The 55093-nt window shown below is 64.1% G+C and carries 58 protein-coding genes and 2 pseudogenes (2 of these 60 cut by a window edge); 21 read left to right on the top strand and 39 right to left on the bottom strand.

Annotated elements, in window-relative coordinates; all coding sequences use genetic code 11:
• Positions 1-146, bottom strand: the start of a protein-coding gene (locus ACJH6H_RS02690; protein WP_406774187.1) for an APC family permease. The gene continues 1276 nt to the left of window position 1, outside the view; the window shows 146 of its 1422 coding nt (coding positions 1-146); it begins with the start codon at positions 144-146; the stop codon falls past the left edge of the window.
• Positions 143-1249 carry a P1 family peptidase gene (locus ACJH6H_RS02695; RefSeq protein WP_406774188.1) on the bottom strand — a complete coding sequence of 369 codons (1107 nt, stop codon included), beginning with the start codon at positions 1247-1249 and terminating at the stop codon, positions 143-145. Before ACJH6H_RS02695 ends, ACJH6H_RS02690 begins: the two co-directional genes overlap by 4 nt.
• An 86-nt stretch (positions 1250-1335) precedes the next feature.
• On the opposite strand from ACJH6H_RS02695, the gene ACJH6H_RS02700 reads away from it, so the two are divergent.
• On the top strand, positions 1336-1947 hold the full coding sequence (locus ACJH6H_RS02700; RefSeq protein ID WP_346416843.1) for a TetR family transcriptional regulator: 612 nt from the start codon (positions 1336-1338) through the stop codon (positions 1945-1947).
• 252 nt (positions 1948-2199) lie between these two features.
• Here the strand turns inward: ACJH6H_RS02700 and ACJH6H_RS02705 are convergent, their stop codons facing one another.
• The 3 genes from ACJH6H_RS02705 to ACJH6H_RS02715 form a co-directional block, all read right to left on the bottom strand.
• A complete protein-coding gene (locus ACJH6H_RS02705) occupies positions 2200-2460 on the bottom strand; it encodes a hypothetical protein (protein WP_406774189.1) in 261 nt (86 codons plus the stop codon).
• 140 nt (positions 2461-2600) lie between these two features.
• The gene (locus ACJH6H_RS02710; RefSeq protein ID WP_212806458.1) at positions 2601-2936 is read right to left on the bottom strand and encodes an Imm51 family immunity protein; all 336 of its coding nucleotides are present in this window, start codon (positions 2934-2936) and stop codon (positions 2601-2603) included.
• Positions 2937-2967: 31 nt separating this feature from the next.
• The gene (locus ACJH6H_RS02715) at positions 2968-3909 is read right to left on the bottom strand and encodes a hypothetical protein (RefSeq protein ID WP_212806457.1); all 942 of its coding nucleotides are present in this window, start codon (positions 3907-3909) and stop codon (positions 2968-2970) included.
• Between the two features lie 462 nt (positions 3910-4371).
• On the opposite strand from ACJH6H_RS02715, the gene ACJH6H_RS02720 reads away from it, so the two are divergent.
• The 4 genes from ACJH6H_RS02720 (at position 4372) to ACJH6H_RS02735 (ending at position 6766) form a co-directional block, all read left to right on the top strand.
• Complete coding sequence (locus ACJH6H_RS02720) at positions 4372-4950, top strand: hypothetical protein (protein ID WP_212806456.1); 579 nt, start codon at positions 4372-4374, stop codon at positions 4948-4950.
• Complete coding sequence (locus ACJH6H_RS02725) at positions 4943-5458, top strand: hypothetical protein (protein ID WP_212806455.1); 516 nt, start codon at positions 4943-4945, stop codon at positions 5456-5458. Before ACJH6H_RS02720 ends, ACJH6H_RS02725 begins: the two co-directional genes overlap by 8 nt.
• A 255-nt stretch (positions 5459-5713) precedes the next feature.
• Positions 5714-6238, top strand: coding sequence for a hypothetical protein (locus tag ACJH6H_RS02730; protein WP_212806454.1), 525 nt, complete (start codon positions 5714-5716; stop codon positions 6236-6238).
• A gap of 39 nt (positions 6239-6277) precedes the next feature.
• The gene (locus ACJH6H_RS02735) at positions 6278-6766 is read left to right on the top strand and encodes a hypothetical protein (protein ID WP_212806453.1); all 489 of its coding nucleotides are present in this window, start codon (positions 6278-6280) and stop codon (positions 6764-6766) included.
• A 14-nt stretch (positions 6767-6780) separates the two neighbouring features.
• Here ACJH6H_RS02735 and ACJH6H_RS02740 read toward each other — a convergent pair whose 3' ends face one another.
• Positions 6781-7383: a PaaI family thioesterase gene (locus tag ACJH6H_RS02740; protein WP_020102778.1), complete on the bottom strand. Its 603-nt coding sequence runs from the start codon at positions 7381-7383 to the stop codon at positions 6781-6783.
• Positions 7384-7587: 204 nt separating this feature from the next.
• On the opposite strand from ACJH6H_RS02740, the gene ACJH6H_RS02745 reads away from it, so the two are divergent.
• Positions 7588-8256: a helix-turn-helix transcriptional regulator gene (locus ACJH6H_RS02745; RefSeq protein WP_212806452.1), complete on the top strand. Its 669-nt coding sequence runs from the start codon at positions 7588-7590 to the stop codon at positions 8254-8256.
• Positions 8257-8268: 12 nt separating this feature from the next.
• On the opposite strand, the gene ACJH6H_RS02750 is transcribed toward ACJH6H_RS02745, so the two are convergent.
• The gene (locus ACJH6H_RS02750; protein WP_212806451.1) at positions 8269-9996 is read right to left on the bottom strand and encodes a 3-ketosteroid-delta-1-dehydrogenase; all 1728 of its coding nucleotides are present in this window, start codon (positions 9994-9996) and stop codon (positions 8269-8271) included.
• Between the two features lie 142 nt (positions 9997-10138).
• Here ACJH6H_RS02750 and ACJH6H_RS02755 point away from each other — a divergent pair, with 142 nt between their 5' ends.
• Positions 10139-11287, top strand: a complete 1149-nt coding sequence (locus ACJH6H_RS02755) for a Rieske 2Fe-2S domain-containing protein (RefSeq protein ID WP_053855895.1) — start codon at positions 10139-10141, stop codon at positions 11285-11287.
• Positions 11287-11571 (top strand): hypothetical protein, encoded by a 285-nt coding sequence (locus tag ACJH6H_RS02760; protein ID WP_053855896.1) that lies wholly within the window; start codon positions 11287-11289, stop codon positions 11569-11571. The genes ACJH6H_RS02755 and ACJH6H_RS02760 overlap by 1 nt, the downstream gene beginning before the upstream one ends.
• Positions 11572-11614: 43 nt before the next feature.
• On the opposite strand, the gene ACJH6H_RS02765 is transcribed toward ACJH6H_RS02760, so the two are convergent.
• Positions 11615-12547: a hypothetical protein gene (locus ACJH6H_RS02765; RefSeq protein ID WP_212806449.1), complete on the bottom strand. Its 933-nt coding sequence runs from the start codon at positions 12545-12547 to the stop codon at positions 11615-11617.
• A gap of 251 nt (positions 12548-12798) precedes the next feature.
• Between ACJH6H_RS02765 and ACJH6H_RS02770 the strand changes: the two genes are divergently transcribed.
• Entirely contained in the window at positions 12799-13413 is a 615-nt protein-coding gene (locus ACJH6H_RS02770) for a TetR/AcrR family transcriptional regulator (RefSeq protein ID WP_212806448.1), read from the top strand.
• 113 nt (positions 13414-13526) lie between these two features.
• Here the strand turns inward: ACJH6H_RS02770 and ACJH6H_RS02775 are convergent, their stop codons facing one another.
• The 11 genes from ACJH6H_RS02775 to ACJH6H_RS02825 form a co-directional block, all read right to left on the bottom strand.
• Positions 13527-14309: an SDR family NAD(P)-dependent oxidoreductase gene (locus ACJH6H_RS02775; protein WP_212806447.1), complete on the bottom strand. Its 783-nt coding sequence runs from the start codon at positions 14307-14309 to the stop codon at positions 13527-13529.
• A 20-nt stretch (positions 14310-14329) separates the two neighbouring features.
• Entirely contained in the window at positions 14330-15406 is a 1077-nt protein-coding gene (locus ACJH6H_RS02780) for a hypothetical protein (RefSeq protein ID WP_212806446.1), read from the bottom strand.
• Positions 15393-16430: an alpha/beta hydrolase gene (locus ACJH6H_RS02785; protein WP_212806445.1), complete on the bottom strand. Its 1038-nt coding sequence runs from the start codon at positions 16428-16430 to the stop codon at positions 15393-15395. The genes ACJH6H_RS02780 and ACJH6H_RS02785 overlap by 14 nt, the downstream gene beginning before the upstream one ends.
• A 1-nt stretch (position 16431) precedes the next feature.
• Positions 16432-17295: an SDR family NAD(P)-dependent oxidoreductase gene (locus ACJH6H_RS02790; RefSeq protein WP_212806444.1), complete on the bottom strand. Its 864-nt coding sequence runs from the start codon at positions 17293-17295 to the stop codon at positions 16432-16434.
• Positions 17292-17783, bottom strand: a complete 492-nt coding sequence (locus ACJH6H_RS02795; protein WP_212806443.1) for a polyketide cyclase — start codon at positions 17781-17783, stop codon at positions 17292-17294. The genes ACJH6H_RS02790 and ACJH6H_RS02795 overlap by 4 nt, the downstream gene beginning before the upstream one ends.
• A 70-nt stretch (positions 17784-17853) precedes the next feature.
• Positions 17854-18897, bottom strand: a complete 1044-nt coding sequence (locus ACJH6H_RS02800; RefSeq protein ID WP_212806442.1) for an acyl-CoA dehydrogenase family protein — start codon at positions 18895-18897, stop codon at positions 17854-17856.
• Between the two features lie 14 nt (positions 18898-18911).
• Complete coding sequence (locus ACJH6H_RS02805) at positions 18912-20069, bottom strand: acyl-CoA dehydrogenase family protein (RefSeq protein WP_212806441.1); 1158 nt, start codon at positions 20067-20069, stop codon at positions 18912-18914.
• Positions 20066-20842 (bottom strand): crotonase/enoyl-CoA hydratase family protein, encoded by a 777-nt coding sequence (locus ACJH6H_RS02810; protein ID WP_212806440.1) that lies wholly within the window; start codon positions 20840-20842, stop codon positions 20066-20068. The genes ACJH6H_RS02805 and ACJH6H_RS02810 overlap by 4 nt, the downstream gene beginning before the upstream one ends.
• The gene (locus tag ACJH6H_RS02815; protein WP_212806439.1) at positions 20839-22263 is read right to left on the bottom strand and encodes an aldehyde dehydrogenase family protein; all 1425 of its coding nucleotides are present in this window, start codon (positions 22261-22263) and stop codon (positions 20839-20841) included. The genes ACJH6H_RS02810 and ACJH6H_RS02815 overlap by 4 nt, the downstream gene beginning before the upstream one ends.
• 16 nt (positions 22264-22279) lie before the next feature.
• Positions 22280-23386, bottom strand: a complete 1107-nt coding sequence (locus ACJH6H_RS02820; RefSeq protein WP_212806438.1) for a zinc-binding dehydrogenase — start codon at positions 23384-23386, stop codon at positions 22280-22282.
• Between the two features lie 13 nt (positions 23387-23399).
• Complete coding sequence (locus ACJH6H_RS02825) at positions 23400-24986, bottom strand: acyl-CoA synthetase (RefSeq protein ID WP_212806437.1); 1587 nt, start codon at positions 24984-24986, stop codon at positions 23400-23402.
• 103 nt (positions 24987-25089) lie between these two features.
• Here ACJH6H_RS02825 and ACJH6H_RS02830 point away from each other — a divergent pair, with 103 nt between their 5' ends.
• Together ACJH6H_RS02830 and ACJH6H_RS02835 are read left to right on the top strand one after the other, a co-directional pair.
• A complete protein-coding gene (locus ACJH6H_RS02830; protein ID WP_212806436.1) occupies positions 25090-27012 on the top strand; it encodes an NAD(P)/FAD-dependent oxidoreductase in 1923 nt (640 codons plus the stop codon).
• Entirely contained in the window at positions 27009-27896 is an 888-nt protein-coding gene (locus ACJH6H_RS02835; protein ID WP_212806435.1) for an SDR family NAD(P)-dependent oxidoreductase, read from the top strand. Before ACJH6H_RS02830 ends, ACJH6H_RS02835 begins: the two co-directional genes overlap by 4 nt.
• Positions 27897-27904: 8 nt before the next feature.
• Here ACJH6H_RS02835 and ACJH6H_RS02840 read toward each other — a convergent pair whose 3' ends face one another.
• Positions 27905-28510: a Dabb family protein gene (locus ACJH6H_RS02840; RefSeq protein ID WP_346416875.1), complete on the bottom strand. Its 606-nt coding sequence runs from the start codon at positions 28508-28510 to the stop codon at positions 27905-27907.
• Between the two features lie 483 nt (positions 28511-28993).
• Between ACJH6H_RS02840 and ACJH6H_RS02845 the strand changes: the two genes are divergently transcribed.
• The gene (locus ACJH6H_RS02845; RefSeq protein WP_212806434.1) at positions 28994-30205 is read left to right on the top strand and encodes an NADH:flavin oxidoreductase; all 1212 of its coding nucleotides are present in this window, start codon (positions 28994-28996) and stop codon (positions 30203-30205) included.
• On the opposite strand, the gene ACJH6H_RS02850 is transcribed toward ACJH6H_RS02845, so the two are convergent.
• Positions 30166-30984, bottom strand: coding sequence for an IclR family transcriptional regulator (locus ACJH6H_RS02850; RefSeq protein ID WP_212814723.1), 819 nt, complete (start codon positions 30982-30984; stop codon positions 30166-30168). The genes ACJH6H_RS02845 and ACJH6H_RS02850 overlap by 40 nt on opposite strands.
• A gap of 251 nt (positions 30985-31235) precedes the next feature.
• On the opposite strand from ACJH6H_RS02850, the gene ACJH6H_RS02855 reads away from it, so the two are divergent.
• On the top strand, positions 31236-31649 hold the full coding sequence (locus tag ACJH6H_RS02855; protein WP_371824471.1) for a hypothetical protein: 414 nt from the start codon (positions 31236-31238) through the stop codon (positions 31647-31649).
• 144 nt (positions 31650-31793) lie between these two features.
• Here ACJH6H_RS02855 and ACJH6H_RS02860 read toward each other — a convergent pair whose 3' ends face one another.
• Positions 31794-32975, bottom strand: coding sequence for an acyl-CoA dehydrogenase family protein (locus ACJH6H_RS02860; RefSeq protein WP_212806432.1), 1182 nt, complete (start codon positions 32973-32975; stop codon positions 31794-31796).
• A gap of 108 nt (positions 32976-33083) precedes the next feature.
• Positions 33084-34163 (bottom strand): ferredoxin--NADP reductase, encoded by a 1080-nt coding sequence (locus ACJH6H_RS02865; RefSeq protein ID WP_212806431.1) that lies wholly within the window; start codon positions 34161-34163, stop codon positions 33084-33086.
• Positions 34164-34367: 204 nt separating this feature from the next.
• Between ACJH6H_RS02865 and ACJH6H_RS02870 the strand changes: the two genes are divergently transcribed.
• From ACJH6H_RS02870 to ACJH6H_RS02885, 4 genes and pseudogenes are all read left to right on the top strand, one after another.
• Entirely contained in the window at positions 34368-35204 is an 837-nt protein-coding gene (locus tag ACJH6H_RS02870; RefSeq protein ID WP_212806430.1) for a mycofactocin-coupled SDR family oxidoreductase, read from the top strand.
• 20 nt (positions 35205-35224) lie between these two features.
• Positions 35225-36017 (top strand): annotated as a pseudogene (locus ACJH6H_RS02875) (SDR family NAD(P)-dependent oxidoreductase).
• A gap of 1 nt (position 36018) precedes the next feature.
• Complete coding sequence (locus tag ACJH6H_RS02880; protein ID WP_212806429.1) at positions 36019-36867, top strand: LLM class F420-dependent oxidoreductase; 849 nt, start codon at positions 36019-36021, stop codon at positions 36865-36867.
• On the top strand, positions 36864-37379 hold the full coding sequence (locus ACJH6H_RS02885; protein ID WP_212806428.1) for a nuclear transport factor 2 family protein: 516 nt from the start codon (positions 36864-36866) through the stop codon (positions 37377-37379). The genes ACJH6H_RS02880 and ACJH6H_RS02885 overlap by 4 nt, the downstream gene beginning before the upstream one ends.
• 40 nt (positions 37380-37419) lie before the next feature.
• On the opposite strand, the gene ACJH6H_RS02890 is transcribed toward ACJH6H_RS02885, so the two are convergent.
• Complete coding sequence (locus tag ACJH6H_RS02890) at positions 37420-37800, bottom strand: hypothetical protein (RefSeq protein ID WP_212806427.1); 381 nt, start codon at positions 37798-37800, stop codon at positions 37420-37422.
• Positions 37801-38010: 210 nt separating this feature from the next.
• On the opposite strand from ACJH6H_RS02890, the gene ACJH6H_RS02895 reads away from it, so the two are divergent.
• Together ACJH6H_RS02895 and ACJH6H_RS02900 are read left to right on the top strand one after the other, a co-directional pair.
• A complete protein-coding gene (locus ACJH6H_RS02895; protein ID WP_212806426.1) occupies positions 38011-38850 on the top strand; it encodes an IclR family transcriptional regulator in 840 nt (279 codons plus the stop codon).
• The gene (locus ACJH6H_RS02900; protein WP_346416841.1) at positions 38847-39770 is read left to right on the top strand and encodes an alpha/beta hydrolase; all 924 of its coding nucleotides are present in this window, start codon (positions 38847-38849) and stop codon (positions 39768-39770) included. Before ACJH6H_RS02895 ends, ACJH6H_RS02900 begins: the two co-directional genes overlap by 4 nt.
• A gap of 90 nt (positions 39771-39860) precedes the next feature.
• Here the strand turns inward: ACJH6H_RS02900 and ACJH6H_RS02905 are convergent, their stop codons facing one another.
• The 3 genes from ACJH6H_RS02905 to ACJH6H_RS02915 form a co-directional block, all read right to left on the bottom strand.
• The gene (locus tag ACJH6H_RS02905) at positions 39861-40313 is read right to left on the bottom strand and encodes a twin-arginine translocation pathway signal (RefSeq protein WP_244872830.1); all 453 of its coding nucleotides are present in this window, start codon (positions 40311-40313) and stop codon (positions 39861-39863) included.
• Positions 40314-40504: 191 nt separating this feature from the next.
• Positions 40505-41248, bottom strand: a complete 744-nt coding sequence (locus ACJH6H_RS02910; RefSeq protein ID WP_346416840.1) for a hypothetical protein — start codon at positions 41246-41248, stop codon at positions 40505-40507.
• Positions 41249-41400: 152 nt separating this feature from the next.
• Positions 41401-41835, bottom strand: coding sequence for a hypothetical protein (locus ACJH6H_RS02915; RefSeq protein ID WP_244872832.1), 435 nt, complete (start codon positions 41833-41835; stop codon positions 41401-41403).
• A gap of 269 nt (positions 41836-42104) precedes the next feature.
• Here ACJH6H_RS02915 and ACJH6H_RS02920 point away from each other — a divergent pair, with 269 nt between their 5' ends.
• Positions 42105-42581: a hypothetical protein gene (locus ACJH6H_RS02920; RefSeq protein WP_212814726.1), complete on the top strand. Its 477-nt coding sequence runs from the start codon at positions 42105-42107 to the stop codon at positions 42579-42581.
• A gap of 60 nt (positions 42582-42641) precedes the next feature.
• Here ACJH6H_RS02920 and ACJH6H_RS02925 read toward each other — a convergent pair whose 3' ends face one another.
• The 11 genes and pseudogenes from ACJH6H_RS02925 to ACJH6H_RS02975 all read right to left on the bottom strand — a co-directional run.
• A complete protein-coding gene (locus tag ACJH6H_RS02925) occupies positions 42642-44201 on the bottom strand; it encodes an MCE family protein (RefSeq protein ID WP_212806424.1) in 1560 nt (519 codons plus the stop codon).
• Positions 44201-45385 (bottom strand): MCE family protein, encoded by a 1185-nt coding sequence (locus tag ACJH6H_RS02930; RefSeq protein ID WP_318984237.1) that lies wholly within the window; start codon positions 45383-45385, stop codon positions 44201-44203. Before ACJH6H_RS02930 ends, ACJH6H_RS02925 begins: the two co-directional genes overlap by 1 nt.
• Entirely contained in the window at positions 45382-46836 is a 1455-nt protein-coding gene (locus ACJH6H_RS02935; protein ID WP_212806422.1) for an MCE family protein, read from the bottom strand. Before ACJH6H_RS02935 ends, ACJH6H_RS02930 begins: the two co-directional genes overlap by 4 nt.
• Positions 46836-47915: an MCE family protein gene (locus ACJH6H_RS02940; RefSeq protein WP_212806421.1), complete on the bottom strand. Its 1080-nt coding sequence runs from the start codon at positions 47913-47915 to the stop codon at positions 46836-46838. Before ACJH6H_RS02940 ends, ACJH6H_RS02935 begins: the two co-directional genes overlap by 1 nt.
• Positions 47915-48946 carry an MCE family protein gene (locus tag ACJH6H_RS02945; protein ID WP_212806420.1) on the bottom strand — a complete coding sequence of 344 codons (1032 nt, stop codon included), beginning with the start codon at positions 48944-48946 and terminating at the stop codon, positions 47915-47917. The genes ACJH6H_RS02940 and ACJH6H_RS02945 overlap by 1 nt, the downstream gene beginning before the upstream one ends.
• Positions 48943-50130, bottom strand: coding sequence for an MCE family protein (locus ACJH6H_RS02950; protein WP_212806419.1), 1188 nt, complete (start codon positions 50128-50130; stop codon positions 48943-48945). Before ACJH6H_RS02950 ends, ACJH6H_RS02945 begins: the two co-directional genes overlap by 4 nt.
• A gap of 11 nt (positions 50131-50141) precedes the next feature.
• Positions 50142-51002, bottom strand: coding sequence for an ABC transporter permease (locus tag ACJH6H_RS02955; protein WP_212806418.1), 861 nt, complete (start codon positions 51000-51002; stop codon positions 50142-50144).
• On the bottom strand, positions 50999-51769 hold the full coding sequence (locus ACJH6H_RS02960; RefSeq protein ID WP_212806417.1) for an ABC transporter permease: 771 nt from the start codon (positions 51767-51769) through the stop codon (positions 50999-51001). The genes ACJH6H_RS02955 and ACJH6H_RS02960 overlap by 4 nt, the downstream gene beginning before the upstream one ends.
• A 303-nt stretch (positions 51770-52072) precedes the next feature.
• Entirely contained in the window at positions 52073-52453 is a 381-nt protein-coding gene (locus ACJH6H_RS02965; RefSeq protein ID WP_212806416.1) for a hypothetical protein, read from the bottom strand.
• Between the two features lie 66 nt (positions 52454-52519).
• Positions 52520-53572 (bottom strand): PLP-dependent aminotransferase family protein, encoded by a 1053-nt coding sequence (locus ACJH6H_RS02970; protein ID WP_244872833.1) that lies wholly within the window; start codon positions 53570-53572, stop codon positions 52520-52522.
• Positions 53573-53713: 141 nt separating this feature from the next.
• Positions 53714-53944: pseudogene (locus ACJH6H_RS02975) on the bottom strand (GntR family transcriptional regulator); the annotation flags it as partial.
• Between the two features lie 99 nt (positions 53945-54043).
• Between ACJH6H_RS02975 and ACJH6H_RS02980 the strand changes: the two are divergent.
• Positions 54044-54580 carry a carboxymuconolactone decarboxylase family protein gene (locus ACJH6H_RS02980; RefSeq protein WP_244872834.1) on the top strand — a complete coding sequence of 179 codons (537 nt, stop codon included), beginning with the start codon at positions 54044-54046 and terminating at the stop codon, positions 54578-54580.
• Positions 54581-54614: 34 nt separating this feature from the next.
• On the opposite strand, the gene ACJH6H_RS02985 is transcribed toward ACJH6H_RS02980, so the two are convergent.
• On the bottom strand, positions 54615-55093 hold the 3' portion of the coding sequence (locus ACJH6H_RS02985) for a nitroreductase family protein (protein ID WP_318984243.1). It continues 43 nt past the right edge of the window; the window shows 479 of its 522 coding nt (coding positions 44-522); its start codon lies beyond the right edge, outside the window; its stop codon occupies positions 54615-54617.

The following is a 55093-nucleotide window of genomic DNA, read 5'->3' on the forward strand; positions in this document are numbered from 1 at the left end:
CCATTGCCCAGGCCCATCGCTAACGGCATATTGCCGCCGATCACGGTCAGCGGGGCGGCAGCCGCGACCACCATGAAGACGATGCCGACGGGGCCCAGGCGCCCGGAAAGCCGCCGCCCCTGCGTCTCGGCCGATGCAGTGGTCATGAAATCTCCTCGGGTGCACGGGTATTGGGGTCCAACGCGTGGCGCAGCAGATCGTGGTCGATGGCGTGGGCGGTGAAACCGTTGTGTCCGGTCAGGGTGGTGGCGGCGACCATCGCATTGACGATCGCCTCCTCGGTGGCCTCGATGGTGAGGTCGAACAGCCGGGTCATCAGTTGCGGTGCGACCATCCGCAGGGCCACTTCCGGGTGTGCGGTGGAGGCGTCCTCATCCCATGCATATGGTGGGATGCCGCGGTTACCTGTCGAGAATGCGAGCATCAGGTCACCGCTGTACTGCTCGCCGGTGCCGCCGAGGCGGCCCACCGCCAGCGCCGAGCGCTGCGCCAGTCGGGTGCACTGATGGGGGAGTAGCGGGGCATCGGTGGCGATGATGACGATGATCGAGCCCGATCCCGGGGCGTACTGCTTGGGCAGGTCCGGCAGCGGCACCTGGCTGGGTCCGATGAGTTCGCCGACCGGCACGCCGTTGATCCGGAGTCGTTCCCGCCGGCCGTGATTGGCCTGGACGAGTACGCCGACGGTGTACTGCCCGACGGCTGTCTCGGTGCGGCGCGATGCGGTACCGATGCCACCTTTGAAGCCGTGACAGATCATCCCGGTGCCGCCGCCCACGTTGCCCTCGGCGGGCGGTGCCGTGGACGCCGCCTCGAGCGCTTGGCGGGCGTGCTCGGGACGGACGTGAAAGCCGTTGATGTCGTTGAGGAGTCCATCGTATGTTTCGCCCACGACTGGCAGTGACCAGTAGAGGCCGGCGCCGCGGGCGCGGACCTGAGCGGCCACCAGTTCATCGCGCACGACGCCGACGCTGTGGGTGTTGGTCAGCCCGATCGCGCTCGTGAGCTCGCCGGATTCGCGGATCCACTCCAGCCCGGTGAGTTCGCCGCTGCCGTTGAGGCGGTGTGAACCGGCGAACACCGGCTCGGTCCAGATGCCGTCATGCGGAACGACGACCGTGACGCCGGTGTTGACGCCGCCGTGCTGCAGGGTGGTGTGTCCGACCCGCACGCCCTCCACGTCGGTGATGGCGTTGGCCGGGCCAGTGGGGTGCTCCCCGATGACCACGCCGAGATCTCTGGCACGCATTGCTTCTCCCGAGTTTTTTTCCAGATTGGAAAAGAACTATGCGCCCGCGTGCCACGTCTCGCAAGAGAACGGGCAAGATTGGTGCCATGGCCCGGCCCAACAAGCAGGAGGAGCGACGTCGCGAGATCATGGACGCCGCGATCGCACTGATCGAGCGGCACGACCTGGCCACCCTCAAACTGGCCGATGTCGCTGAGGAACTGGGGCTGACCACCAACGCGGTGCGGTACTACTTCAAGGACATGACGCAGTTGCTCTCCGAGCTGGCGCTGCGTTCCGACGTGCGGTTCTACGATGCGCGGCTTGAGTTGCAGCGGTCATCGGCCGACGCCCGCGAGCAGCTGGTGATGACGATGGCTGCCGGCCTGCCCACCGGGCCCGAGGACGCCGAGTGGCGTGCGATCTGGCGGGCCGTGCTGTCGGCCGGCTTCGAGCTTGACCAGCGCAGCGACGTGCAGGGCATTTATCACCGGCAGGTCGGCCTGTACGCCGATCTGCTGTCGGGCGGCCAGGAGAGCGGCGTGTTCCGGTTGCTGCACCCGGCGCGTGATATCGCCATGACCTTGATGTCGATGGAGGACTACTTCGGCTACCGGATCGCCGCACGCGATCCGGACCTGAGCCGGGCGACGGCGCTGCGGCTGATGCGCCAGTATGCGGAGCTCGTGGTCGGGGTGTCGCTCCCTGAGATCGACTGAGCTGCAGGCGGATTACTGATTGGCGAACTGCTCATCCGGCCGGCTCCTTCGTTACCACGACGGGTTCAAGGCAACCGATTCGCCGGGATTCCATCCGCTTAGTTTCAACCGCTTAGGGAGGCCAGGGGTGGTCAGGATCATCGTCTTCGGCAGGCAGTGCGAATGCCGTTCGCCGGTAATGGTTTTCCAGGCTGCGCCATTCGCTCGTGCTGTGCGTTTTGCCGATCTATCAACAGTCACTCCTGTCCACGGCTAGGAGTCAAGGAGCCCGCAGGTGTAGACGATCGCGACGGAGGAAGGGTCGAGCAGGTCCTGCCCAAGCAGCCCGGTGAATCCGTCGTCAATAACACGCTGGGCCAGCGCGGCGCGGGTGGCGTACCAGCATGTGGGGCACAGCCGGCCCAGCACAGCCTCAGTGGGGCCGTCGCCGTTGACGAGGGTGTCACGGTCTGCGGCCACAGTCACCGAGTTGGCAACCAGAACAGCCAATTTCGCGCAGAGCAGTTCGCGCATTGCCGCCGCTGTCCGGGAGAGATCAGCAACGGCGGGTGGGCCGAGATCGTTTCATTCGCCGCGCGCGATGCGCGCCAGACAGTTCTGGCCGCCGCTGAGGGTGGCGCTGCGGCCTAGGGGTAGGGCGATCCATCCGGTTGCTAGTCATCGAATTCGTACCCTGCTGCCGTGGCGGTGGTGATGAGCGCGGCGATGGCATCGGAGTCGGTCACCGCGGGACGCATCAGGTCGGCCAGTGCCAGCAGCTGGTCACGGTCACCGTAGGCGGCGAATGTTCCTGCCTCTGGGTCGAATTCGAACGCATCTGACAGATCTGGGCGGTGGCTGCTGATCAGGTATTCGGCCACTCCAGTCCAGAAGTCGCCGTTGGGTGTATGGCCGTGCTCTTCCACGGCCGCGTCGACGGTCAGATCGCCCGTGCTCAGCAGCAGCGCGACGGATGCAGGGTCTTCGTCGTCGAGGAAGAATGGGTTCACCTGTGAAACCTCTGATTCTCGTTGTGTGGGTTTACGGTTCGCCGCTGATGCGGGCGGCGAGTTCGCGCTTGAACGCTCTCTGGTAGTACGGGTTCACGTCGTCGCGGTCCAGCTGGAGCATCTGGTTGACCTGGTAGCCGAGCTTGTCGGTGCGCAGATCCGCATCGATCACCTCCAAAGTGGGGTGCCCCGCCAACACGGTGAAATCGTCGGGTTGCAGGGCGTCGCTTTGTACCCGCAGGTACCGCAGGGCAGGGGCGTGTGCGATCGGGGTGAGGTCATCGAGGCCTTTGAGTTTGGCGACTTCCACGACCATCAGATCATTGAGTGCGCCCAGATCGGGCAGTGCCCCAACGGGCAGGCTTTCCAGCCACAGGGTCACCAGGGACGTGCAGCCCCCGATCGGGGTCAAGTCGGTGACCTTCGTGCGATACATGTCCAGCGAGATGAGATGCGGCAGCCGGGTCAGGGCAGACAGGTCGTTGAGCCGCCCCATGGTGAAGTACACCAATCTTAACTGTGTTGACCCGGTGAGGAATTCAAGGTCGTCGCGCTTGGCGCTGGTCAAGCTCGCTGAGCGCAGACCAGGAATCTGGCCGAGGACATCAAGCTCCCGTGAGTGATCAGTGATCGACACACTCCGAAGCGCAGGTAGTTCGGTCAGCACCTCCAGCGATACCCGCCGCTTCGTCGGTCCCAGGTCCAGCGATTCCAACTGTCGTAGATGTCGCAAGCCCTCCACCGACTGGAGCGACATGCACTCCACCGTCAGATCGGTGAGCCATCCGAACTCGGCGAGAAAATCCAGGTCACGCAAGCCTTCGCCGAAGATATTGACGAATAACCCCAGATGCGGGTGCCGGGACATGTACTGCGCCAACAGCTGCCAGTCAGCGGCCGACGAGGCGTCGCCGGTATCTCGGATGATGATCCTGCGGAAATCCGGACGTTCGGGCAACTGATCCGTGGTCACCGGGCTCCACACAGTATGGGCAACCGGCGGCCGCGCCTTCGGGACTGCCGGACGTTGATCGGTACTCATCTCATTTCCCCGTCGTCGTGAGTTTCCCCGGTCGGCGATGCTACCGCCGACCGGGGAACGATCGCCGCTCTCGTTTGCCCTACGGATGGTTATGGTGCGACTTGCTCTTACGCCGTTTCGGCTTCTGTCTGCCCTTCGAGCTGCCTTCCTTATGGCCGGATGCCGACGAGCCGCTCGGGGAGCCCCGGTGGGATTCGTTGGCTTCGCGCGTTGTGAGCTAGATCACCGTTCGGTTCTGCCTCTGATTCCCGACTACACCTTGCACAGGCTCGTCATCGGCGACGGGTCCAACGGGTCGGTCTGCTGGACAGGGGATGTGGTCATGGGTGGTCTCTCACCGATGAAGGTGGTACCCGCACTGCGGGTGTTGTCCCCATCCGGGAACTGATGTCGATGACCGAACTATCACCCGGCCGACCCGGCGGGCCGGATACTCACCAGGACTGGGCGCCCTACTCCGACTTGGCGCAAGCGGCGGAGGCATATCTGCGCGATCCCGCGATCGCGTTGGAGGCGCTGTACCGGGTAATGGACCCGGCCGCGATCAAGGCATTCGTCATGGAACGCACACTCGAAGAAAAGGATTCGCGCGAATCGTTGTACCAAGAGGTCGCGGTGACCGACGGTCGGACGTTACTGCTGTGGATGGGTGACGACGAACTCACCGACGACGACGATCCTGAGCCCGGCGAACCCTTGCTGACGTCCACGCTGCGCTCGATTCCGTTGTCTGCGTTGACCGACCGCAATCTCAAGGTCGGGTATCGCGTCGATCACCGCGGTGGACGGTCACTGCACAGTGTCGAACTGCGGCTCGTGACCACGACGGCCGATTACACGCTGGCCAAGACCCCAGCGAGAACCGAGGCGTTCAGCGAGGAACTGGTGTTCAGCAAGTCTGTCACCGACGGCGGGCGAGCACAGATGGAACGGTTGATTCAATTCGGAAGGGTGCTGGCCGCGCATGGCTGACTGGGCATCACACAGGCATCTTCAGCAGGCGGTCATGCTCGGCATTCGCAATCCCGAAGCAGCGCTGAACAATCTGCGCCCTTTCCTCGACTTCGACGGCGCCTACTCATTCGTGCTCACGGAGCGCCCGACGTGGCAGGAGGTTGCGATCACTGACGGCCGGCGGCTGATCCTGTGGCACGGCTCGGACACTGAATGCGCCGGTCACGATGATCGATTGCCGCACCCGATGTTCCAGTCCTCGGTGCGGACCGTTCTGCTGTCGCGGCTCAGTGATCAGGCTTTGCACACCGATTACGACGTGCTACCTGACGGTTCTCACGAGCTGGTGTCGGTGCGCCTCCGCCTGTATACGCCGATAGTCAACAGCACAACCCGAACCACTCCTGAGGACAGCCAGCACTACGTCGAGTGCTACCTCTTCGACAAGAACGCAGACGATGGTCAGGAAGAAATGGGACGACTTCTCGAATTTGCGGCCGCACTGTCGATTTCGACCAGTGTGTAACGGACCGCCGGGCGCGACGGGGACCGACGCTGCCGATATCACCCGAGGAGCACAGGGGGTCAATGTGTTTCGTGACGTACCGAGGATTATCCGATGTTTCGCATCAGTGCCGGCACTGTTCTGGACCGCGATCACGGCTGCCGCCCGCAAGCCGGGAGAGCCGGCTGACCGGAGAAATCCAAATGATCCGGGACAGTACTTCGCGGACGATCCGTGGGTGGATTGAAACAGTTTTTGGCCACGGAAAGAGGAGACATGGCGGCACGAACGGCAACGAACAAGCTGCTGTGCGACATGATGATCGCACCCGACCGCGGCATCGTGGTAATTGAAGATGCTGGGGCGCAAGGGATTACTGGCATCTACATCCAGTCCGGCATCGACCCTGAACCTGCGCCGGTGCAACAGGCACTGCGGGTACAGACCATGAGCGCCGACGAGTGCGACGCCGTCGGACGGCAGCTTCGGGTTCGCGTGCTCTCCGGCTCGGACACTGGCGGATTGGGCGTCCGGGCCTTTGATGGCCACCTCAACATCGCCAGCGGACTGCTGGCCATCGGTGATCGCAGTAACCCCGACCGTCAATTGCTCGTCGGCCCATCGGGTGTGATCGGCGTCAGCGTGTTCGTGGGTAACGACATCGACGCCTCTTGTTGCAACGCTTCCGGTATCGGTTACCCACCATCAGGTCCCAGCGAGGTCACCTTGTTGCTGCACGGAGATTCCTGGCACACCTACACAGTGCGCAACACGGTTGACCGTTGGCAATTGCGATGTTAGATCGCCCCCGAAGCTCCGGGCAGTGTGCTATTCAAAGTCATGCTGCCGAAAATCTGTGCATTGCCCGCATCGGTACTGCTGGTGACGGCTCCGCTGGCGCACGCTGATCGTGCGGAACCGGTCCCGCTGTACGGGAGCTACGACACGTTTCTCGATCATTCGCGGCAGACGTTCAACGGCCGTCCCGACACCTCGGACCCGTCGACCCAGGCGGCCCTGTTCCGGACCGTGTGCGACGCCGGTGGTTGTATTGCGCACTGGCTGAGAATGACTGAGCTCAAAGAGAATCCGAACGCACCGGTGCTGTTCGACTACCGCTGGACGGGCGACCGCTGGGAGTCATCGGGAGACTATCCGTTCCACTGCGGCCCGAATGGTGCTGCGGTGACGGCATTCCGGTCCGATTTCCTGAAACCCGACGGCGACGGCAGTTTCTCCGGGGAGCGGACGTTCACCGTGGCCGCACCGGGCTGTCCGGGTGACGGGGCCGGGACCTACTGGCTGCCGTTCACGTTGACGCCGACGTAGCTGACCGTGCCGTCTCACGTGGTGGACCTACGGGGATGGATGAAAACCCCTTCTGCACGCACCGTCACGCCGTCAGACGTAGCGATATGGCCCACGGCAAAGGTTTTCACACCCTCGATGCGGTCGATATGGGCTGCGATCCGGACAGGTCCCAGCGCGGTGCCCTTCTCGTAGCGGATCGTCAGCGTTCCCGTGACTGCGGGTTGGCCGGGTTTGTGTGCTGTCGCACCCAAGACATGGTCGAGCAGCAAAGCGCAGATACCCCCATGAACCTGGCCACTGGGTCCTTCGTACGCCGCACCCAATGTGGTTTCGGCCCAAGCCGTTCCGTCATCGTCGTGATGAACGTCGAGCGGGGGAGCGAGCGCGTTACGCAATCCGATGACCGCGTTGCCCCAAGCGATGGACGACCCGCTGACCTCCTGTTGGACACCGAATGAGCCCGGCATCAGCGCACGGCCGAGTTCGTCTGTGGCAGCGTCGATTTTGGCGCGGACTGATTCGATGGTCGCGGCGTCACATTCGCTGCGAATCGTGAAGTCGACGAGTCGACGGACCGAGTCTGTGAGGGACGCGTAGAGCGCTTCGGGGACCTGAGGTGCGTTCGTCTCCCTCATGCGGGGTCCGCTCGCCGGTTCCCTCCGCGCACCGTGTGCCGCGAAGGCTGCGTGCACCCCTTGGTTCCTGAGTCCCATGTCGCTCCTTGTCTACTGATGACCTGGCAATCACTGTCGGTCGGCGTGGCGTCGTCGAGCAAGGCAAAATCCCGGTTGGCGGTCGAGGTGCGACGTCTTCAGAGGCCCGATTGTTAACCTGAGAGTGTGGGAGAACCCGAGACGTCAGACATACCTTCGCTGCCCGCGATCAACTGGGCCTTGCTGGGGATGCTGTCGTACGAGCGCGAGCTGTCGGGCTATGACATCCGCAAGTGGATCCACTGGAGCATGCGCTTCTTTTTCGGAAGTCCCGCCTACAGCCAGATTTACGCAGAGCTGAAGAAGCTGGAAAAGCTCGGGCTGCTGAGTTCGCGCGTGGAGGGAAAGGGCGCTCGTTACCGGCGACTCTACAAAATTACCGACAAGGGATTGGATGCGGTTTCTCGGTGGGCCAAGGAAGCACCGATAGAGCTGCCTACGCTGAAGCATCCAGCGATTCTGCGGGTGATGTTGGGCCATTTGAGCGCTCCGGCCGCGCTCAAGAAACTCTTGCACGAACACGTTGCTCAAATCGACCAGTTGCAGCGTGAAGCCGCCAGGGAAGCCAAGTGGTCCGGCGCTGATCCCACGTGGGGTTACGCCAAACTGGCCTTGACCTGGGCCGACCGGTATTATACGTCTGAACGGGAGCTTGCCCTGAACCTCATCAAGGATTTGGACGAGGCGGAGGCAACCCTGCCGAACACGAGCAAGGGCGGCGCCATCGCCTGGCCCGATCTCTCCTTCTGGTACGAGGTCGAACGTAGGGCGGCTGCCGAAGACGCCGCCGACTGACGTCGGGGCGTCTCACCGAGCCTGTGCGGCCAGTCTGTTCTGCGCAGCGTGCTGAGCGGCAATGTGGCCGAAAACCAGACCTTGTGCGATGGTGGCGCCGGCACCCGGATACGTGCGGCCGAAGGCGTTGGCGGCGGTGTTCCCGATCGCGTACAGACCGTCGATGACCGTGCCGTCCTCCCGCAGTACGCGCGCATGACCGTCGGCGAGCAGACCACCACAGGTACCGAGATCGCTGAGCACCATTTTCACGGCATAGAACGGACCACTCAGCAGCGGACGCAGATTGGGGTTCGGCGTGATCGTCGGATCGCCGTAGTAGCGGTCGTAGGCGCTCCGGCCGCGCCCGAAATCCGGGTCCTCACCCGCGAACGCGTTCTCGTTGAACCGGTCCACTGTCGCACGGAAGGTACCCGCCGGAACGTTGATCTGTGTGGCGAGATCGGTGAGATTGTCTGCCCGAAAAGCGATTCCGGCGTCATACCAGCGCCGGGGTATCGGCATCCGGGGAAACAGCTCCGCCGCGAATACGTAGCTGTTGCGGTACTGCTGATCGAAAACGATCCACATCGACTCAACCGGGGTGGCGGCAGCTTCAAGTTCCAGTATCCGCTGACCGAAGCTCATGTAGTCCGCCGATTCATTGGCGAAACGGCGGCCCGTCTGATCGACGATGAATGATCCGGGCAGCGAGCGTTCGGCCAGCATGACCGCAGGGGCCGCGCCGGGCAGCGGTGCCACTGCGGGGAACCACCACGATTGATCCATTGAGGCGATACCGGCGCCGACCTCCTGGCCTATCCGGATGGCGTCGCCTGTGTTGGATCGTGCTCCCAAGCTGAGATTGCGTCCGAGGGATTCGGACTGGAACTTCCACCGCATGTCCATGTCGTGGTCGAATCCGCCCGCGGCGAGCACCACGCCGTGCCGGGCGGTGATCGTGAATACGGAATCCGCATGGATGACGGTCGCGGCGGTCACCCGACCATCGTCATCGGTGACGAGGCCGGTCAGCGAGGTGTCCAGCCAGATGGGAATGCCGGCGCGAATCGCGCCGGCGAACAGGCCGGCGGCCAAGGCCTGCCCGCCGGCGGCGTAGCGGCGACCCAGTGCGAGTCCGCCGAGTCCCTGCGCGAGGCGCTTGACGACCGTGGGTAACCCCTTGCGCGGCATCCGGCTCATCAGGTTCAACCAGCGGTAGTCGGCGCCCGTCGTCGGCATTGGAATGCTGACCTCCATTACTCCGGGACGCAGGTCAGCCAGGTACTCACCGAGAATCGAGGTGTTCAACGGGCGGCATTCGCAGGTGCGGCCGGCGGCTGAACCGCCGGGTGCCTCGGGGTGGTAGTCGGAGTAGTCCTTCGCCCAGAACAGCTTCATCGGAGTGGTCCGGCGCAGCATGTCGACCGTCGCCGGCAGGTTGCGCAGATAAGCGGTCGAACGGTCCTGCGGAGCTGAATCACCAACGACCGCATCGAGATAGGTGCTCGCCCGCTGTGCGGTATCGACGCCGCCGCACTCTTCGATGACGGGGCTCGCGGGCAGCCACAGGGCGCCGCCGGAACGGGCCGTTGAACCACCTACGTAGGAGGACTTTTCGATCACGAGTACCGACAAGCCCTGTTCACGTGCGGCCAGTGCGGCGCCCAGGCCGGTGCCGGACCCGACGACGAGAAGGTCGACTTCGGTATCAGCGATGGTCAGACCAGCGGGGATCGTGGTGTGCGTCGAGGCGGTCACGGTCAATGACATTAAAACCGCAGAGACACATTTCTCGCCGGGAAATTCCTGTCAGCGGGAACGCCGATCTCCCGGCAAGCGGCGCGCACAGTTCAATGATGTTGTCAGGATGGCGATTTCAGATTGAAGGACGGACCGAACAATGACAGCCGAATCCGAAACCGACGACATCCGGTTGATCGAAGCTGGCTCGGTGCCGACCAGGTTTGCCAGAGGCTGGCACTGCCTGGGTCTCATCCGTGATTTCGCTGACGGAAAACCGCACCAGATCAACGCTTTCGGGCAGAAGCTGGTGGTGTTCAGCGGCGAGGACGGCGCCATCAGTGTCCTGGACGGATACTGCCGGCACATGGGTGGCGACCTGTCCCAGGGCACGGTCAAGGGAAACGAGATCGCGTGCCCCTTCCACGATTGGCGCTGGGGTGGGGACGGCCGATGCAAGCTGGTTCCGTATGCCAAGCGCACACCGCGGCTGGCCCGCACCGCGGCTTGGCCCACATTGCAGCAAGACGGCATGCTGTTCGTGTGGAATGACCCCGAGCACAATGAGCCACCACAGGATGTGACCATCCCTCGCATCGAAGGCGCCACCAGCGATGGTTGGACCGACTGGCACTGGTACACCACGGTGGTGCACACCAACTGCCGCGAGATCATCGACAACGTGGTCGACATGGCGCACTTCTTCTACATCCATGGCTCGCTGCCCACCCACTTCAAGAACATCTTCGAAGGTCACGTCGCGACCCAATACATGAAAAGCGCGGGACGGCCTGATCTTGGCGATCCCGAGGAGGGCGTGACGATTCTGGGGACGACATCCCTGGCCGCCTACCACGGACCGTCATTCATGATCGATGAGCTGACCTACCACTACGAGGGTTTCGATCAGCACACTGTGTTGATCAACTGCCACTATCCGATCGACGAGAACTCCTTCGCGCTGCAATACGGCATCGTCGTGGAGAAGAACCCGTCCATGCCCGACGAGCTCGCCGTCGAAACAGCCATCGCACTGGGTGATTTCGTCAAGATGGGTTTCGAGCAGGACGTGGAGATCTGGCGTAACAAGACTCGCATCGACAATCCGCTTCTCGTCGAAGAAGACGGGCCGGTGTACCAGTTGCGCCGTTGGTACGAGCAGTTCTATGTCGACGTCGCCGATGTCACGCGGGACATGGTTGACCGGTTCGAATTCGAGCTGGACACGACGCGGCCCCGGGAAGCGTGGATGAAAGAGGTCGAGGCGAATCTTGCTGCCCGGGCCGCGGCGTCCAGTCCTATCGGGTGATGGCGGCACCGCACGACAACCGGCTCGACGACATGTCGATGGTGCCGGTGGATTGCCTGCGGTGCGGAGCTGCCGTACTGGTCCGCAAGAGCAGCTGGAGTCAGACCAGCGTGCAGTGGACCGGTACCGCTCTCGGTCGTTGTGAAGAGCGCTGCACCGTACAACAATTGGCGGCGTATGGAGATCGCAGCCTGTTCCTGGCGTGCTCGGCGCTCAGCGGAGCGATCGATGATGCCGTACGCGCGGGGACGCTTCCGGTCGTCGACGGCAGCTTCTCAGACTGATGAAATGGGCTGCGCCGTCAGTCACGGCGCAGCCCCACGGTTTCTAGCTGGACACCGTCACGTCCATGAGAGGGAGCCGCTCCATCGCGGTGGCCCGTGGATCCGGCGCAGCCGCCGCGGCCGCGTGGTTCTCTTCACCACGGGTGTAGGTCCACACGCAGAACGGCTCACCTTGGGCGAATTTGAAGTCCTTGGGTGGCAGGTTGATGGCCAGTTTGCAGCCAGGAAAGAACGGTGCCGAAATGCGTTGCTCGAAAGTGCAATTCATCCAGGCGCGCGCTGGCGGGTACAGGCCCTCGTCGGTGTACTTCTGCAGCACCTCGCAACGGCGCATGTTCAACACGACGTGGTCCGGGTTGTAGACGATGTATTCGCCCCCGTAGCCCAGGGTGCCGTCGATGCTCAACACCGCCAGTTTCAGGAAGTCCACCACATGCACCGGCTCGATCTTGAGGACCTTCGCCAGTTTCGGGTACTGGTAGTCGATGATGAGCTGGTACATGTCGGGCAGCCCCAGCCATACCTCCTCTTCGGGAATGATCTTCGTCCATTGGTCGATGAGGTAGTTGTGCCCCTTGAGGTACTGGTCCCAGTAGGTCTTGATCAGGCGGATCAGAGCCGGCTTCGTGAGATCCTCGGTCTGTACGTCGAACGGAATCGCTTGGTATTGCGCGTCTTTCCAGTCCCAACCGGGCGGAGCGATGAAGCGTCCCATGGGCATGACCTGACGCATGCCGGCCCGGGAGACCTGGGCGGTCACATCCATCGCGGCATTGATGCCGACCTTCTCCGAATAGATCTTCACGTGCGCATACGGCATGAAGTTCAGAACATCCTCGAACACGCGTGCCAGGCCGACCAGGAAGTCGCGGGAGAAGTCCTGGATGTTGCCGACCTTGCCCATGAAGTCGTGGGTGTAGTCGTCGTAATTCAATTCCATGGTCTCCGTGGTGATTTCTACAGATTCGGGGGTCATGTTTCCTCCTCGGTGGGCTGTGCTGCGTGAGCATCAATAGGCGCGGGACGGTTAGCGACCACTGTTACGCGGCGGGCATCCCGCTGTCAGATTCAGCATGCATGTCAGAATCTGACAGGTTCAACGGTAGTGTTCGGGAGACGTACGTCACTACCGGATTCCCTGTCATCGGGATACGGATTGCCGTGCCGGCGCCGCATTGCAAGGGAGACGAAATACTATGAGCCGCAACGCCGAAACCAGGAGGATGCATGCGGGCTGAGGGTAGGACGGCGACGCTGACGGAGCGCCGTGCCGAGGAGCTCCGACTGGATATCGCCATTGCCGCGCGTGACATCTTCCTCGCGGAGGGATCGACGTCGGCGACGGTCGAGCGCATCTGCCAGGCCGTCGGTATCGCGCCGCGGACTTTTCATCGGCATTTTCCGGTCAAAGAAGACGTCGTCATGCCGCTGTTCCGTCAGTTCGGCAGGCTCAGCGTCGAGGTATTGTCGGCCGCTCCGCCAGACGGTGATGTCGTGGACATCCTCGTGGACGCATTCAGTACCGAGGTGCCCAAACGTGGACAGGTGGAGTTCGACCGCACGTTCATGGCACTGGTGGTCGGTGCACCCCAGTATCGGCTGCGTTGGTTGGACTGGGGTCAAGAACTTGTCGGGCCGATCACCGAGTTTCTCGACACCCGGATCGGCCTGGACGATGATCCGATGACGCGGGAGTTACCGGCGCAGTTGATCATTCAGGCGTGCCGGCATGCCTATGTGCAGTGGGTCGAGCACGGTGACTTCGACCGCCTGCGATCGGTGCTGCGGACCGGGATGGGGATGGTTGTCGGGGCCTTGCCGGGCGCCGAACCGGGAAACTGATGGGTGCCTCGTCCGGTAGGGCCCCGCGGCACGCCGGTCCTGCGCAGCTTCCCGTGCGGAACCGGCGTGCTTTCTTGACATCGAGGCATCGTGCCCGAGGGAAAGTCGGGGGACTACGCGTGCGCGCCGCCGTCGACCCGGATTTCGGTGCCGGTGATGAATGCGCCGTCGTCGGAGGCCACCATGGCGATCACCGCGGCGACAGCACTCGGATCGCCGAGGATCGGGTTGTCCCGGCCGTGCAGTAGCGGCGTCTGCTTGGCCCACAATCCCAAGTCGTAGCCTTCGGGCATCTTCTCGAGTGTGGTGTTGGCCAACGCGGTAGAGACACCGCCTGGCTGGACGTTCACCGCACGCAGGCCCTGTTTCGAGTACTCCAGTGCCAGTGAGTGGGTGAAGCTCAGGACCGCGCCCTTGCTGGCGGCGTAGGCCGCCATGTAGGGGTGGGCGAAAGTCGCCGCGGTGGAGGTGAAGTTCACCACCACGCCACGGCCCGACTCCAGCAGGGCCGGGAGTGCCTGACGTGTCATGAGGAAGGTACCGGTGAGATTGACTGCGAGCGTCCGGTTCCAGTCCGCCAACGTGGTCTCGTGGGTATGCGAACAGGTCTGTATCGCCGCGACGTTGACGAGTACGTCGAGGCCACCCAACTCAGCCACCGCACCGTCGACGGCGGCGATGACTGCATTCTCGTCCGAGATGTCGAGTGTCGCGGTGGTCAGGCGCTTGGCGGTGCCGGCGTTTTCCGCAGCGTCGGCAGTGGTCGCCAGTCCGTCGGCGGCGATGTCGTAGGCCACCACGGTGGCGCCCTCATCGAGCAGCCGTGCGGTGGTGGCCGCGCCGATGCCGGACCCGGCCCCCGTCACGATGACGCGACGGTCGGTGAAACGATCCATTTTCCAGTGCCTTTCGCGGTCTATGCGAGTTGGAACGCGCTGACAGGCGCGTCTTCCGGGTACGTCGTCGGGGCACCCAAGTCGTAGGCCGCGTTGAGTGCGCCGATGAACGCGGCGTCGTGGAGGGGCTCGCTGGGGACGTCGAGTTTGATGCCCTTGCCTTTGAGGTCATCGACCATCATGCCGATGGCGCGTTCGATCGTGATGTCGTCGGAGCCATCCATGTTCTTCTTCAGTTCGTCGTAGTCCGAGAACACTTCGGCGGACCAGTGCACCAGGAACCTCAGCTCGTCGGTGTGGTGACTCCCGATGACATCGTCACCGTTCTTCAGCAACCATTGATCCCGGTCGGCCGGGTCGCCGGTGAACACGGTGTCGAAGGACAGGCCGGCGGGAACCTGCTGTGCCAGAGGCCCGTTGGCCTCGCCGCGATGCATCATCATCTCGTTCTGCACGACCACACCCCGGTTGTTGATCGGCGGCAGTACCCGTCCGGGCGCCTTGAGCGGTCCGTCGGGCCAGTACGTGAATCCTGATTGTTCATCGAGGGAGAACCAGGTGATGACCTGGGCCATCTTGATCAGGTAATCGGTGAACAGCCCTGATTTGCCCATCACGCTGCACAGCCAGGTGGGTGCGTTCTCGTAGCGCACACCACGGAAGCTCGGGGAGTCCAGATGACCGGGATCGCGGTTGGCGCATGGGCCATTGATGTTGAACAGCATTATCTGTGGCTTCGCGTACTGCGCGTTCCAGTAGCTCTTGGCGTGCTCGAGGAAGGCGCTGTGGTAGAAGCAGTCGTGCAGCTCGGGGTACAGGACGGCACCGTAATTGGCGAGATAGCCGCGGAACGTCGGAGTGAGAAACAGATCCAGGGACGGGGTGAACCCCTCTGGGAACGAACCGCTCATGGTCGCCATCAGCTCGTCCGCGGAGGCGAAGTGCTGCGCGATGATCAGCTTCCACGGGCCCTGGTCGTGCACAATGTCGAGCAGTCGCCGCCGCTGGTCGGGGGTGTAGACATCGGTGATCTCGCGCGGTGGCGCGGCGGGACGGAGGACGTCGGACAGCTCGCGTCGCCGCTCATCGGTCAGCATGGTGTTCTCCTTCGGTGGTGAGTGTGTCGACTGTCGACGTTGGGGCAGAAGCGCTTTGCATGAGGGATCCGTTGGTGGATCGGCCGGTGGCACCGGGATGGGCGAACTTTGCGCGCACCAGCGCACCGACTTCGGCCATGGCCAGCCGGCCGCGGGCGGTCGCGTCTGATCGCATCAAGAACCCGTGGTACATCCCGGGATAACGCGTGAGAGTGGTCTGTACTCCCGCCTCCCGTAACCGATTGGCGTAGCGCTCACCCCAGTCCCGGATGGGGTCGCACTCGCCGGTGACCACGATCGCCTGGGGCAGGCCGCTCAGATCGGTTGCGTAGGCCGGCACCTGATAGTGCGAATGCGGCCAATCGCCACTACGGTCGACCAGTTCGTGCATGTAGACGATGTCGTCGTGGCGCAGCATCGGTGCGTCGGGCATCGCGGTGATCGATGGTGCGCCCATGTCGCGATCCAGGCCGGGGTAGAGCAGGACCTGCAGGGTTATCTGCGGCCCGGCGTGGTCACGCGCCGCCAAAGCCACTGCGGCAGCCAGTGATCCACCGGCACTGTCGCCGACCACCCCCAGCCGTCCGGCGTCGATGTCGAGTTCGGACGCATTGGCGGCGATCCATTCCGTCGCTGCGTAGGCGTCGTCGAACTGCGCGGGTGGTGGTGACTCCGGTGCCAGGCGGTACTCGACGGCTGCGACGGCGACTCCGGTGGCGTGGGCCAGTTCTCTCGCCAACGGTTCGAACGAGTGGTTGGAGCCCATGACGAGCCCGCCGCCGTGGAAGTAGACCAGGACTGGGAGGCGTTCATCCGTGCTGGGCCGGTACAGGCGGACCGCCAGCGGGCCGGCAGGCCCCGGGGCCGTGAGGTTCTGTGTGCTGGCCATGGTCGGCATGTCAGGGAGCGGCGCGGATTCGATACCGGCGCGGACGGCCGGCAGGCCGCGGGTCCGCATCGGTGCGATGTCTCCGAAAGATGCGACCCGGACGGCGGCATCGTGATCGAGTTGTGGTGTAGGCATCTCAGTTGTGGGTGGGGTCGAACCGGCGATGCTCGCGCAGTTGTGGCGCCTGCTGGCTGGTCAGTACGCGGGCACGTTCGGACATCGCCGCACCGACATAGTCCGGTTGGGTGATGAGATAGAAGCGTCCTTCGGCGGCTTGATCGAAGACCACCTGTGCGGCGGCGAGGGGGTCCATTGCGGCTGCTTTGATATCGAGCATGGCCGCGCGCTGCCCCTCGGCGGCATCGGTGTTCCCGGTGTCGACTCCGCCCGCGGATTCGAAGATGTTGGAGACGACGGCTCCCGGCAGGACGGCCTGGACGTGAATGTGACGAGCATGGCCTGCGGACTGCACCTCGAGATTCAGGCATTCGGTCAGCGCCAGCACGGCATGCTTGCTCATGATGTAGGGCGCCTGCAGGGGAACCACGGCGACCCCGCCGATCGAAGACAGATTCCACACCCACGCGGGCGCATCGGTGGACATCATTCGTGGCAGAAACGCGCGAATGCCATGGAATACGCCGTTGATGTTGACGTCGACGATCCGCTGCCAGTTGGCCAATGGGGTATCCCACAGGTAGCCGAACTGTTCGACTCCCGCGTTGTTGACCAGCAGTCGCACGGCACCGAATTCGTCGAATACCCTGTCCGCCAGCCGCTGTACCGCCGCGGCATCACGAACGTCGCAGACGGCGTCGACTGCGTTTCCTCCGGCCACGCGGATTTCGTCACGCAGAGCCGCAATGGCGGCGGCGTCGATGTCGGCCAACACCACCGTCATACCGAGCTGACTGGCGTGACGCGCCAGGCCGGCGCCGATGCCGGCGCCGGCGCCGGTGATGACGGCCACGCCACCACCGAAGATCGCGTCAGCGGTCACGCGGGTTGCCCGTTGGCGGCCGCGGCCTTCGCGGCGTGCTCGGCGAGCGGGATCGAGTTCTCGGCGTCCAGCACCACCGTCATCGAGGTGAACACCAACGCATCACCCGCGCGCCGAATGCCGACGTCGACCACGCCGCTCGACACCCCGAACGGGACGTTGTTGGTGATCTGGTTGACGTACAGATAGAACCGCACCGTCGTGACCTCACCCTCGGTTCCGGTCCGGAAGACGTTGGTCGCGTGGTGGCGGCACGGGTACGGGTTCTCGTTGCGGTGCTCGGTGAGCCAGGCGAGAGTCTCTGCGCCGCCGTGCAATTCGGCCGCCAGCAGATGCTCGAATGGGCAGTTTCCGGAATCCGAACGGCTCAGATACTCCATCTCGTCGCCGATCCGAGCCGCCACTTCGGCGAAGTTTCCCTGGTCGTAGTGAAACCAGAACTCGGCGATGAATTCTTGGGCCTCAGGCAAGCTGATCGAGTTGCTCATACCGGTCAGTCAACTCGCCGGAGTTGCTCGTCACAGCGCCCGTGACCGGTCACCGGAATAATCCCGAAAGCTACCCGGTGCCAGTGATCAACGCCCACACGCCGGTGCGGCCTGCTTCAGCCGCCGCGGCGGCGACCTTCCGGTCCCAGAAGTGCACAGAACCGTTCTCCGAGCGCCACGCCAGGGCTGCGCGGGTCCATTCGTGCAGGCGGTGTTCGCGTGTCGTCCCGATCGCACCGTGCACCTGGTGGGCATGACGTGTCACGGCCGACGCCGCATGCCCAGCGCAGGACCGTGCGACTGCGATCTGGAAGTCGAGATGGTCTGTCAGCCATCCTGTTTCGAGTGCGGTGTGCAGTGCCGCTTCGGTAGCCGAGCGCGCAACCGCCGCCTCGGCGGCGGCATCTGCGATCAGGTTCTGGATCGCCTGGAACTTGGCGAGGGGACGGCCGAACTGGATGCGCGACATCACGTGCTCAACCGAGGCCGCGATCGCGCAATCCAGTGCGGCACAAACCTGAATGGCTCTCACCAACGCGGCCTTGCGCTCGAGTTCGGTGACCAACTCGGGCGCTACCGCCTGTCCGGGCCACCCGGCCGCATCGACTCTCACGGTGTCGCGCGGTTCGCCGATCAGGTTGCGTCCCGGGGCGATCGTGATTTCCGTGGTGTCGACATCGGCGACACGATAGCCGTCGCCGGTCCGCCACACGGTGACGATCCGGTCGGCGGAGCCGGCCCAGGGCGTCGGCGCCCGAGGTGCATCGGGTTGCGGCACCACGTGGATCGTGCGGAGCGCGTCGTCGACTTCGTGGCCGACGGCCTCCAGCAGCCAGCACGCCAAGAGATCATGCTCGGCCAACGGCAGCCGTACCCCGTGCCGCACTGCGGCGGTGAGTAATTCAGCCGATTCGCGCCAGCTCGCGCCGCTACCGCCGGATTGTTCCGAACCGGTCAGCCGCACCAGCCCGAGCTCATCGAGCCGTTGCCACAATGTGCGGTCAAAGTCGACTCGTGCCTCGGCCGGCCCAGGATCGTGGGACAGCCGGTGGTCGGCGAAGACGGCGTCCATCATGTCGACCAGATCGCGATCGACTGTCGGCGCGCTTGTCATCGATCCGATTGCGTTCATCGCAACCCCAATCCCCGCGCGATGACGCCGCGCAGTACCTCGTTGGTTCCGCCGCGCAGGGTGAATCCGGGGCGCTGGTCGACCGCGTGGAACACCAGATCGGCCCACGACGAGTCGACCCTGCTCTCATCACCGGTGCGCAGATCGGCGTAGTCGGCGATATCGCCCTCGACGGTGGTGCCGAGGACCTTGACCACGGCTGCGGAGACATCGGCGGCCTCGCCGCGTTGCAGGGCATCTGCCACAGCCATCGATGTGTGATGCAGCCCGGCGATACGTGCCACCAATCGGCCCATCTCGACGTCGCACGAAACATCTTGTGGAGCAGCCTGTTCGAGTGCAAAGCCCAGGAGTGGAAACGTCGAGAGGAACCGTTCCGGGCCACTTCTCTCGAAGCTCAACTCGGAGGTCACCTGGCTCCAACCCTGCCCGATTTCTCCGAAGACCCGGGAGTCGGGCACGAACACCTCATCGAGAATCACCTCATTGAAGTGGTGCCCACCGTTCATGGAGATGATGGGCCGAACGTCTACGCCCTCGGTGGCGAAGTCGACGATGAACTGGCTGAGCCCCGCGTGCCGATGTGCCGAGTCCGCCGGTGCGGTGCGGGCCAAGACGATGAACGCGTGGGCCCGGTGCGCCCCCGAGGTCCATACCTTGGTCCCGGTGATCGCCCAGCCCCCGTCGGCACGGACTGCTCGCGTGCGCACGCTCGCGAGATCCGATCCTGAGTCGGGCTCGCTCATTCCGATGCCGAAGAAGCACTCACCGCGGACGATGCGGGGCAGGTACTCGTGCTTCTGTTCTTCGGTGCCGTACTTGAGAAGCGACGGCACGATCTGGCGGTCGGCGATCCAATGGGCGGCCACCGGCGCCCCGGCGGCCAGTAGTTCCTCGGTGACGACGAAGCGGTCGTGAAACGAACGGCCGTGCCCGCCATAGTGTTCGGGGACCGTCATACCCAACCAGCCTTGTCGTGCCAGCGAACGGGTGAAGGTCTCGTCCCAGCCGCACAACCAGGCGTCGACCGACGGCGTGAAGGCGCCCACAGCCAGTTGTTCGGCGAGGAACGTCCGGACCTGGCCGCGCAACGCGTCAGCAGCTGGGTTCGAGCTGCTCGCCGGCGGCACCAGACGTCTCAGGGTCGGCGTCATGAGGTCTTCCACTTCGCGATGCGCTCGTGGTGCGCTGTGTCATGGTGGGCCAGCGGTTGCATGGCTGCGGCCATGCTGAGGGTCGATTCCAGTGTGCCGGTGATGGATTCCTGAAGCAGTCGTTTGGCCATCCGCAGCGCGTGCGGGGGATTGGCGGCGATGCGCTCGGCCAGGGTGTGCGCTTCCGCAAGCAGATCCTCATGGGCCACAACGCGGCTCACCAAACCCCAGTCGAGCGCCGTTGCGGCATCGATGCGGTCACCGGTGAAGGTGAGCTCGGCGGCGCGGGAGTATCCGATGGCCCGCGGCAGAAACCAGGATCCGCCGTCGCCGGGAATCAAGCCGAGCTGCACGAAGCTCTCCGCGAATGACGCGCGCTCCGAGGCGATGCGGATGTCACACATCATCGCCAGATCGCAGCCGGCGCCGATCGCGGCGCCGTTGACCGCGGCGATGATGGGGACTTCGAGCCGGCTCATCGCACGTGGGATGCGTTGGATGCCATCGATGTACGCACGACGCTGGTCGATGGGGGCGAGGCCGAACATGCCGCGGCGGTCGGCCATCTCCTTGACATTGCCGCCGGCCGAAAAGATCTTCCCGCGACCCGTGAGGATGATCGCCCGAACTGCGTTGTCGCGGTTGGCTGCATCGATGTTGGCCTCGATCGCCGCGATCACATCCGGGGAAGATATGGCGTTGCCTGCCTCTGGGAGATCGATCGTCCAGAGCTGGATCGAGCCGCTGGTGCTGACATCGACGGGTGCCTTCACGGCCGTGCCCTGAGTTGAAGGGACTTCGTCTGCAGATACTCCTCGAAGCCGAATCGCCCGAGCTCCCGGCCGATTCCCGATTTCTTGTAGCCGCCGAACGGCGCGGTGGGGTTGTAAGGACCGCCGTTGATGTCCAGCTGTCCGGTCTGAATCTGACGTGCGAACGCGATCGCGGTGTCGTCGTCGGCGGCCCACACCGCCCCCGACAGGCCGTAGGGTGTGCCGTTGGCGATGCGCAGGGCATCGTCGTCGTCGGTATAGGGGATGACGGCAAGTACGGGTCCGAACACTTCTTCCTGTCCGAGTTCAGATTCCGGGTCGACATCGGCGAATACCGTTGGTGCCAGGAAGAACCCGATGTCACGGATCCGCTCGGAGCCCCCGGTGAGCAGACGCGCGCCATCACGCTGCGCGCGGTCGATGAATCCGCGCACCGTGTCGAACTGGGATTGTGAGGCGGACGGGCCGATCCGGGTGGCCGGGTCCCAGGGATCGCCGACGGTGTAGCGGCCCACCGCCGATTCGATCAGTTCTAGTGCCTCACGGTAGCGCCTCTGCGGCACAAGCATTCTCGTCCACGCCATGCAGGTCTGGCCGCCGTTGAGGAACGCGTTGCCGACGCCGACTTTGACCGCGGTGGCCAGGTCGGCGCCATCGAGGATGACGTTTGCCGATTTTCCGCCGAGCTCGAGGGCCACCTTCTTGACTGACTGGCCCGCCAGCTCGCCGACACGGGATCCCACCCCGGTGGACCCGGTGAAGGACACGAAGTCGACGTCTGGGTGACTGGCGAGGCGCTCACCGATCACCCGTCCAGGGCCGGAAACGATGTTGACCACCCCGGGCGGCAGTCCCGCTTCCTCGCAGGCTTCGATGAACGCGAACACCGACAGCGGTGCCTCGTTGCTCGGTTTGAGCACGACGGTGCAGCCCGCGGCGATGGCCGGAAGCACCTTGGCGACCACCTGGTACAGCGGATAGTTCCACGGGGTGATGGCGCCGACAACCCCGTAGGGCTCGCGCAGCACCAGCGAATTGCCCACGCGCTCTTCGAAATCGAACGTGTCCAAGACGTCGGCAAAGCCGTTGGCGACGGCGAGCGGTACCTGCGTTTGCACCGTCTGCGCGATTCGTACCGGGGCGCCCATCTCGGCGGTGATGAGGTTGGCGATGTCCGGCAGGCGCTTCTCCATCGCATCGATCACCCGGCGCAGCCGCTGCCGCCGCTCTGGGACGGTGATCGCCGGATCGAAGGCGCGGCGTGCTGCGGCGACCGCCGCGTCGACATCGGCTTCGTCGCCGGCCGGGACATGGCCGATCACCACTTCGGTGGCCGGGTCGACGACGTCGATGACACCGCTGCCCGACGGGGCCACCCAGCGGCCGTCGATGAAAAGCTCGGAACGTTGGTGAGTGTGCATATTCGTCCTTTGCGAACTACGGGGTGATGCTGGCACGGATGTCGCGCTTGCCGTCCGCCGCGGCGAAGGCGTCATTGATGTCGTCGAGCGAGTACGTCGTTGCGGCGAGCCGGTCGAAGGGCAGTTCATGTTGGTGACGGTCCAGGAAGGTCAGGGCGCGAGACAGCACTGCCGGGTCGTACAGCGAAACGCCGACCATGGTCTTGTTGCTGAAGACGAATCGCGAGGGGTCGAAGGCGAACGTCTGGCCGGCGTTGATGTTGCCGATCTCGACGTAGCGGCCGAACTGTCCCAGCATCTGCAGGCCCTCTTCGATCGCCGAGGGGTGCCCGACGACTTCGACGACGACGTCGGCACCGTGTCCGTCGGTCAGCGCACGAACGGCTTTGGCTCGGTCCCTGGGCGTCGCGACCTGGTTCAGATCCAGCACGGTGTCGGCACCGAAGGCGGCCGCCAACTCCAGCCGTTCGGCGATGCCGTCGATCGCGATCACGTTCGCGGCGCCGCGCGCTTTGGCGACCGCGATCGCATAGAGGCCCAGAGCTCCGGCCCCTTGCACGACAACGTGTTCACCGAGTTGCAGGTCGACGCGTTCGAACCCGTACATCACCTGGGACAGAGCACAATTGGCGCCTGCCGCGATGTCGTCAGCGACGCTGTCCGGAACCGTGTAGACGACGGCGCCGGCCGGCAGCAGGTAGTAATCGCCGTAGCCGCCGACGAAATATGGTGGCTCGTCGGCCCGGCCCAGCATGGCCATCTTCAGCTTCAGGCAGCCGTTTCGTCGCCCGGCAAGGCAATTGCGGCAGCTGTGGCAGCTGTAGAAGTAGGGGAACACCACTCGGGTGCCGGTCTGCAACGGCTTGCCGTTCGAGTCGGTCGAAACACCGTCACCCAGCGCCTCGACAGCCCCAACCATTTCGTGCCCGAGCACCGTTGGCAGTTGCCCACCGAGACCTCGGGTTGCGAACGTGCCGTGCCAGGCGTGTACGTCCGACCCGCAGATGTTGGCGCGGGTCACGCGGACCAGGATTTCACCCGGTCCGACCTCTGGCAGCGTGACGGTCTCGATCTGAAATGGCTTGCCGGGCTCATCGAATCGCGCGATGCGGCCTTTGTACATATGTTGTGTTCCTTCAGTTTTGCGCGAATTCGGGGCTGAATTCTTCACGCAGTCGGCGTTTGAGCAATTTGCCGCTGGGGTTCTTCGGGAGGGAATCGACGAAGAAAACCCGTTTGGGAGTTTTGAAGCCTGCGAGATGACCACGGCAGTGGGTGAGGACTTCGTCTTCGGTCAGCGTCATCCCGGCGCGGGGGACCACGGTGGCGACGACAGCTTCGACCCACAGCGGGTGCGTCAACCCGAAGACGGCGGCTTCCTCGATACCGTTGTGCAGGTACAGGATTTCTTCCACTTCGCGGCTGGCGACATTCTCCCCGCCGGTCTTGATCATGTCCTTCTTGCGGTCCACCACGTGCAAGAGGCCGTGCTCGTCGTAGAAGCCGAGATCACCGGAATGGAACCAACCACCGGCGAACGCCTCCGCGGTCTTGTCCGCGTCGTCGAGGTAGCCCAGCATCAAATGTGCACTGCGGTGGGCGATCTCGCCGACGGTTCCCGGTGGTACGGGAGTGTTCGTCTCGTCGAGGATGGTGGTTTCGACATTGACCACCGGTCGGCCTGCCGATCCGGCGTGAGCGTCCTGTTCCTCCGGTCCGAGCGCCGAGGCCAGGGGCGCCATCTCGGTCTGGCCGTAGAAGTTCCACAAGCGCAGACCCGGCAACCGGCGACGCAACTCGTGCAGGATTTCGGTGGGCATCGGTGAGGCGCCGTAGTACCCCTTGCACAGGCTGGACAGGTCGACCTGGTCGAAGACGGAGCTGCGCAGCAGGCTGATCCACACAGTGGGCGGCGCGAAGTAACTGGTGGCGTGGTGGCGCTCGATGGTGCGCAGGACCAGTTCGGGTTCGGGGCGGGGCAGGATGATGCTTGTCGCGCCGAGATAGATTGCGGTGGCCAGGAAGTTGTCGAGCTGTGCGCAGTGGTACAGCGGCAGGGAATGGATGACGACGTCGTCGCCAGACATCGAGCCGGCGACGATGGTGCTGATGTACTGCCACATCAAGCTGCGGCTGCTGTGCATCACCCCCTTCGGCCGCGACTCGGTGCCACTCGTGTACATCACCCGGACGAGCTGTTCGTCGCCGAGAAGATGGTCCGGGGCAGTGCTCGTGGCGGCGAGCCAATCGGCGAAATCTGGCCATCCAGAGGGACACTGCTGCCCGGCCGGAGCCAGCGCTGCGGTGACGTGCACTGCGGTGCCGCGGCGCAGCGCGTCCGCCGCCACCGGCGCCAGGTCCGCTTCGACGATGAGCCCGGCAGCATTGCTGTGCGCCAGGATGTAGGTGATCTCTTCGGCGGTGAGCATGAAATTGATCGGGACCAGAACCACGCCGGCACGGGCCGAGGCGAATGTCAGTACCGCGTACTGCCAGCAGTTCCGTGACAACAACGCAAGCCGGTCTCCGACCCGAAGACCGTTGTCGCGCAACGCCGCAGCGGCACGGTCGACCAGGTGGTCGAACTCGGCGAAACTCAGCGACACCTCGCCGTCGACGATCGCTGTCTTGTTCGGCTGTCTGCGCGCCGCCCGGCGTGGAATGTCGGCGAGGCTGTGGCTGCGGGCCCGGGCGATAACGGTGTCCAGGTCATCAGAATCCATGCGGTGAAACGTATGTAGCGCACCGAGTTGCTCGCAGGATCGTATCCCGCTCAGAGGTCAAAGCAGCGGCGGCGAAAGGGCGGTCCCTTCGATACTCGATTGCATGACCGCCGCGACCGAATCGTCCTCACCTGTAGCCAGCGCTGCTGACCCTGACGCCCTGCGTGCACACCTGATGCAGGCAGATCCCGGTGTCCTCGTCGCTGTGCTCGCACAGATGACCGGCGATGCATCGGTCGTCGATCGGTACGCCCCCAAGATCGATCACGTGCAGGACCCGCCTGAGCGGGCGGGGACCACCGATCCCGAAACCATGCACGCGCTGGTCGGCGAGATCAGCACTGCGCTCGTCGACTTCCGGCCCGAGGACGCGGCCGGCGCAGACCGCGACCTGTTCACCCGGGTGCTGCCGCTGGCGGTGGGCGGTCCGGTAGATGACGAATTCGTCGACCTGCTGATCGAGCAGGGTGGTTTCCGCCCGTCGCAACCTACGCTGCCGCGCACGGTGCCGATTCCCCAGACCACTTCCATGGCCATCATCGGGGCCGGGTTGGCCGGCATCGCGGTAGCACTGGCGGCTGCCGAGGAGGGCGTCCAGTTTCAGATTTTCGACCGCAACAGCGAAGTCGGGGGTACGTGGCTGACCACCACGTACCCGGGCATCGGCGTTGACACCCCGTCGGCCTACTACTCGCTGTCGCGTGAAGTGAACCCGGAATGGTCCAGCTATTACCCGCAGGGCGCCGAGTACCAGGCTTATCTCGTCGCGCTCGCGGACAAGCACGAGCTGCGCAAGCACATCCGGTTCGGCACCGAGGTGGAGGCGTTGCGGTGGGATGAAAGTCGTCAGCAGTGGCAGATTCATTCGCGCGGCGCCGACGGAAGCACGACGGTTGACCATGCCAGTTTCGTCGTAACCGCGGCCGGCTACCTGAATCGTCCCCGCTTTCCCGATCTCGAGGGCCGGGAGAGCTTCGGCGGCATCAGCATTCACTCGGCGCAGTGGGATCCCGCGCTGGACCTGACGGGCAAGAAGGTGGCGATCATCGGTGCCGGCTGCACCGCGGTGCAGATTGTCGATGCCTGCGTCGACCAGGTCGAACACCTCACCGTGTTCCAGCGGCAGCCTCATTGGGTCGCTCCCCGCAAGCGGTTGTCCGACGACGTCCCGGAACATCGCCGCTACCTGGGGCGGGTGCTGCCGTTCTACGCCATGTGGAACCGGGTCAAGTCGTACTGGGCCACCGCCGACAACAACTACCCGGTCATCCTGCAGGACCCGGAGTGGTCCAAGAACCATTTGTCGATCTCGCCCGCCAACGACGTGCTGTTGCAGATGTGCACGGACTACATCAACCAGATGTTCGGCGCCGGAACAGAATTGGCCCGCAAAGTCACGCCCGATTTCGCCCCGTACGGCAAGCGGATCATCCGCGACCCCGGCGGCTACTATGCCGCGTTGACCCGTGATCACGTCGACGTCGAAGCCAGCGAGCCGGCCGCGGTGAACGCCGATGGGATTGTCACGCACGACGGCCGACAGATCGACCTCGACGTCATCATCTACGCCACCGGCTACCACCTGGACTTCCTGTCGACGATCGACATCCGCGGTCGCGACGGCCGGGCGTTGTCCGCTGAGTGGGGCGACAGTCCGCGTGCCTACCGAGGTGGCACGGTCCCGGGCTTCCCCAACCTGTTCATCACGTCAGCACCGAATTACAGCCCAGGCCACGGCGCGGGCGCCAACTTCTCGATGGAGGTGCTGGCGCACTACATCATCGAGTGTCTGCAGCTGATGGCGCTGCGCGGCGTGCCGACCATGGAGGTCACGCGCAATGCGTACGACGAGTACGTCGAGGGCATCGACGAGACGATGCGCGGCACCGTGTGGTGCCATACGCCCAACGCCCACACCTACTACCGGTCCGGTTCAGGGCGCGTCGTGGTGGCCACACCATATCGACTGGTCGACTTGTGGCGTCAGCACCGGGCACCCATCGAGGAAGACTTCATCCTGCAATGACAAGGCTCTTGGCCGGTAAGACCGCACTCGTGACGGGCAGTAGCCGGGGGATCGGACGGGCAATCGCACAGCGGCTGGCGGCCGAAGGGGCCACGGTCGCGGTCACCGCGCGCGGGCATGGTCCGTCAGCGTCGGTGCGCGCCGGCGTGAGTGAGATGATCCCGGGCAGCATCCAGGAAACCGTGCGGCTCGTCGAAGACGCCGGCGGTTCGGCCTTCGGCGTGCCGGCGGATCTCGAAGACCCCGACGCGCGTGGCGGCCTTGTCGAGGCGGTCCTGGAACGGACCGGGCGCATCGACATCTTGGTCAACAACGCCGGTTTCGCCGACTATGCCGTGGTCGAGGACATGCCGATGGCAACCTTCGACCGGACAATCGACCACTACCTGCGCATCCCGTTCGCCCTGACGAAAGCCGTTGTGCCGCACATGAGAAGCCAGGGTGCGGGCTGGATCGTCAACATCGGCTCGGTTACCGGGGTGGCCCCGGCGCGGCCGTATCGGGACTACAACAAGACCGCCGGCGATGTCATCTACGCATCGTGCAAGGCGGCTCTGCACCGGTTCACCCAAGGGGTGGCAGCCGAGTTGGTCGATGCGAACATCGCCGTCAACTGTGTGGGTCCGTCCACTGCGGTGCGTACCCCTGGCGCCGCCGCGCTCATTCCCGAATCGTTTCCCACCGAGCCGGTCGAATATCTGGCAGAGACGGTGCTGGCCATGTGCCACGCGCCCGCCGCGGAGCGGACGGGTCTGGTGGCGTTCAGCTTGCACTACCCATGGTCCCAACAATTGCCGGTGCACTCGCTGGACGGCGGCGCGGTTCTGCCGCCGCTGCAACCGCCGGCATCGGCCAATCCGAACATCCTGCCCGCCGGGGTTTAGCGGCCCCGTCAGCGCAGCACCGGCGTGGTCAGCTCACAGAAGCTGTGGCACAGACGATCTCGGATGATCACGTCGGTGGTTTCCGGGTCGAACCAGCGGTCGACGACCGCCCAATGGATAGGGTGCATCAGGTACGGCCCCATCAGCCCGTCGACGTCGGTGAATTCCTGCTCGAACACGTGCGTCCACGGGCTGGTACCGATAGCGGTGTCGACACGACTGAGCTGCCACGCCGCGATGGTCGAAACATATCTTGGCATCGAAGCCAATTCGCGTTCGAAGTCGGCAATGGTGTCGGCGTCGACGCCGGGGTCGACACGCAGCAGTAGTGCGCGGTACACGGTGCCGCTACCGCTGCGTGTCGGGGTTCCGCGATAAGTCGCGCCGTTGACGTGCATGATCGCCGGATCGGCCAGAATGTTGTCGAAAGTGCTTTGCCGCCAGGAAGCCTGGTCTGCGAAGCGTAGATGGACCAGGATGTCGCCACCATTGCGTGAGCCCGACAGCGTCGGTTCCACCACATACGCGAGTGCGCCGCTGTCGTGGGCTGCCGCGCGCAAGTTCTCCAGGATTCGTACCCGATCGGATTCGTCGACGTCGATCAGGCGCGTCACGCCGACGGTGGCACCCTCTGCTGCCGGTTGTGGTTGCCGCGCAACGACATCACCTGCGGGGGCCACGTTTTCGGGAGACGCGGCCACGCTGCGGTTGCGTTCGACAATGAGGCCGGCCACGCTGTCCCACCACTGTGCCAGTGTCGGATCGCCGCGACCCTGCCATGTCATCTGCCACCACGCCTGCGGGCTGGGCAGGGACCAGGTGATGGTGACGACGTTGGTTCGGTCGTCGAACCAGATCGGTGGACTGACCAGAATGTCCCACATGGTCATACCGCGCTCGATGGCGCCGGGGGCGTATCCGGCGAGATAGGCGTCGATGAATTTCTGGGCACACCCGGGTGCGGTGACCACGCGGTCGATGACGAACACTTCGTCCATGGGTAGAGGCTAGGCGCAGAGGGCGTTGCGCGGTCCGCCTCTTCCCGGTTACCGGGAACGGATCTTTGCTCCTCGGTGATGGGCGGCAATGGTGATCCCATGGGCGACAATCCCTTTGAACCTGCGCAGCTCGGACCGGTGGTGCTGCGGAACCGAATCATCAAGGCGGCGACCTCGGAGGGGCGCTCGCCCGACGGCGCGGTCACCGATGATTTGATCGCCTTTCACCGTGCCTTCGCCGACGGCGGCGTGGGGATGACCACCGTCGCGTACTGTTGCGTCTCTGCCGAAGCCGCGAGCGCGCCGGGACAGATCGTCATGAGTGCAGCTACGTTGCCGGGCCTGCGCCGGTTGACCGACGCCGTACATACTCGCGGAGCGGCAATTTCGGCTCAACTGGGGCACGCCGGGGTGGTGGCGCCCAAGAAGCTCACCGGTGTTACCGCGGTGGCGCCGAGCAGGTTCATCAACCCGACGTCTTTCGCGTACTGCCGCGCGATCAGCGTCGCGGAAATCCAGACCGTCATCCGGCAGTTCGGGGCAGCCGCCCGCATCGCGGTGGATGCCGGTTTCGACGCGGTCGAGCTTCATTTCGGCCACCTGTACCTGCCCAGCTCATTCCTGAGTCCGCTCATCAACCGCCGCACAGATGGGTACGGTGGGTCGATCGACAACCGGTCTCGACTGGTTCGTGAGATCGCTGAACACGTCCGGACAGTTATCGGCGGCCAGGTCGCGGTGATCGCCAAGCTGGACATGGATGACGGTTTCCCCGGCAGCATCTGGATCGACGAAGCACTGCGCACGGCACAACTCCTCGATGCCGACGCCACGCTTGACGCCATCGAGCTGACCCAAGGTTCCTCGGTCTACAAACCGATGTATCTGTTCCGTGGCGATGTGCCGGCCAAAGAGTTTTCGAAAGTGATGCCCGCCGCGCTGCGCCCCGCCATCCGACTGTTCGGCAAGCAAGCGATGGGCAGGTACCCCTACCGGGACTTGTACATGCTCGACGCCGCTCGGCAATTCGTCCCGCTGATGAAGAACACCAAACTCGTTCTGTTGGGTGGCATTACCAACCGTGAACACATCGAGACCGGCATGCGGGAAGGGTTCGATTTCTTCGCCATGGGGCGGGCGCTGCTTCGTGAACCCGACCGGGTGAACACCATGGTCACGGAGCCGGATTCACGCAGCCGTTGCACCCACAACAACAAGTGCATGGTGACCGTGTTCGGGCGCACCCATTGCGTCCTCGACCCCGAACAACGCTACGGAGTCGCCCAGCGGCTCACCGACGACCGGCGGTGAACTGCCTGCAGCGACCGGGAACCACCTTGGTGCGGGCCGAATTCCATGTTGCGCCAGATGCGGGACGCGGTGATTCGAACCGGCGCCGCCAGCCGCTGATCCAGCGTGATCCGGTCGATCGGCCCGCACACGGATACCGCAGCGAGCGGCTGACCGGGCAGTCCGATGGCTGCCGCCACGCAGCCGATCCCCAGTAGTGATTCCTCGCGGTCGAACGCCACGCCACGTTCGCGGGTCTTCGCCAGTTCGACCGCCACTTGCTGGGTGCCGGTAATCGAGAAACGAGTTTGGCGGCTGCTGAAATCGACTTCCGTGCAGTCGCTTTCGGCGAGGATGGCCTTTCCCAGCGCAGTACAGTGCGCCGGTACGCGATTGCCGACCGAGGTGTGGACGAGATCAGTCAGGTGATCGCCGATTCTCTCGAGACAGATGACGTCGGAGCCGTCGAGGACAGCCAGATGTACTACCAAGCCCGTGGCCCGCTGCAGACTGCGCAGGAGGGGCAGCGCGGCCTGGTGAATGCGGCCCTGATGCAGGGCCAGCGACCCCAGTTCGACCAAGCGGGTCCCGAGTTCGTAGTCGAAACCTTCCCGTCGGAGCCAGCGCAGGTGCACGAGTCGCTCGAGCATGCGGTGCACAGATGAACGCGGAAGACCGGTGCGGTGCACGATCTGCACCATCGTCAGCGGTGTCTTGCCGTCGAAGGCATCCAGCACCAGGGACATCCGGTCAATGGCGGCGATCGGCGTTTCGCCGCGGTTCACGACGGTCGTTGTCATGAGGCGCTCCCAGAGGTCGATAGTCAAAAAAGGACTATGACTATTTTTACCATATGGTGTGCGCGCTGTCACACACTGTGGTTTGGGTTCGAAGGGTGCCCGCTCAGCGGATATTCGTCCCATCCCGGGACCGGTGCCCCGTAACTTCTTGCTGGTAAAGGGATCACAGCCACGTCTGGCCGGTGCTGCCGGTGGCGTCTGATCCGGCAGGCGCGTCGGCAAGGGCAGGTATGAAATCAACCATCTCGGCCATGGCGTTGGTCGCCGCCGCATGGACGGCGATGCCGCTGGCGCACGCGGATATCCGCCACGGGAACTTCGAAGTCAGAATCTCCGGCCGGCATGACTTTCACACCTGGCTATGGGCGCTGTCGAGTTGTCAGGGCGACTGCGTTCACGTTCAGGCGATTCCACAACCGGTGGCGAAGGCCTTTCCCTACCAGGGCGACGCGCATCGTCACGACGGACGGCTGACGCTCACCGTTGATGTGCCGGATGGATTGCGTTGCGGGGATGTCTATTACGGGCCTGTGATACCGACCCGGGATACCTATTCGTGGGATCCGAACACCATGTCCGGCACACTGTCATCATCGTTCGCCACCGGCTGCGATGGAGCGCCCGCGGGCACATTGACCTATCCGTTCGACCTCGTGCAGATGTAATTCGGAAGCTGCTACTCGGTGGCTACGGCGCGCGGCCCGCGAGTAAACCGTACAAGCTACGGACGTATCGCCTTAGGTAGATCGGTGACCCACGGATAGCCCCAGTAGCTGAGGCTCTTGATCAATCCCACGGGTGTTCTCCTGTCAGATCATCGCCCGCAGCGGGCCCTGCGGGTCCACGCCGAGGGAACTCAGGGCCGAGGCGTGGTAGACCGTGCCCGGTACGTGGATGGCGTGCGCCTGGCCGACGTGCACATCCCGCCAATACCGTTGCAGCGGCTTGTCCATCCGCGCGGCGTTGCCCCCGCATCGCGCGAATACTTCATCGACCGCCGAGACGGCGCGCCATACGGCTCGCACCTGGGTGCGCCTGCCGGCCGCGCGGTCCTCGAACGACACTTCCGTGCCGGCGGCGACCATGTCGTACATCCGGTCGACATTGGCCAGCAGCTCCTGCCGGGCGGCGTTGATGTCGGCGGCGGCCTCACCGATGGCATACATGACGTAGGGGTCATCTTTGATCGAGACTCCGCTGGAGTTCACGCGCTCGCGTTGGTAATCGAGTGCGGCGGCCAGGGCGCCTTCGGCGATGCCGATGACGGCCGACGAGATGCCCAGCGGGAACATGGTCGACCACGGCATCAGGTACAGCGTCTCGGTCATCCCGGCCTCGCGTTGGGCGGTGCCGTCCATGACCTTCATCGCGTCCATGGTGCGGTAGGTGGGGACGAAGGCGTCCTTGACGATGACGTCCTTGGAGCCGGTGCCGCGCAGGCCCACCACGTTCCAGGAGTCCTGGACGATCTCGTAGTCGCTGCGGGGCAGGATCATGTGCAGCATCTGCGGCGGCATGACGGGCTTGCCCTCGGCGTCACCGAGCATGGCGCCCAGGATGATCCACTCGCAATGGTCGGTGCCCGAGCTGAACTGCCAGCGGCCGTTGAAGATGTAGCCACCGTCGACTGGCGTGGCGACGCCCTGTGGCGCGTAAGGGGAGGCGACCCAGGTGTCGACATCGTCAGCCCAGATTTCGGACGCGACTCGTGGGTCTGCGTAAGCGAGCTGATACGGATGGACGCCGACGACGCCGTTGATCCAACCCGCGGACGGATCCAGTGCGGCGGTGGCCATCACGGTCTCGGCGAATTCACGCGGGTGGACTTGCAGTCCGCCGTGGGCCTTCGGCTGCAGCAGTCGAATGTTGCCCGCCAACTTCATCAATTTGACCGTCTCGTCGGTGAGCTGCCCGGCCCGTTCTGCCTCGGGGCCCTGGGCGCGCAGTTGGTCGGCGATCTCGCGCACCCGGTCGATTACCCGGTCGGTCATCTTGTCGTCCTATCGTTTCAATGGCTGCCACTGATGGTCCGTCGGTGGAATTTCCGTTGGTGAGAACCGTTCCCGGTGAGCGGAAAATGTTGTGGAGCAGAGGTTTTTCTAAAACTTGATGTGCAGTTCGTCTGATATTGGTGTGGCCTGGCAGGCCAAGATCAGACCGTCGGCGAGGTCCTCTGCTTGCAGTACTTCGGAGGCTGCCATGTCGACTTGGCCACCGAGCACGGTCGCCGCGCACGATCCGCACTGGCCTTCTCGGCACGAGTAGGGCACGTCGAGGTCTGCCGCGATCATCGTGTCGACCAGTGTTGCGCGACGCGGCCATCGCAATCGGTGGCTCGCGCCGTCAAGGTCGATCCGTACCGTTGCAGCGTCTCCGCTATCGGAATGATCTGCTGCGGAACTCATCTCATTGGCAAACGGGTCGCTCGAGAGGGACTGGAACACCTCGAGATGGATGCGCTCACGTGGCACCCCGGCTTCGCTCAGGGCCTCCTTGACGACCGACATGAACGCGGCAGGACCGCAGATGAACGATTCGAAGGTCGCGGACCCGGAAAAGACGGTGCGCGCAAATCCGGTCAGCTGCGCGCGAGTCGGCAACCCCTGCACCGACTCCAACCAGTGCAATACCGTCAAGCGACCGGCGTAACGCGCAGCCAGTTCGCGGAGCTCAGCCGCGAAGATCACCGAACGCTCGTCACGGTTGGCGTAGCACAGCACCACTCGTCCGGAACCGGATGCCATCGCTGATTTGAGGATCGACATCACAGGGGTGATACCGCTTCCGGCGGCCCACAACAGAAAGTCGGTGTCGAGCGAGGACGGTGTGAAGACTCCGGCCGGCGGTAGCACTTCGATGGTTTCGCCAGCAGAAATGTTGTCGCACAACCAGTTCGACCCGTATCCGCCCACAGTTCGCTTGATCGTGACCTTCAGTTCGGAATCGGTGTGCGGGGAACTCGCCAACGAGTAGCACCGGGCCACCGAGCCGGTCTGATCGCTCGGTACGCGCAGGGTCAGGAATTGCCCTGGACGGTAGGTGAAGCGGTCGCGCAGCTGTTCGGGGACCGTGAACACCAACGACCGAGCGTCGGGAGTCTCCTCAACGACATCGGCTACCGCTAGCAATACACCTCGGCCTGCGCTGACGATTTCGGTGCCGGCTTCGACATCGTTCATGTGCTGAAAGTCTGGGACGACAAAGGCACGCACCCAACCGGTCTCTCCGATGAGCGGGATCCCTGCATTGGTTTCCGATCACCGGGAATCGCCGAAGATTCGGCTTGGAGGCGGTACCTACCGTTGCAGGTGTGAGCAGGAGATCGAAGCCTGATTCAAACGACGCCGAGACCTGTGGGCACGCAGTGTGACGGGGAGAAGCGCATGAGTGCGCTGCGGCTCGCAGGCAAAGTCGCAGTCATCACGGGTGCTGCGCGCGGAATCGGCCGCGCCCAAGCGGTGCGGTTCGCCCAGGAGGGCGCCGACATCATCGGGCTCGACCTGTGCGGGCCTGTCGAGACCGTCTCGGTTCCCTTCAGCACTCCGGCCGACCTCGAGGAGACGGCCAGGCTGGTCGCACGGGCCGGCGGCCGGATCCACACCGAGATCGTCGACGTCCGCGACCTCAAGGGGATGCAGGCCGCGACCGACCGGGGCGCCGATGTGTTCGGTGGACTCGACATTGTCTGCGCGACGGCCGGAATCACGTCCCGTGCGATGACCATCGATCTCGGTGAAAACGCCTGGCGCACCATGCTCGACGTCAATCTGACCGGAGTGTGGCACACCTGCAGGGCCAGCGCCGAACACCTGATTGCACGCGGTGGCGGCGCCATGGTGCTGACGAGCTCAATCGCCGGCGTGCGCGGCCTTGTCGGGGTAGGCCACTACACCGCCGCCAAGCACGGGGTGATCGGACTGATGCGCAGCTTCGCGCACGACCTGGCGCCGCACGCCGTCCGCGTGAATTGCATTCTGCCCACCAACGTCGATACCCCGCTCATCCAGAACGACGTCGTCCGGACTGCTTTCCGTCCGGACCTGGACCGACCTCCCACGCGGGACGAGTTCGCCGAAGCCGCGCGACGGATGAACCTCCTGTCCATCCCGTGGGTTGAAGCGATCGACGTCGCAAATGCGGCGCTGTTCCTGGCCTCCGACGAGGCTCGCTACGTCACCGCGATCACGTTGCCCGTTGACGCGGGCGCCACGCAAAGATAACTCCGACAAAAGGATTCACGATGATCGATGTTGCCAAGTACGGACCGTGGGCAGTCATTGCCGGTGGATCAGAGGGCGTGGGAGCCGAATTCGCCGTGCAGCTCGCGCGGGCGGGTTTGAACCTGGTACTGATCGCGCAAACCGGGGCCGCTCGAGGAGACCGCGGCACGCTGCCGCGAAATCGGCGTCGAGGTTCGCGTGGAGTCCGCTGACCTCCTCGATCCACAATCGGTTGCCCGGATTTGCGAGGGCACCGCCGACCTCGAAGTGGGATTGTTGATCTATAACGCAGGCGCGAGCACGTGCAACGAGCTGTTCTTGGAGACCGACCTCCGCGAGTTTCAAAAGGTCACCGACCTCAATGTCACGCGGATGCTCGAATTGGTCCAGTACTACGGCCGTCCGATGGCGGCTCGTGGCCGCGGAGGCATCATGCTCGTCGGATCGCTTGCCGGCTACATGGGCGCGTGGAGGCACACGATTTATGCTGGCGCCAAGGCTTTTTCCCGGATGTTCGCCGAGAGCCTCTGGGTGGAACTGCGCGAACACAATGTGGATGTATTGGAATTGGTGCTCGGTGTCACGCGGACGCCGGCGATGGAGCGAATCGGCCTCAATTTCGATGCGCCCGGCATCCTGGTCAACGAGCCCGCTGACGTCGCCGCAGAAGGTCTCGCACACCTTGCCGATGGGCCGGTCTGGGTGGCGGGCGGTAACGTGGGCCGCGCAGAAGCCAACAGTGCCCCGGACAGATCGCGGGTGGTGCTGGAATCGCATGAGGCGATCAGAGCCCTGATTGCCGGGGCACATTGACGTGCGGTTGGGTTTGTCCACGCCAGTAGTGGTGCAGCAGCCCGGAATCGCCAGCGACTGGGAATCCACCGCCGGCATCGAGGATCTGGTTCAGATTGCTTCCGCTGCTGACGAATTGGGTTTCGAGTATCTGACGTGCTCGGAACACATTGCCGTTCCGTCGGCGGATGTCGCCAACCGTGGTGCGGTGTATTGGGATCCGCTGGCCACCTTGGGTTATCTTGCCGCGCACACCAGCCGAATCAGGATGGCCACTGCGGTGCTGGTCCTCGGATACCACCATCCGTTGGAGATCGTGAAACGCTACGGCACCCTCGATCGGGTGAGCGCGGGGCGACTGATACTCGGAGTCGGAATCGGCTCTCTGGAAGAGGAATTCGCGCTGTTGGAAGCGTCGTGGGCGCAGCGGGCCGCACGCGCGGATGACGCGATTTGCGCTCTTCGAGCATCGCTGTCCAGTGCGATACCGCAATACCATGGACGGTTTTATGACTTCCAGGGCATGACTGTGCTGCCGCACGCTGAACAGCGGCAGGTCCCACTGTGGGTCGGCGGACGCGGTGCGGCGTCACTGCGACGGGCAGTACGTCATGCGGACGGATGGATGCCTTTCGGGCTTGATCCGCATGACGTATCTGACATGTTGGCCATCGTCGAACGTCAGCCGGGTTTTGAGGTGGTGCTGTCCACCGTGGTTGACCCAGAGGGTGATCCGGCCGGCACGCGCGCCCAATTGGAAGTCCTGCGCGACGCCGGGGCCACGGCCATCAGCTGCGTGGTCCGGGCAAACAGTGCGTCGCACTACTGCGATCAGTTGGTCCGCTTGCGTGAATTGGAGAAGGAAGTATGACCGAAGCCGAGGTCTTGTCACGTCTGCGGCAACTCGAAGATCAGCTGGAGATCGCGAAAATCATTGCCACGTACGGTCCTTCAGTCGATTCGGGCGACGCCGACCGAGCCGCGCGGCTGTGGGCTGTCGGCGGAACCTACGACGTAGAAGGCTGGCAGATGACGGGCCGTCAGGGGGTACATGACATGGTCAGCTCCCCATCACACCAGGACCTCGTCGCTCAGGGGTGTTGTCACTTCCTGGGACCTGCTGTGATCGCCTTGGACGGCGACGCCGCAGTGGCCGTCTGCGAATCGCTGGTACTGCTGCGCCAGAGCGGTTCAGACTCCAGCGGCGACGACCATTACCGAGTCTGGCGTGCCACCGCAAATCTTTTCGTACTCAACAGAATTGCGGGCAAGTGGCAGATCACCGCACGGACGAGCAGGCTCCTCGATGGTGACCTATTTGTTCGCACACTGCTCGGAGCCGGTCTGGACGGCGTGTCGCCACCGACGCACGAACGGGGGTAGACCGGCTCCGGTGCCGGGAGGTTGCGTCGCCCTGCGCGGGTCAAAGATCGCCTTGCACCCAGCGGCTGGCCCCGTCGACAGCAACGCAGCTCAAGAACAACCCGTCCGGTGCCTGGGCGACGTCGTTGACGAATTGAGGGCAGGGTGAGCCCTCGACCTTGATACCCCGCATCGGCGGCGAGCGAAAATAGCGCGGTTCATATCGCCGCGGAGAGCCGCAGAACACGAGTCGGCCCCATGACGTGGTGCCGAAAACGAAATGCGACGTGTCGCCACAGGGGGCTCCCAACACCACCCCGGGGGAGATGCCGGGCGTGCAGTAGGCGTCCTCGCACGAGGCAGGGGTGTCAGCGGTCGCCACGGGCGGCGGGCCAAGGGTGAGCGCGCCGGCGGCGATGGCCAGCAGCAGTTGCTTGCGCATGGGGCTCCCGAGGTCGTTGATGTGTTCTTCCGATTCAGCTCTACCGAGTTCAGGGAATCCGGCGATACGTGGCCGACCGGTGAGCGGAACCAGCCGCGGCGGCGAGGTCGCCGGCGGCCACAGATCGGTATGTGACAGCGACCACAGCATATGGTAAAAAACTCGCTATTCCTATTTTGACTATTCGAGCGATGAGCCTGGAGGGTTTCGATGACGCTGACCGTCGATATGGCTGCCGAGATGCCTAGCAACGTGATTGATCGGGTTTCCCTGGTGTTGGACGCGTTCGATGGGTCGGGAAGTCTCACCTTGGCGCAGATAGTTCGTCGCACCGGGCTGCCCCGCTCGTCCGCGCACCGCATGCTCGAGCGCCTGGTGAACCTGCGCTGGCTGAGTCGTGACGGGTTCGATTACGAGCTCGGCGTGCGTCTCGTGGAGCTGGGAAACCTTGCGCTGCAACAGGACCGAATCCACCGGGCTGCCATTCCGCTCCTGCGTGATCTGCACCGGGCCACCGGGTTGGTGGTGCATCTCGCCATATTGGACGGCTCTGACGTCGTATACCTGGAGAAGATCGGCGACGAGGTGCGAGCTGCGATCCCGACACGGGTCGGCGGCCGCCAACCCGCCCAATGTACCGCCGTCGGTAAGGCGATCCTGGCCTATCGCGACTCTGCTGACGTTGACCTCGCGAAACGACGAACCCGGTACTCGGTCGCCACGAGTGCCCAGCTCGCTGCCGAACTGGACAGGGTCCGCGCCCACGGTGTGGCCACTGAGAGGGAAGAGTCTCTTCGCGGGTTCGGCTGCGTCGCAGCACCGATCGGACCCGTGGGCGAAGCCGTGGCCGCGGTGTCCGTGTGTGGCCCCATGTCAAAGATGACGTTCGACCGGCGGTTGGTGACGCCCGTGCGGATGACCGCCACGGCGGTATGGCGCAACGCCGAAAGCGTCCGCGAGCATGCCACGCCCACGCTCGTGCGCCCCCTGCGGGGCGGTCTTACCGCGCACAACGCGGAGCTGCGCGCGTCTGCGATGCGGCCCGCATGAGCCTCGATCCACAAGTGGCGGACCTGATCGAGGCTCTCGATGGGGGATTTCCCAAGGTATCCACGATGACCGGCGCCGAGGCCAGGGCCGCGATTCGCGCGCGGTTCGTGCCGAACCCGCAGCCCGAATCGGTCGCCGTCGTCTGGGATGACCGGGTGTCGGTCGACGGTGGTCATGTGGATGTCCGGATCTACCGGCCGGAAGCGTCCGGACCGCTGCCGGTTCTGGTGTACGCGCACGGTGGCGGCTTCGTCTTCTGCGATCTGGACAGCCACGACGGACTGTGCAGGAATCTGGCGAATCTCATTCCGGCGGTGATCGTTTCGGTCGCATACCGATTGGCTCCAGAGCACCGGTGGCCTACGGCTGCCGAGGACGTGTATGCGGTGACCCGCTGGGTGTCCGAACACGCGGGTGACCTCGGTGCCGATGTCCAACGAGTTGCGATAGGAGGCGACAGCGCGGGCGGAAATCTCGCTGCCGTGGTCGCACTGATGGCGCGTGATCGCGGCGAGCTGTCCATCGCCGCGCAGATGCTGCTGTACCCGGTGATCGCCGCGCAGTTCGACACCGACTCCTACCGTCGGTTCGGAGCGGGCTACTACAACCCGCGTGAAGCGCTGCAATGGTATTGGGATCAATACGTTCCCGAGCAAAGTGATCGCGGCCATCCGTACGCATCCCCGCTGTGCGGTCGTCTCGAAGGATTGCCTCCGGCCGTCATGGTGGTCGCCGGTTGCGATCCGCTCAAAGATGAGGGACTGGCGTACGCAGATGCACTGCGGGATGCCGGCGGTACCGTTCAGCAGTTGTTCTTCGCGGGCGGCATACATGGCTTCATGACGATGCCCATGTTCGACATCGCGCATGCCGCCCGTCGACAGGCAAGCCGCGCGCTGGGCGAGTTGCTTTGTCGCTAGTGGCGTTTGGATACCGAACCGGGCGCACTCTCGATCAGTGCGCCCGGTTCTGTGCGCATTCTGAACGGCTATCCCTCATGCCGATGACGACTAGATCGGATCAAATGACGAAATACGCCAGACCCCATTGTTTTTCGTGAGTCCGACCTTCACGCTGCTGGCCGACTGCGTCGGTTCGGGATTTTCACGACTGGTGGTGGTTTGGTTCAGGAAGATCAGGACGTGTGCGCTGTCTGCGTGTGCGTCGATTGTGGCGGCACGGACGACCGACGCGACAGCGTGAATGTCCTTCTGTTTGGCGGCCGGCGCGACGAACTGGTCGGCGAACTGGCTGTAGTACGTCAGGAACCCGCCGGTGAGGTGCGAGCGCGCGGCTGCCAGGTCGTGATCCAAACTTGCCGGCGCATAGGACAGTAACGCCACGGCACCTTCGGATGCGGCTTTGGCAACCTGGGTTTCGGCCTCGGCGCTGGCGCGGTCATTGCGATAAGTGGTGAGGTACGTCGCTCCCGCGGTGCCGGCGCACGCCAGCATGAGGCTCATGACGGCGATGGACCGCCACCGGCCCGCAAGCCGGCGGGTCAGTGGCTTCGAACGGCGCGGGTTTGACGTGGTTTGGTCCCCCGATACGTCGACGTGTTGCTCGTCAGCGACCGAGGATGCTTCGTCGGGCTGATCACTTTCGACGTCCTCGGGAGTGGTGTCGTCGGCGGTGGGTGCTGCCGCTTCTGTGGTCATGGCACGAACTCGACTTTCGACATCTTGAGCTGCGCTCCGTCTCTGAACATGGTGACACTGAGGCGCCAGTTGCGTGGTTGTTGGTTGGTCCCCGCCGTGTTGCTCACCGTTGTCGCGGCGGTTACGAGGACCACAGCAGAATTCGGCGTCATCGATTCCACGGCCGCGCTGCGCACCGTGGCCTTTGTCGCCGCCTTTGACTCGCGGGCGACCTGGACGAAATCCTTTGCATCGGCCTGGAAATCATCGCGAAACTGTCCGGTGGAATTGGCGAGGATCTGCTGGACGTTGTCCTCGGCCTTGGTGCCGTCGATCGACATCAGCGTGACGACCGCCTGCGAGGCGGCGGAAGTGAATTCCGCCTTCCGCTGCACCTCGTTGTCGAGCTGACGGTGGTAGTGGAGCATGTAGCCGGTCGCCGCCAGTGCTGCGACACTTGCCAGGACGGCGACAGTGGCCAATACCGTCTTCAACTTTGGGCGGCGCAACCGCCGCCATCGCCCCGTCGACGACTCCTGCGGTGTACCGGTTTCGGCATCAGCGGGATCCGATTCGGCTGCCCGCGCGCGAAGTTCATCGGCTCGTGCGCGCGCTGCTGCGGCCAGCTCTTCTGCGGCGAGTGCTTCGGCCTCCGCCTGGTTGATCAGCCCCGGGTCGACAGGCTGTGCCCGGCCGTCTTCCGCGGCGGTGTCTGTGGCGTTCACCTGCGTCGCGGTATCAGCGCGGCTGAGTAACCGCATGATCCACCTCCGGTTCGCTGCTGATCGTGGGTACTAGTGCCCGTTGGTGCCATTCCCGTTCTGGCCATGATGTTTTCGACGCTAATCCGGTCGAGTTCCGAATGGTGAAGGGTTCCCGCCCAGCGGTTGACGGCCGCCTGGTGCTCGATGAGTCACCAATTTCGTAGTGAGCACAGCGCACCGCTGGCGCCGTTCGATCGGTTGACGACCTGCCCATCGACGGTGAGTGTGCAGCGCAGCGTCTGGCCGGGCTGTGATGGCTGACCGGCTGTGGTGACCGTGACCATCGCCCACTGGTCGGGGTCGTCCAGGGTGGCTTCGTGAACCCAGGGCTTTCCGGGTTCGAGATGTACGTCGTCTCTCGGGCTGAATTCATAAGGGTTGTGGCTGTATTCGGCCCACGTGGGCGGTTGGACATCGCGGTAGTAGATGCCCGCGTTGGTGGCCAGATCGGCCGTGACGGTGTACGTCACGCGGTGCGGCGTCGAGTCGCTGTCTGCGGAAGCGGAATGTGCTGTCGCGGTACCGAAGGCGATCACGAATACGGCGCCCGCCGCTGCTCGGCGTGGTGCTCGATCGATTCGCATCGCAGACTTCCTCCATGGCGGTAGATCCGTAGTCAACGGTGACACACCATCGACCCACGCAGGGTGCGATGACCGCCTGGCGGGATTTTGGCTGTCGCCCAATGCGGAAAGTTGGACAGTAGTAGCTGTACCGATTGTGCGGCAGCATCTTTCGATGAGCCGAAGTGGTCGGACTCGCGCCGTCTGGTGTCCACCGACGGGCGGCAAAGGGGTTCGCCGCAAAGGAGCAGGCCTTGCAGATATCAACGACATCGATCGCTGCGACGGCGGTGACTGTCGGGCTGTTGACGGGGTGGGATTGTGGCATCGCCGACGCCTCGAACGACTGGGGTCTCAATGGCACCTATGTCGCAACGTCCAATGGTGAGTGGGCCAAGACCAACGACATCTATCACGACGAGGCGAGTATCCGCAGCACCTGGACGATCAAGACCGAGTGCAGTTATCCGACCGAATGCGCAGGCACCGTCGCGAGCGACTGGGGATGGAACGCGCCGATCTACATGAAAAGCGGCGTCTGGTACGTCAAGAAGACGGTCGACAACTGGCAGCCATGTGCAGATGGCACTGCAGGGCCGGGACTTCAGGTTTTCAGGTTCTACCCGGCTACCTCAGATGGGGCCGGCGCGGACCCGACATCGTCGACACTGATGGGCGAGGACTCCACCACCGGAGTCAGCGGCTCGTGCGGAAGTAGCAGGGTCCTCTTCATCACGATGCCCTTCAAGCTGGTCAAGACCGCCTGACCCAGGTACCCACTGCGGGGCCGGCCCGCCCTGAGAACGTGCCGGCCCAACGTTGTTCAATCAGGCGGTGAACAGGTCCCGCCACGTCCGTTCTCCGCTCCGCGGAGCCAGATCCTTCTGGCGGTAGACCTTTCCATCCGGACCCGCGTAGCGTCCGGTGGCTGGGTCATACGTGGCGATGGCGACCGACGGGCCCTTCGAAGTCTCGGGAATGAAGGCGCTCGGAGCCACCGGCGTGGGCGCGGCACCATCCGGCGGCGGCGGGGGAGTGTCCGGTGCGGCCTCGCCGGCCGGCGGTTGACCCGTTGTCGGCCTCGGCGTTCCGTCGAGTGGTCCGTAGATCGTGCTGTCATGATCGACCCGAGAATCCGGCGGGATCCCCTGAGCGAGCAGGTTGGGGTCGATCGGATACGGGCCGAGAGCATGCTGGCGCATCGCCAGGGGCTGATAAGGCTTGTCGCTATCGCAGATTTCGACTGTGGGAGCGCGCTTTCCGGGGTTGCCCATACATGGGTAGTTCCGCGCCCCGCGTACACCGATCGGCGAATCCTGCGGCAGCTTGCAGTAGAGCCCGTCGGGGGTGTCGACATCACTGGTGTCTTCCGGTGAGCGCCAGGACGACGGCGGGAGGAAGCCGACGGTGCAGGCCGGCGGATCGCCGATGTTCAGGGTGAAATCGCCCAAAGCCATGCCCGTCGGATTGTTCTTGGGTGCACCGTAAGACTGGGTGGACGACACTGTCGGTGGCAGCAGCACCAACAGTTGTTCGAGCGACGGGTGGTAGGTCACAGCCACCTGCCCGAGGGTTGTCAGGTTGGACAAAAGCAGCGGCAGAGTGGGCTTTACCTGGTTGAACAGGCGGGAGCCCTCGTCCGCGGCGTCCGGCCCGTCTTTGAGAAGCGTCCTGACTTGGGGGTCGTTCTGGACGAGTTGCCGGCTGAGTCCCGCGACGCTGTGGGCCCAGGTCCGGATGGCATCGACGGATTGAGCTTGGCCGTCGAGCAAGGGCCTGCTGTCATCGATGAGCGCTCGAGACTGATCGCTGACGCTGTTGGCGTCGGCGATCAATTTCGACGAGGAATCCAACAGGGACCCGGCGTCGTAACCAGAGCCGTTGAACGCCTTGAATGTTTCGTCGAGCAGCGGGCTGATCTTGTCTTTCGGGATGCTGTCGATGAGCGCACTGGCTTGATCGAGCATCGGTCCGACAGCTTGGGGAATCGATGTTTTCGACGCCGGAATGACCGATCCGTCGTGCAGGTAGGGGCCGGCATCGTTATGGGGTTGCAGGTCGACATATTGCTCACCGACGGCGGACACGCTCAGTACCGCGGCGTGCAGGTCCGCGGGAATCTTCGACGCATTGTCGAGCGACAGGGTGGCGACGGCACCGTCACGGGTGGGCCGGACATCGGTCACCTTGCCGACCTGCACGCCGCGGTAGGTGACATTCGAGAACCGGTACAGGCCACCGGTGGCCGGCAGTTGCAGGCTGACCGTCATGCGCCCGAGCCCCAACAGGGTGGGTGCCTGCAGGTAGACGACCAGCATCACTGCCATACCGATGATCGAGGCGGCCGCGAAGAGGCCGAGCTGAATGCGTACGAAGCGGGTGAGCATCAGTTGCTGCCGCCGTTCGGATTTGTCGGGGCGGCGAGTGCCGGCGCCGGCAGCGTCGCAACAGCTTTCGGCGGCGCGGTCAGCAACGTGCCCAGCGGGTCCTTGGTGTAGTTGGCGTACCAGGGGTCGCCGGGAGCGGGAACCAAAGGGGCTCCTTCCTGTCCCCAGCGGGTGCCCAGCAGCAATCCTCGCTTGAGCCGGGGGATCGTGAAATCGAAGGTGATGAATTCGTTGAGGTAGTCACCGCGAATGCCGCGGTCGATGAAGTTCTGCGGGTAGGGAAACGTTGGCGCAAACGCCAGCACAGTGCCCAGATTCGGTCCGACGTCGGCCAGGGCGCGGAGGGTCGGTTCCAGGTTGCGCAGGTTGGTCACCAAGTCGTCTTGGGTGGCTTTGATCAGTTTGGTGGCTGTATTGCTGAACACGCCGAACTTCTCCAGAGCTGTTGTGATACGGGGCTGCTCTTTGATCAGCACATCCAGCGCGGGCGGGATTCGTTGCAGGGCTTGGGTGATCACATCGCTCTGGCCGGCCATGGTTCCTGCCAGGCGAGTGAGCGCGGTGATGGAGGCATTGATGTCGTCTCGCTGATCGGCGAAGATGCCGACCACATTGTTGAGGCGCGTGAGCAGGTCGCGGACCTGGTCCTGCCTGCCGTTCAATGCGTTGTTGGTCTCGGTGACCAGCTCACCGACCCGGCCGAGTCCGCCGCCGTTGACGAGGACCGATAGCGACGACAACGTCTGTTCCGTCGACGGGTATGTCGACGTCCGGTTCAGCGGCAGGGTGGTGCCTGGGGACAGTTGTCCGGAGGGCGCCTTCCCCGGCGGCGGATCCAGCGCCAGGTGCATGGACCCGAGCAGACTGGTCTGCCCAACGGTCGCTACCGCATTCGCGGGGACCACGGTGCCAGGTTTGACCGACACCTCGACGTCGGCGCGCATGTTGCGCACCGACATTTTCGATACGCTGCCCACGATGACGTCGCCGATCATGACCGGCGAATTCGCCTCCAGGGTACCGACATTGGCGAGTTCGACGTGATAGATCGCGGCGTTGGCCCCGCGTCCCACCGTGCCCGGCAACGGCAACGAGTTCAATCCGTGGAATGCACAACCGGTTACCGACAGCAGGGAGCAGGCCGATAGCGCCGTGAGGCGGGCCAGGGACCGTCGCTTCATCACGGGGTGCCTCCTGGGTTCGGCGCCGCGGGAGCGGCTTCTGCGGGAAGGAGCAGGTCCCGGACTGTGGGTGCTTGTGGCGATGACGCGGCGGCTGGTTGGGGGACCGGCGCGCCGGGGAACAATGCGGGCGCGGGATCGGCCGGTAATCCGTTGGGCGCGTATGCCCCTGGGGGGCCCGGCGGCGCGCCCCACCCGGCGGGAGGGGTGACGTCGTTGGTACCGGTGTAGGCCGACACCGCCGGGGGCTCGGTTGGGGACTCGGCGCGGGAACCGCTTCCGCCGGGGGCGAGTTTGGGGTCGGTGTAAACCAGATTCTCCGGACTCGGTGCCTTGCGGAGATAGACATTCGTCGGCAGTGGTAGGTAATTGAAGTTGATCAGCGACAGGGCTGGGCCGAGATACTGCGCGCACAACTTCGACGATTCGGCTGCCGTGGCATTCTTGACTGCCGCAATCGCTGAGCAGACCACCGACACGGGATCGGCGAAGTTCGACATCGCGAAAGCGCCGACGGCCGTACCACTGTCGGGGTTGTAGATGTTGTAGCCGTTGGCGATGGCGTTGGGCGCCACGTGCAGCACATTTTCCAGCTTGAGTTTGTTGTCGACGAGGTTCTGGGTGACGTTCGTCAACCGCTGCAACTGTTCGACGGTCTGATCGCGGGTACCCGCGACGAAGCGCCGCACCTCGCCGACGGCGGAAGCCAGGTTCGTCAGGGCGGCATCGAGATCGGACCGCGCGCCGTCGACGACGCTCGTGACACTCGCGAGGCGGTTCTGGAACTCGACGATCTGGGTGTTGCTGTCGCGCAGCGCGGTGACGAAGGTCTGCAGATTCTTGATGATCTCGACAATGTTGCCGCTGCCGTGCGCCAATATGCGTCCGATCCCCGAGAGTTGGCTGATCGCTTGGTGCAGTTTCTCGCCGTTGCCATCCATCGCGGTCGCGGCACTGTCGATGAAACGGCTCAGTGAGGTAGCGGCGGATCCGCTGACCGGACCCAAATCGGTGGCCAGCCGCATGAGCTGGTCTTTGACTTGGTCCCATTCCACCGGTACCGCGGTCCGCTCAACGCCGATCCGCGCACCATCGGCCATTGTCGGGCCGGCATCTTCGTACGCGGGCGCCAACTGCACGTAGCGGGCGGCCACCAGGTTCTGCGCCATGATGATGGCTTTCGCGTCTGCCCGGATCGGTACGCCATGATCGATCGAGAGCGTCAGCCGGGCTTGGCTGCCGGCAGGTTCGATGCTGGTGATCGTTCCCACTTTGACGCCGGCGACGCGGACTTCGTCGCCCGGGTAAATCGCGGTGGCGGAGGTGAAGTACGCGGTGATGGTGGTGGGACGGAAAACGGTCTGCCGCACGAGCAGCACGCCGCCGGCGAGCGCCAGCGCCACCAGTAGGGCCGCGGCGACACGTGTCAAGGGTTTGCGATGACGGGTGATCATCAGTGGCCTCCCGGAATACCGTTGTGGGGCCAGGGGAACTCGGCGCGTGGGCCGGCGTTGTCAGGCGGCTGGCCGGCGTTGGTGCCGCGACGGAATCCGAAGGCGTAGTCGAGGAACGGTTGAATGGTCTGTGAGGGGATGAGGTTGCCGACGAAGGCGTTGTAGTACCAGCCGTTGTTCACTGATTCGCCCTGCGTGACTTGATATTTGGCCAGTCCGGCGAGGGCCTTGGCGATGTTGTCGCGGTTCTTTTCAAGAATCGCGGTGACGGAGTTGACTTTCTGCAGCGTGGGCGCGAGAACCTTTTCGTTGTCGTGCACAAGTCCCGACAGCTGCTGAGAAAGCGCCGACGTGTTGGCCAGCAGATCGACGATCGCGTGCCGTCGCTGGTTGAGCACTCCGGTGAGCGCGTTGGCATCGAGCAGCAGGGTGTTCACCTGCGCGCTGCGCTGCGACAGAATGCCGGTTACGTCGGCCGCGTTCTTGAGCAGCGCGGCCAGGGATTCGTTGCGGCTGTTGAGCGTTCGTGACAGGCGCGTGAGCCCGTCGAACGTCGGTCCCAGTTGTGGGGCCATCCGGTCGATGGTTTCCGACAGCGTGTCCAGCGAGTGGGTGAGTGTTGCGGTGTCGGTCTCGGCGGTGTTGGAGGTGAAGTCGCTGACGGCGTCGGTCAGTGAGTACGGAGACCCGGTGCGGGCAAGGGGGATGGTGTCGGCGGCGTGCAGGCTGCCGGTTCCGGCGGGTTCCAGAGTCATCATCCGGGCGCCGAGGACGGTTGCTGTTCTGATGTGGGCGGTGGTCTGTGTGCCCAGCGTGACCGTGCCATCGAGAGTGAACGTCACCAGGGCGTTTCCGCGACTGAGGGTGACGGCGCTTACGGTGCCCTTGGTGACGCCGGAGACCTTGACGTCGTTTCCCGGCGACAGCCCACCGGCGTCGGCGAACACCGCGTGGTACCTGATCGACGTGGCCCACGACCACAGTTTCTGCGGTTGAAGGCCGACAGCGATGACGAGAATGACCAGCACCAAACCGATGAGTCCGGTGCGCATCAGTTGCGATCCGCGGTATTTCAGCATCAGGGCTCCCCGCAGCGTCCGGTGTTCTGCATGATCCAGGGGAAGTACGCGGTGCGGCCTTGCAGATCCGTCACGCGAACGTTCATGCCGCACAGGTACTGGTTGATGAAGCTGCCGTAGGCGCCGAGGCGAACCAATTTCCGGTAGTTGGCGGGCGCCTTCTGCAGCGCGAGATCCATGCGGGCCTTGTCTTTGTCGTTGTCCAGCAATGTGGCCATTCGATTGAGCTGGTTGACCGTTCCTGTGAGAGGCGGCCGGGCCTGTGTCATCAGTTCGGCCAGGGAACCTGTTCCGTTGTCCAGAGCGGTGATGGCATCGCCGATCGGGTCACGTTCCTGGGACAGGCCGGTGATCAGCTGTTGCAGGCGGGTTACGGCGCCGGAGAATTTGTCGCCGTCCTTGGCGACTGTCGCAACGACAGTGTTCAGATTGTCGATCAATTGTTGAACCGTCTGGCCGTTGTCGGCCAGTGCCGTCGTGAATGAAGTCGTTTGAGCCATCAGCGATTCCATGGTCCCGCCTTGGCCCTGCAGAATCTGGATCAGCGAATTGGTCAGCGCGTTGACGTTCTGGGCATTGAGCCCTTGGATGACGGGTTTGAGGCCGCCCAGGAGCAGGTCGAGGTCCAACGCGGGCTCCGTGCGGTCGGCCGAAATCTGCGTGCCGGCCTGTTGGATTTTGGTCGACCCCGGGTTGTCCACGAGCTCCAGGTACCGGTTGCCCACCAGATCGAGGTAACGCACAACGACTTTGGTGCCGGTGGTCAGCACGACGTCGCGGTCGGCGTCGAAACCTACGACCACAGTGTTGTCAGGTCGCAACGCGATGCTGTCGACCGTGCCGACCCGGATGCCCGCGACTCGCACGGAGTCACCGGTTTTCAGGCTGGAGGCGTCGGTGAACACTGCCGAGTAGGTGTTTGTCGAGCCGGTTCGGTATTGCCCGAGGATTGCGAAAAGCGCTGCGGTCACCAGGAGCATCGTGATGCCGAAGGCGCCGAACTTCAGAGCGGTCGAGTTGTGACGCGTCATCCGGGTTGCCCTGTCTGAGCAGTGTTGCGCGGTGGTCCGTCGAGCGGGCCGAACAGAGCTTGCTTGAGGGCATCAGAGTTCAACAGGATCCCTTGATTTCCGTACTGTGCGGGGTTGGCGTCGATGTCGGTGACCACGAACGGTGGCCGCTCCCCGAAGCCCACGTTGGGCAGGCCCATGCATTGCGGACCGCCCGACGCGGCGACCTTCGGCAGGTTGCCCGGATAGCGGTAGCGTTCGGTGCCCAGCAGGAACGAGTCCAGCAGCATGATCCCGGGCAACGGTTGCGGCGGTCCCATCGCGAGCGGCTCCATGCCCTTGAGCGCGCAGGTGAGTGCTTGGTTGTACTGATTGGTCAGGTTGGTCGTGGGTACCAATAGGTGCATGGCGTCGACGACCGCGTTGCTGTTGGTACCGACTACGTCATTGCCGATGTCTGCCAATCCGATGGCGCTCAGCAGTACCGAGTCGAGGTCCTGCTGGCGCTCGACGATGGTGTCGCTGAGCTGAGATGCGTTGCGTGCGGCGTCCATCAGATCGGGGCCGGCGTCGGCATAGGCACTGAGTACCTTTGGAGCAGTGGCGATTTCCTGGCTCATTGCCGGAAGGCTCGGATCGATCTTGGCGAGCATGGCGTCGAAATCGACCAGGGTCTGACCGAGTTTGTCGCCGCGGCCGCCCAGCGCTTGGGCCATGGCGCCGAGTGCTTCGTTGAGTTTCTCGGGTTGGACCTGGGACAGCACATCCACCAAGTGCTCGAAGACCGTGTTGATCTCGACGGTGACGTGGCCGGCGTCGAGAACCTGTCCCGCGTGCAGCGACTGGGCAGATGGTTCGGCCGGCGGCACGAGATCGACGTACTTGGCGCCGAACACCGTGCTGGACACGATCTGCACCCGGGTATTCGCCGGAATCAGTTGGAGGTAGTCCGGATTCATCGCCAGACGAATCGCGGCGCTGCCGTCCGGCCGATTCTCGATGGCGGCCACCTTGCCTACCTGCGCGCCATGGAGTTTCACCTTGGCATCGGGATTCATGATCAGACCCACGCGTGGTGAGAGCACTGTGACGGATGCCGTGGACGTTGCACCGCCGCGGAACAACACAACGGCACCGACGACGAGGGCAGCGGCCAGCCCCATTGCAGCACAGCCGGTGAGCAAACGTACTGAGTCACGTGACATTCGATGCCTACTTAGCCAGAGAGATTGAAGTTGCCGTTGGGCCCGTAGATGGCCAGTGAGATGAGCAGCGTGATGGAGACGACGACGATCAGCGAAGTGCGGACGGCATTGCCGACTGCCACACCCACCCCGGCCGGGCCGCCGCTGGCGAAGAAGCCGTAGTAGGTGTGCAACAGCAGGATTGCGAGCGCCATCAAGACCGCTTCCAGGAACGACCAGAGCAGGTCGATCGGGTTGAGGAACGTGTCGAAGTAGTGGTTGTACAGGCCGCCGGACTGTCCGAGTAGCACCACGGTGGTGAATTGGCTTGCGACGAAGGACAGGATCACCGCGATGGCGTACAGCGGTGTGATCGCGAGCATTCCCGCAGCGATACGGGTGCTGACAAGGTACTCGACAGATCGGATGCCCATGGACTCGAGTGCGTCGATCTCTTCGTTGATCCGCATCGCGCCCAACTGGGCGGTGACGCCGGCGCCGAAGGTGGCCGCCAGGCCGATCCCCGCGACGATGGGTGCCGAGATTCGGACGTTGATGAACGCCGCCAGGAATCCGGTCAGCGCTTCGATGCCGATGTTGCCCAGCGAGCTGTACCCCTGGATCGCCAGGACGCCGCCCGTGGCGAGAGTGAGAAATCCGACAATGACGACGGTGCCGCCGATCATCGCCAACGTGCCTGCGCCCATGCTGATTTCAGCCATGAGCCGGATCACTTCGCGTCGGTAGTGCGCGGCGGCGTAGGGCACCGCGGCAATCGCACGACCGTAGAACAAGATGTGATCGCCGATGCCGGAGGTGATCTTCACGGGCGTCTGAACGGCGCGTGTCAGCCGCGGGTACGTGGACCGAAGCGGCGCTGTGCTGCGGGTCATCGTGTGGTCATCTGGATGCCGATGGCGGTGACCACCACATTGACCACGAACAGCGACATGAACGCGTACACGACGGTCTCGTTGACGGCGTTGCCCACCGCTTTGGCGCCACCACCGGAGATGGTGAGTCCGCGGTAACAGGCCACTACGCCGGCGATGAGGCCGAACAGCGTCGCCTTGATGCAGGAGATGACGACTTCGGGAACACCGGTGAGCAGAGTGATGCCGGCGGCGAAGGCACCGGGGTTGACGTCCTGCACGAATACCGAGAACAGGTATCCGCCGAGGATGCCGATGATGACCACAAGACTGTTGAGGAGCAGTGCGACGAGTCCCGAGGCCAGCATGCGCGGGGTCACCAGCCGCTGCACGGGATTGATCCCGAGCACTTCCATGGCGTCGATCTCTTCCCGGATGGTGCGCGATCCGAGATCGGCGCACATGGCGGTCGCGCCGGCGCCGGCCACGATCAGGACCGTCACCATGGGACCGACCTGTGTGACAGCGCCGAACGCGGCACCGGCTCCGGAGAGATCGGCGGCACCCAGTTCGCGGAGCAAGATGTTCAGAGTGAACGACACCAATACGGTGAACGGGATTGCGACGAGAAGTGTGGGTGCCAGCGACACGCGCGCGACAAACCATGACTGGTCGAGGAATTCGCGCCACTGGACCGGCCTCTGGAACGCGAATTTGGCGGCGTCGGCCGTCATGGCGAACAACCCGCCGACCGCTTGCAACGGACCGGCGAACGATCGCTGCGGCATGACGTACTCCGTTTCTCTACCGGGACCTGCGGGTCAATGTGACCCGGGACACGTCCCACCGAGGAAGATTGGCAGCCGCGCTTCGGGCCCCGCCATCGCGATTCCCTCCTACCGGGATTTCGGGAATGGGCTGCTGCGTTCGGAGTGGATCAACTCTCGGCCCAGAGGTCGGCGGTGTGAGCTGCCGAATTCCCGCTCAGCGGATGCGGCCGTCGGTACGCCACAAGGGGCCAGGCACATTGGGAGTGGCGACTCCCTCGGTGGAGTCGGCGGCAAATCGATTGCGAGACAGCGAGTGCCGCGCTAGTTACGTCGACCGATGACCAACGCGGCGACGCCGGCAAGCGTGAGGATCGTGAGAGCCGTGATGTCGAATGCCGGCCGGCCACCGAGATCCCGGTCGATCACGTGCGAGACGACGTGGAGCGCTTCGAACGCGATGAAGCCGCCGAGCGCCACCTCCACGGGTGACCGCTGCGCCGCGGCCAGCAGCATCGCGACTCCGACACCGATCTGCAGGACGCCGGCGTCATGCAGAAGGTGGCGGTTGTAGGGCTCGAACGGTGCGAGCACCTCGAAGAACGACATCGGTGCGACGAACGCCCAGATGCCGAGGATCAGCGTTATCAGGCCGAGGATCGCGCAGGTCACCAGCACGATCCGCAACGGTGTTCGCGTCGTCATTGCTCGAGATTAGGCGCGCAATGGCCCAGTGTCAGGCGCCACTTTGGCGGTGGTACCGGGTACCACTTACGTCGCGCGAGCAACTGCGGCCGCAATGCTCCGCACGCCGGTGTCGATCTGCGACTCCGTCAGGTTGGCGTAGCCGAGAATCAATCCCGGTGGCGCACAGTCGGGTTCGGTATAGCACCAGGACAGCGGATCGATACGTACCCGCCGGCTCGCGGCCTCGCGGACGATGTCGTCGACGTCGCAGTCGGTGGGCAGGCGCACTGTGAGATGGACGCCGGCGGCGGCGCCGAGCACCTTCGCCTCGGGGAGGTACCGACCGAGCGCTGCCAGTAGTGCGTTGCGTCGGGCAAGATAGCGCCGGCGCATGAGCCGCAGGTGCCGGTCGTAGTCGCCGGAACGGAGCAGTGTTGCGAACGCGAGTTGATCCATGACCGAACTACCGGTGTCGGCAAGACTTTTCGCCGACACCACAGGACCGACAAGGTCCGGCGGTAGGACCATCCAACCGAGCCGCAAGCCGGGGGCCAGTGTTTTGCTCACCGAGCCGAGGTAGACGACGCGGTCGGGGGCCAGGGCATGCAGCGCACCGACGGGTGCGCGGTCGTAACGGTATTCGGCGTCGTAGTCGTCCTCGATGACAATATTGCCCGCGCGGGCCCATTCGAGCAGCGCTGTGCGACGGGCGGGTGACAGGACGACACCGGTCGGAGACTGGTGGGCCGGGGTTGTCAGCACCGCCGATGCCGCGGTGTTGGCGAGCGCGGCGACGTCGAGTCCGTCGTCGTCGACCGGAACGGGCAACGGCTCGATGCCGTGGTGACGGAAAACCATGCGGTGCAACCAGAATCCGGGATTCTCCATCGCAACCGCGCGATCTCCCACCACATGCGCGAGTAATGCGACGGCCTGCGTCGCTCCCGAACACAACACGACACGCTGCGGATCGGCCCGTACCCCGCGGGTGCGTCGTAGGTAGTCCGACACCGCGGTGCGGGCGTCGGGTAGGCCCTTCGATGAAACGTATCCGAGCGACTGAGATTCGATGGACGACAGCCCCTGACGCAGCGCGCGCAACCAACTGTGCCGGGGGAAGCTCGACAGGTCGGGCACTCCGGGTGCGAAGTCTATGTCGAATGTTCGACGGTCCGGGCGTGACGGTTGCGATTCCCCAGTGGCCGTGTCGACTGCGGCAACCGTTGTGCCAGAACCTTGTTGACTCTGCAGGAACCCCTCTGCGACGAGTTGGCTGTACGCGTCGACGACGAGGCGTCGCGACACCTGGAGGTCTGCGGCGAGCACGCGACTGGAAGGCAGACGGGTTTTCGGCGTGAGCCGTCCCGTCCGGATCGCGTCCCGCAGGCCATCGGCCAGCTGGCGATGCAGCGCGCCGGCACCACTGGTCCGGTCCAGCTCGATGAGCAGCTCCGGACCTGAAGTGGTACCCGATTCAATCGAAATATTGGTTCCTAACCTGCGTCCAATAGCGACCTAGCATGAGGCTATACCGCAGGCGCCGTCCGGTGGCGAGGGAATCGAGGAGAAAGCATCGTGAGAATCCTGAAGCGCATCTGGGTACACCTCGTGGTCCTGGCCAAGTCCCGCCAAAACCGTTGGGACCTCCCGGGTTGGCTGATCCGGCGCCCGCTCATCGCAGCAGCGAACGGGCTCTACGAAATGGCGCTGTTGTTCAGCGGCCGGGCGCCGACCGAACTGAAGCTGCTCGCGGGAATCAAAGCCGCGATGTTGACGCACTGTGAATTCTGCATCGACATCTCCGATACCCTCGGCCGGAGTGAGGGGTTCTCGGAGCAGAAACTGATCGCCTTGGTGAACTACCGGGACAGTGATGAGTTCACTCACCTCGAAAAGCTGTGCATTCAATTCGCCGAAGAGATGTCCCGTACGCCCGCGATCATCTCCGAAGGCTTGCGTGAGGAGCTGCTCACGCACCTCAGTAAGGCTCAGTTGATGGAAATCGCTGCCGAAATCGCCTGGGAGAACCAGCGTGGTCGGCTCAACCAGGGTCTGGGCATTCGGCCGATGGACACGGCGGGTGGAACGGTGTGCCTGATCCCGCAGCCCGAGGCGCGAACTGGCACAAACGATTCCGTCGCGTGATGCGCTGGCTGCCAAACGGGCGGGGCTGAGCCCATCACACTCTGGCCCAGGTGATTTCGCGTCGTGACAGTCGAGCGCGACTCGGGGAAGGGCCGGTCTTTTCGTCCGACGGCCGCCCAGCCCGCCCTAGGGCAGTCATCGACGTCACCTCCCATGCGGCCGGGACGCCGAACTCGCGCGCGACACCGTCACGATCGAACGCGCGGAACTGATGTGCACCGAGTCCCATGACCAGCCCTTGAATCGTCATGTGGGCCACCGCCTGTCCGAGGTCGTATCGCGCGAATTCGGAGAACTCCCAGTCCGTGTCTTCGACGAGGACGTGAGCCAGGTTCACGATCAGCAGTGCGGCATCGGGCGCCCAGCGCGCTGAGCTGGGTGCCAGGTGATTCACGATCCGAGAGTGGACGGGGTCGTCACGGCGCCCCACGATGAACATCCACGGCTGGGAGTTGCCCGCCGATGGTGTGAGACGGGCGGCGTCGAGCAGAACGTCGACCTCTGCGTCACTCA

The organism is Mycobacterium sp. SMC-21, assembly GCF_045310825.1.
Lineage (GTDB): Bacteria > Actinomycetota > Actinomycetes > Mycobacteriales > Mycobacteriaceae > Mycobacterium.

Bases quoted from the DNA above. Each gene is read 5' to 3' on its own strand.
- ACJH6H_RS02695 (WP_406774188.1), bottom strand. From the start codon at position 1,249: ATGCGTGCCAGAGATCTCGGCGTGGTCATCGGGGAGCACCCCACTGGC.
- ACJH6H_RS02700 (WP_346416843.1), top strand. From the start codon at position 1,336: ATGGCCCGGCCCAACAAGCAGGAGGAGCGACGTCGCGAGATCATGGAC.
- ACJH6H_RS02705 (WP_406774189.1), bottom strand. From the start codon at position 2,460: ATGCGCGAACTGCTCTGCGCGAAATTGGCTGTTCTGGTTGCCAACTCG.
- ACJH6H_RS02720 (WP_212806456.1), top strand. From the start codon at position 4,372: ATGACCGAACTATCACCCGGCCGACCCGGCGGGCCGGATACTCACCAG.
- ACJH6H_RS02725 (WP_212806455.1), top strand. From the start codon at position 4,943: ATGGCTGACTGGGCATCACACAGGCATCTTCAGCAGGCGGTCATGCTC.
- ACJH6H_RS02730 (WP_212806454.1), top strand. From the start codon at position 5,714: ATGGCGGCACGAACGGCAACGAACAAGCTGCTGTGCGACATGATGATC.
- ACJH6H_RS02735 (WP_212806453.1), top strand. From the start codon at position 6,278: ATGCTGCCGAAAATCTGTGCATTGCCCGCATCGGTACTGCTGGTGACG.
- ACJH6H_RS02740 (WP_020102778.1), bottom strand. From the start codon at position 7,383: ATGAGGGAGACGAACGCACCTCAGGTCCCCGAAGCGCTCTACGCGTCC.
- ACJH6H_RS02755 (WP_053855895.1), top strand. From the start codon at position 10,139: ATGACAGCCGAATCCGAAACCGACGACATCCGGTTGATCGAAGCTGGC.
- ACJH6H_RS02760 (WP_053855896.1), top strand. From the start codon at position 11,287: ATGGCGGCACCGCACGACAACCGGCTCGACGACATGTCGATGGTGCCG.
- ACJH6H_RS02765 (WP_212806449.1), bottom strand. From the start codon at position 12,547: ATGACCCCCGAATCTGTAGAAATCACCACGGAGACCATGGAATTGAAT.
- ACJH6H_RS02770 (WP_212806448.1), top strand. From the start codon at position 12,799: ATGCGGGCTGAGGGTAGGACGGCGACGCTGACGGAGCGCCGTGCCGAG.
- ACJH6H_RS02775 (WP_212806447.1), bottom strand. From the start codon at position 14,309: ATGGATCGTTTCACCGACCGTCGCGTCATCGTGACGGGGGCCGGGTCC.
- ACJH6H_RS02780 (WP_212806446.1), bottom strand. From the start codon at position 15,406: ATGCTGACCGATGAGCGGCGACGCGAGCTGTCCGACGTCCTCCGTCCC.
- ACJH6H_RS02785 (WP_212806445.1), bottom strand. From the start codon at position 16,430: ATGCCTACACCACAACTCGATCACGATGCCGCCGTCCGGGTCGCATCT.
- ACJH6H_RS02795 (WP_212806443.1), bottom strand. From the start codon at position 17,783: ATGAGCAACTCGATCAGCTTGCCTGAGGCCCAAGAATTCATCGCCGAG.
- ACJH6H_RS02800 (WP_212806442.1), bottom strand. From the start codon at position 18,897: ATGACAAGCGCGCCGACAGTCGATCGCGATCTGGTCGACATGATGGAC.
- ACJH6H_RS02805 (WP_212806441.1), bottom strand. From the start codon at position 20,069: ATGACGCCGACCCTGAGACGTCTGGTGCCGCCGGCGAGCAGCTCGAAC.
- ACJH6H_RS02815 (WP_212806439.1), bottom strand. From the start codon at position 22,263: ATGCACACTCACCAACGTTCCGAGCTTTTCATCGACGGCCGCTGGGTG.
- ACJH6H_RS02820 (WP_212806438.1), bottom strand. From the start codon at position 23,386: ATGTACAAAGGCCGCATCGCGCGATTCGATGAGCCCGGCAAGCCATTT.
- ACJH6H_RS02825 (WP_212806437.1), bottom strand. From the start codon at position 24,986: ATGGATTCTGATGACCTGGACACCGTTATCGCCCGGGCCCGCAGCCAC.
- ACJH6H_RS02830 (WP_212806436.1), top strand. From the start codon at position 25,090: ATGACCGCCGCGACCGAATCGTCCTCACCTGTAGCCAGCGCTGCTGAC.
- ACJH6H_RS02835 (WP_212806435.1), top strand. From the start codon at position 27,009: ATGACAAGGCTCTTGGCCGGTAAGACCGCACTCGTGACGGGCAGTAGC.
- ACJH6H_RS02845 (WP_212806434.1), top strand. From the start codon at position 28,994: ATGGGCGACAATCCCTTTGAACCTGCGCAGCTCGGACCGGTGGTGCTG.
- ACJH6H_RS02850 (WP_212814723.1), bottom strand. From the start codon at position 30,984: ATGACAACGACCGTCGTGAACCGCGGCGAAACGCCGATCGCCGCCATT.
- ACJH6H_RS02855 (WP_371824471.1), top strand. From the start codon at position 31,236: ATGGCGTTGGTCGCCGCCGCATGGACGGCGATGCCGCTGGCGCACGCG.
- ACJH6H_RS02860 (WP_212806432.1), bottom strand. From the start codon at position 32,975: ATGACCGACCGGGTAATCGACCGGGTGCGCGAGATCGCCGACCAACTG.
- ACJH6H_RS02865 (WP_212806431.1), bottom strand. From the start codon at position 34,163: ATGAACGATGTCGAAGCCGGCACCGAAATCGTCAGCGCAGGCCGAGGT.
- ACJH6H_RS02870 (WP_212806430.1), top strand. From the start codon at position 34,368: ATGAGTGCGCTGCGGCTCGCAGGCAAAGTCGCAGTCATCACGGGTGCT.
- ACJH6H_RS02885 (WP_212806428.1), top strand. From the start codon at position 36,864: ATGACCGAAGCCGAGGTCTTGTCACGTCTGCGGCAACTCGAAGATCAG.
- ACJH6H_RS02890 (WP_212806427.1), bottom strand. From the start codon at position 37,800: ATGCGCAAGCAACTGCTGCTGGCCATCGCCGCCGGCGCGCTCACCCTT.
- ACJH6H_RS02895 (WP_212806426.1), top strand. From the start codon at position 38,011: ATGACGCTGACCGTCGATATGGCTGCCGAGATGCCTAGCAACGTGATT.
- ACJH6H_RS02900 (WP_346416841.1), top strand. From the start codon at position 38,847: ATGAGCCTCGATCCACAAGTGGCGGACCTGATCGAGGCTCTCGATGGG.
- ACJH6H_RS02905 (WP_244872830.1), bottom strand. From the start codon at position 40,313: ATGAGCCTCATGCTGGCGTGCGCCGGCACCGCGGGAGCGACGTACCTC.
- ACJH6H_RS02910 (WP_346416840.1), bottom strand. From the start codon at position 41,248: ATGCGGTTACTCAGCCGCGCTGATACCGCGACGCAGGTGAACGCCACA.
- ACJH6H_RS02915 (WP_244872832.1), bottom strand. From the start codon at position 41,835: ATGCGAATCGATCGAGCACCACGCCGAGCAGCGGCGGGCGCCGTATTC.
- ACJH6H_RS02925 (WP_212806424.1), bottom strand. From the start codon at position 44,201: ATGCTCACCCGCTTCGTACGCATTCAGCTCGGCCTCTTCGCGGCCGCC.
- ACJH6H_RS02935 (WP_212806422.1), bottom strand. From the start codon at position 46,836: ATGATCACCCGTCATCGCAAACCCTTGACACGTGTCGCCGCGGCCCTA.
- ACJH6H_RS02940 (WP_212806421.1), bottom strand. From the start codon at position 47,915: ATGCTGAAATACCGCGGATCGCAACTGATGCGCACCGGACTCATCGGT.
- ACJH6H_RS02945 (WP_212806420.1), bottom strand. From the start codon at position 48,946: ATGACGCGTCACAACTCGACCGCTCTGAAGTTCGGCGCCTTCGGCATC.
- ACJH6H_RS02950 (WP_212806419.1), bottom strand. From the start codon at position 50,130: ATGTCACGTGACTCAGTACGTTTGCTCACCGGCTGTGCTGCAATGGGG.
- ACJH6H_RS02955 (WP_212806418.1), bottom strand. From the start codon at position 51,002: ATGACCCGCAGCACAGCGCCGCTTCGGTCCACGTACCCGCGGCTGACA.
- ACJH6H_RS02960 (WP_212806417.1), bottom strand. From the start codon at position 51,769: ATGCCGCAGCGATCGTTCGCCGGTCCGTTGCAAGCGGTCGGCGGGTTG.
- ACJH6H_RS02965 (WP_212806416.1), bottom strand. From the start codon at position 52,453: ATGACGACGCGAACACCGTTGCGGATCGTGCTGGTGACCTGCGCGATC.